This window comes from Acidobacteriota bacterium (assembly GCA_040752675.1).
Lineage (GTDB): Bacteria > Acidobacteriota > Polarisedimenticolia > JBFMGF01 > JBFMGF01 > JBFMGF01.
Genome location: JBFMGF010000061.1, coordinates 1 through 57,671, shown reverse-complemented (window position 1 = coordinate 57,671; position 57,671 = coordinate 1). Strand labels below are relative to the sequence as shown.

The following is a 57,671-nucleotide window of genomic DNA, read 5'->3' as shown; positions in this document are numbered from 1 at the left end:
GAGCCCGGCATGACCTGTGGTGAGAGAGGTACCAAGCGAGGCGACGCAATTCTTTATCCCTGCTTCAAAGAGCGCGGCAAAATCCATGTATCCTTCCACGAGGATGGCGTATCCATGTGCTTTGATCTCACCGGCGGCGAAGTTCAATCCGTAAAGGTTGTAGCTTTTGTTAAAGATGGGAGAATCGGGAGAATTGATGTATTTAGCCTCTTCGGATTCTCCCAGAATCCTTCCACCAAAACCGATGGTCTTGCCGGAAAGGCTCCTGATCGGGAAGATCAGCCTGTTTCTGAACCTGTCGTAGGCGCTCCGATCGCTTCTCTGGATGGAAAGTCCGGCTGCCACGATATGTTCAAGCGACAGCCCCTTTGATCTGGTGAGATAGTTTGTGAGAGCCTCCCACTCATCTGGGGCATAGCCGATTTTCAGCGCCTCGACCGTTTCCGGTCTTATTCCTCGCGTCTTTAAATATTCCTGGGCTCGCTTCCCCTTCTGAGGTGACTTCAGGCAATTGACAAAAAAGCGCTCCGCTTCGGCAACGACCTGAAAGATATTCTCTTTGTTGCCCCCCTTCTCTAACGGAGTATATTCAGGCTCTTCGATCCCCCACCTTGACGCGAGGACTCTCGCCGCTTCCATGAATTCCACCTTCTCGTGGAGCATCACGAATTTGAAGACGTCCCCGCCTTCTCCGCATCCGAAGCAATGAAAGAGCTGTTTTTCTGGATCGACCATGAAAGAGGGGGTTTTCTCGGAATGAAAGGGGCACAGGGCTTTGTACCTTCTTCCACTTTTCTTGAGAGGGACATAGTCCGAGATGGTGGAAACGATATCGGCAGAGGCTCTGATCCTTTCTATAAAATCTTTCCTCTGGTAGCCGCCCAATTTCAAACCCCGGTAAATTGTATGATTTTTAACCTGCTGAGTACTTCGTAATACAAGAATAAGATGATTCTCGGATGAGCTTATTCTATTTGTCTGCGCTCCTGAGCCATTCTCTTGAGAATCTTCTTGCGAGCTGCCAGAGCTTTTCTCTTCCTGCGCGCGCTGGGCTTCTCATAATGCTGCCTCTTCTTCAGTTCAGACAAGATGCCGGATTTCTCGCATTTTCTTTTGAACCTTCTGAGTGCGCTTTCCAGGCTCTCGTCTTCTCTGACTCTGACCAGTGGCATTCAGATCTCCCTCCTCTCTTTCTAGAAATCTATCTCTTTCCAACCATCATGTAAATTTCTGCTATATCTCCCTCCACTCGCTTGCCGATGGCTAAAAAGAACTATAACTCATACTGCATTCAAACAGTTAGGGCATGAACATCTTTGTAGAATATATTCTCCAATATGAGTTTTGTCAAGGAATAGTCAGCAAAAATTTAAGGGGAGGATTAATTCGCTTCCTTGGAAATATCTGCTTAATTTTCAATAGATAAGCTGGTTTACGAAATTGTAATGCCGGCGATTAACTTGTCAGCCTGTTGATCAGCGAGGCTGCGCATCCAGCGCCAAAACCGTTGTCGATATTTACGACGACCAGGCCGGAAGCGCAGCTGTTTAACATACCCAGCAAGGCTCCTACGCCACTAAAACTAGTTCCATACCCTGTACTTGTTGGGACTCCAATGACAGGTTTGTCCACCAGTCCAGCTATGACGCTCGGCAATGCTCCTTCCATACCGGCAACAACTATGATGACATTCGCTTCAAGAATGTTATCCTTTACGCTGATCAACCTGTGCAGCCCCGCCACTCCTACATCGTAGATCCTCTCAACTTTTTCTCCAAGGACCTCTGCTGTGAGAGCAGCCTCTTCGGCTACCGGGACATCGGATGTCCCGGCCGTCACGACAAGGATGCCGCTGCGTTCAGGTTTGATCCCCTCCGGAATGATTGTGATGGCACGGGCCAATTCGTTGAAACAAGCGTTCTTATAGAGTTTCTTTACCTTCCTGAAGAGATCGCGTGACGCCCTCGTCACAAAGACAGATTGCTTTCTGGCTCTCATCCTCTTGATGATCTCGATGATCTGATCATCTTTTTTCCCCTGCCCGAAGATGACTTCCGGGAATCCTCGTCTCAAATGGCGATGATGATCTATCCTTGCAAATCCGATGTCTTCAAACGCAAAGTTCTTTAATTTTTCCAATGCCGCAGAAATGGAGAGGCTCCCCCCGCGCACTTTCCTTAGCATCTTTTCAATCTCTTTCCTTTCCATTCACTCCCCTTGATAACTTATAATACAATTTATTCTTGTATTGTATCAATCCATCAGTGTATTTCGACAGAGTAGAACATCATTCCAGAGACGGATTTAATTGCCAATCAAAGCGTAAGAAAGAATTTCGTTGACTATCGGAGTAAATCAAAATATGATGATAATTGATTTTCAGAAAATTTGTTCATGAGTCCAGAAAGCAAAGACAGAAGGAAACACAACCGGGTCGCCAAGAGCTTGAGATTGAAGCCTGCGGAAGGGAGAAACGGCTTCATGGAGCTGCAGTGCACGAACATCAGTCTGGGAGGGGCGTGCTGTATCTCTAAGGTGAACTTTCCCGTCATGACGAAGCTCCTGATGCATCTCTACCTCCACGAAACGGACGGCCATAAACTATCTGCGGACGTGCCTCTTTCAATCCATGCTTATGTCGTGAGAAGCGAGAAGATCAAGAAAGGCAAGAACAAAAACAGATATCTGCTTGCCCTCTTTTTCAAAGAAATGGAGAACGCGCAGGCTCATCTCCTTCGCGAGTTCATAGAAAAAGCGGCACAGCGGGGAGCAGCGAAAGGAAAGAAAGTCGTTCTCTGCTGAGTCAAGTCAATCGACAACGAGGAGCTCGGCATCAGCCTCCACCGTCCATCCTTCCCTGACTTTTATTTCGGTAACCCTGCCTGATTTGGGCGATGCTATCTCGTTTTCCATCTTCATGGCTTCAATGATCAGAAGCCCCTGCCCCTCATCCACCGAATCCCCTTCCGATACGAGGAGCTTGATCACTTTTCCCGGCATGACCGATTTGATGACCTGCCGTCCCTTGATCTCTTCCGCGCCCGCGCCTGTGGCAGCATAGAGAGGATTGACGAGCTCAATATGGAAGGTCTCCCCGTTCAGAGTCACCTGGACATGTTTCCCGCTGTCTTCAACCGAGAGATCATACGTTCTGTTATCATGCAAGATTGAATAGAAAGATTTTTCCACCTTCTTGACGTTGACGTTGAACTCCTTCTCGCCGAGGAAGATCCTGTAAGAGTCTCCCAGCTTTTCAACTCTGACGAGAACGGCTCCCTTCTCTGTTCTTGCTTCCAGTAACATGCACCACCGGCTTAAAGCCTGTTCTTGAGAGCTTTGCTCCTCCCGTCGATCTTCCAACGGCTGGCCGCTGCCTCTCTTTGAATGCTGACTGGCCTCCTCCTCTCGAGGGCCGCGATAGCAGCGCCTATTATCGCAATTTCATGGATCCCTTCTGCAGGCAACATGAAGCTGTTTAGTTTTTCTACAAAGGATGTATCGAATTCCCCGGCGATGAAATCCTTATGCTTCAAAACCTTCCTGTGGAACGGTATGGTCGTTTTGATCCCTTGGATGGAGTACTCATCGAGAGCTCTTCTCATCCTCTGGAGCGCCTCGTTTCTGTCTTTCCCCCAGACCACGAGTTTCGCGATGAGGGGATCATAATATACGGGTACCGTGTAACCGGGATATATGCCGCTGTCATCTCTCACACCTGGGCCTCCTGGAGCGCGGATGAACTCTACCTTCCCCGGAGAAGGCATAAAGGCGTGCTCCGAATCTTCCGCATAGATCCTGCATTCGATGGCGGACCCACGCATCTTCAGATCTTCCTGTTTGAAGGAAAGTCTCTCCCCCGCCGCTATCTTTATCATCTCCTTGACGAGGTCGATCCCGGCGACAAGCTCCGTGACGGGATGCTCCACCTGGAGCCTCGTGTTCATCTCCATGAAATAGAACTCACCACGCTCGTCTCTGAGGAATTCGATTGTCCCGGCTGCGACATACTGGACGGCTTCAGCTGCCTTCACCGCCAGATCGCCGAGCTTTTCCCGTGTTGCCGCATCCACTACGACCGATGGCGATTCCTCGATCAGCTTCTGATGCCTCCGCTGGATGGAACACTCCCTCTCAAAGAGATGGACGACATTTCCATACTGATCTCCGAGGATCTGGACTTCAATGTGCCGCGGTGCTGGAAAATATCTCTCCAGATAAACCGATGGGTCTCCAAAAGCTGATCCAGCTTCCGATCTGGCTCCCCTGACACAGCTTTCGATCTCTCCCTCATCCCGAACGATCCTCATCCCCTTCCCGCCACCTCCTGCTGATGCCTTTACCATGACGGGGTATCCAAGCTCTGATGCAATCTTCTTGATGCTGGCCATGTCATCTGGGAGATTGCCAGTCCCGGGGATTACCGGCACACCCGTTCTCTTCATCAGCTCTCTCGCATAGACCTTATTTCCCATTGCCTTCATCGATTCGTGGGAGGGACCGATGAAGATGATCCCCTCTTTCCTGCATGCCTCGGCAAAAAGCGGATTTTCGGAGAGGAAGCCATAACCCGGATGGACCGCTTCCGCGCCGCTTTCGTGAGCTACCTGGATGATCTTATCAATCCTGAGATAGCTCTCCATGGATGGCGCGGGGCCGATCGGATAAGCTTCATCGGCGAACCGGATGTGAAGGGATTCCCTGTCCACCTCCGAAAAAACTGCGACGGTCCTGATCCCCATCTCCCGGCAGGCTCTCATGACTCTGACGGCGATCTCACCTCTATTCGCAATCAGTATCTTCTTAAACATTTCTCGTCACAGCGGAATATTCCCGTGCTTCTTGGCGGGATTGTAATCGACCTTATTTTCCAAGAGAGAGAGGGCTCTAATAAGCTTCTTCCTCGTCTCCGCTGGCCGGATGACCTCATCGATGTATCCCCTCTCGGCCGCTACATACGGGTTGGCAAACTTCTTCCTGAACTCCTCCACCTTTTTTTTCAGGAATTCATCTTTGTTTGCGGCCTTCGGCACTTCTTTTTTGTAAATGATATTGACCGCTCCTTCCGGTCCCATCACTGCTATCTCCGCCGTAGGATAGGCTAAATTTAAGTCGGTCCTGATCTGCTTGCTCGCCATGACACAGTAAGCACCCCCGTATGACTTTCGGGTTATGATGGTGATCTTGGGAACGGTGGCCTCGGCATAAGCAAACAGCAGCTTGGCCCCATGCTTGATGATCCCGCCAAACTCCTGCGCCGTTCCGGGCAGGAATCCTGGAACATCCTCGAACGTTATGAGAGGGATATTGAAGGCATCGCAGAATCTCACGAAACGCGCTCCCTTGACGGAGGCATCTATGTCAAGCGTTCCGGCAAGAACGGATGGTTGATTGGCGATTATCCCTACAGGGCGGCCGTTCAACCTTCCAAAACCTATGATGATATTCTTTGCAAAATGCTTGTGGATCTCGAAAAAGTGATTATTGTCCACGACGGTTGTTATGATCTTCTTCATATCATAGGGTTGGTTCGGGTTATCCGGGACGATTGAATCGAGCGACTCGTCTTCCCGATCTGGTGGATCGTCCGTTTCACGAACCGGGGGGTCCTCCCTGTTGTTGGATGGAATATAGCTCAGGAGCTCTCTGATTATCATAAGGGCATCCCGGTCGTCCTCTGCGGCAAAGTGCGCAACGCCGCTAATGGTGTTATGCGTCATGGCGCCACCCAGCTTTTCTTTGGTGACCTCTTCGTGTGTTACTGTCTTGATGACATCCGGCCCCGTGATGAACATGTAGCTGGAGCCCTTCACCATGATGTTGAAATCGGTGATGGCGGGTGAATAGACGGCACCACCCGCGCATGGCCCCATTATGGCGGATATCTGGGGGACGACACCTGAGATGAGGGTATTTCGCAAAAATATATCGGCATAGCCGGCGAGAGAAACTACTCCTTCCTGGATCCTTGCTCCTCCCGAGTCGTTGAGCCCGATTATGGGGACTCCTATCTTCATCGCCAGATCCATTATCTTGCAGATCTTGGCGGCATAAGTCTCACTGAGCGAACCGCCGAAGATCGTAAAATCCTGGGCGAAGAGGAAGATATCCCTTCCATCGATCTTTCCGTGACCCGTTACTACTCCATCTCCGGGTATCCGCATTTTATCCATCCCGAAATCAATGCAGCGGTGCTTGACGAAGGGGTCTATCTCCTGAAAGGTTCCAGCATCGAGAAGAAGGTCGACCCTTTCCCGCGCGGTTAGCTTCCCTGCCTGATGCTGCTTGCTGATTTTCTCTTCTCCCCCGCCAGCAAGAACCTCTTCCCTCCTCTTCCTGAGTTCTTCGATCTTATCGTAACCCATGCCACCCCCCTTATCGATACTGTCACATTTCTTATCGAGACGATTCTCTCGCCGGGAAAACCTCCTCATCCTTTTCTGCAGCTTGCATTGCTGTACCGATCAGCATCGCTTGTTACCGGGAGAAATTTTCAACAGACCGAGCAGTTTTTGCTCTTGCAAGAACCACATGCCTTTTCCTGCCCTTTGGGCCTCCCCACCGTTGCAAACGAGGAGAAGAGTTTCTCAACATCAGATCGACCGCACCTTGGACAAGAGACTTCGGAGCTCACCTTCAGAACGAGCTTTTCAAACTTTTCCTCGCACCGGGGGCATATATATTCGTATATAGGCATCGTACAGACTGTACCCAAATAGTGGCAAAGGTTGCGCCGCTTTAGCTTGTAGCGGCTTACTCATCTGGGAACCTTTTCCCAGTCCTGCAGGAATCTTTTGATCCCTACATCTGTCAGCGGATGTTTCACCAGGCTTTTGATGACGGAAAAAGGAATGGTGGCTATGTCCGCTCCTGCCAGCGCTGCTTCTACCACGTGACGGGGATGCCTGATGCTGGCAACGATGATCTGCGTCTTGAAACCATAATTAGCGTAGATTTTTTTGACATCTCTGACGATATCCATTCCGTCGTGACTTGCATCATCGAGTCTTCCCACAAACGGGCTGACGTAGGCCGCACCCACCTTGGCGGCCAGGAGAGCCTGGGATGGAGAAAAGATCAACGTGATGTTGGTTTTAATCCCATCCGCAGCCAGTATTTTTACCGTCCTTAGGCCATCTTCCGTGATAGGGATTTTCACGATGATGTTCTTATGGATCCGGGATAACTTCCTGGCTTCGGCGACCATCCCGTCCACATCGAGGCTCAGGACTTCCGCGCTGATCGGGCCATCGACGATGGAGCAGATATCCCTGATGATATCTTCGAATTTGCAACCCGTTTTTGCGACCAGCGTCGGATTTGTCGTGACTCCGTCAAGGATACCAAGCTTCTCTGCCTCCCTGATTTCCTTCAGATCTGCCGTATCGATGAAGAATTTCATTCTTCCTCCTCCTTTTCTACTACTTTGACGACCGAAACGACTTCATCTCCCTCATCCAGTTCAATTAGCCTCACGCCTTGCGTGCTCCTACGGAAGATGCTGATCCCATTGATCCTCATCCTGATGATCTTCCCCTGAAGTGTGATCATCATGACCTGGTCTTCATCCTCCACCGCCATGACGCCCACTACCTTGCCATTCCTCTGGGTGGTCTTGATATTGATGATACCGCTCCCTCCTCTTCCCTGAACCCTGTACTCCTTGATGTCCGTCCTCTTGCCAAACCCCTTCTCGGTCACGGTCAGGATCTGGCGTTGGCCGGAAAGTGCCTCCATCTCGACTAGGTAATCATCCTTTCGCAATCGTATGCCACGCACACCACGCGCAGCACGCCCCATGGGTCTGATCTCTTTCTCATTGAACCGTATCGATTTTCCGCCATGCGTTGCGATAAAGACCTCCCCCTGGTTGTCCGTCAATTTTACGGAAAAGAGGTCATCCTCTTCATCGATGGTCAGAGCTCTGATGCCGCCTGCTCTCGGATTGGAAAAGGCGGTGAGATCCGTTTTCTTCACGAACCCTTTCTTTGTGGCCATCAGGATGAATTTCCCCTCTTCGAATGATTTCACGGAGAGGAGAGCTGCCACCCTTTCTCCCGACGATATGTTGATAAGATTGACAATGGCCTTTCCCTTCCCCGCGGACCCGACCTCCGGGATCTCATGCACCTTCAGCCAGTGCACCTTGCCCGAATCCGTGAAAACCAGGATGTATGAATGTGTCGAGGCGATGAAGAGATGTTCGACGAAGTCCTCTTCCTTGGTTGTCATCCCGATCTTGCCCTTGCCGCCCCTCCTCTGGCTCCTGTAACTGGAGAGGGGACTCCTCTTGATGTATCCGGAATGGCTACAGGTAATGACCATTTCTTCTTCAGCGATCATGTCTTCAAGGGTGATCTCTTTCGTCTCCGCAACGATATGAGTTCTTCTCTGGTCGGCGTATTCCTTCTTAATCCTCTCGATGTCTTCCAAGATGATCTGAAGCACGAGGCGCTCGCTGGCGAGGATCTGCTTCATCTTTTCGATTAGCATCAGAGTCTGCTGATAATCATCGGCAATCTTTTCCCTCTCCAGCCCGGTGAGTCTCTGCAGTTTCATGTCGAGGATGGACTGGGCCTGGATGTCGCTGAAGTTGAACCTTCTGATCAAGGCCTCTTTCGCCTCAGGAGGGGTCTTGGACTTCTTGATGAGATTTATGACTTCATCCAGATGGTCGATGGCGATCTTCAGCCCTTCCAGGATGTGGGCCTTCTCTTCCGCCTTCCTTAGCCCAAAGGTTGTCTTTCTAATGACTACTTCTTTCCTGAAATCGATGAAATGCTTGATCAGCTCCTTGAGCGAGAGAATCTTGGGCTGGTTGTTTACTATTGCAAGGAAGATGGCGCCGAAGGTAATCTGAAGATTCGTTCGTTTGTACAGATTGTTCAGGATGACGGCTGATTGTTCTCCTCTCTTGACCTCCATGACGATTCGGATTCCCTCGCGGTCAGATTCATCCCTGATATCGGAGATTCCTTCAATTCTCTTGTCCTTAATCAGGAGAGCGATCTCCTCAATGAGCTGAGCCTTGTTAACCTGATATGGAATTTCCGTAATGATTATGCTTTCCTTATCCCTTTTTGGATCGACCTCCACCTCGGCCTTAGCCCGTACAACGATCTTGCCCCTACCCGTTTCGTACGCTTCCCGGATGCCATTGATCCCATAGATGTAGGCCCCCGTCGGAAAGTCCGGACCCGGAAGTACTTTCATGAGCTCTTCTGTTGTGACTTCTGGATCGTTGATTACCATCTTTACGGCGTCTATGACTTCACTTAGGTTGTGAGGCGGGATATTCGTCGCCATGCCGACAGCAATTCCCGATGAGCCATTGATGATCAGGTTCGGAAAGGAGGCAGGAAGAACAAGGGGTTCCTGCTCGGAAGCATCGTAGTTAGGCCCGAAATCCACGGTCTCTTTATCGATATCGCTCAGGAGCTCATGGGTGATCTTCTCCATCCGTATCTCGGTATACCGCATTGCCGCAGGCGGGTCTCCATCAACCGAGCCGAAATTCCCCTGCCCGTCTATCAGGCAGTAGCGCAGGGAGAAGTCCTGCGCCATCCTCACGATTGTGTCGTAAACCGCGGCATCGCCATGCGGGTGGTATTTCCCGATGACCTCGCCGACCGTTTTGGCAGATTTCCTGTACGGTTTTTCGTGGTGATTCCCGGCATCGTGCATTGCATAGAGGATCCTTCTATGGACCGGCTTCAACCCGTCCCTGATGTCGGGAAGGGCACGGCCAATGATGACGCTCATCGCATAGTCCATGTAGGACTTCTTCATCTCGTCTTCGATGTTGACCGGGATTCTAGACTCAGTATGATCCATACGTCACAAGCGAAACGATCTCGCCCTCTTTAACAAATTAGCAAACATTAGATGTCGAGGTTCTGAACATCCAGGGAGTTTTCTTCAATAAACTTCCTCCTCGGTTCCACCTGATCTCCCATGAGAACGTTGAAGATCCCGTCGGCTTCGTAGAAATCGTCAATCTTTACTTGCAGAAGCTTTCTCCTGGCAGGATCCATTGTCGTCTCCCAGAGTTGCTCTGGGTTCATCTCACCGAGACCCTTGTACCTCTGGATGACGAGCCCCTTCTTGACCGATTCCATCATGTACTCCAGGAGCTTCTCCCTGTTGTCCAGCTTTGCCTCTCTTCCGTTCTCGCGGACGATGAACGCGCTGTCGTGGACTTCCGAAAGGAGCGTATAAAGCGATTTAATCTTCTTGAACTCGACGGTCGATATGAACTCCAGGTCGATGATCATCTCTCTCTGTCCCTTCGATGCTGATTTCAGGGCGAGTTCGAGAAGATCATGCTCTTCATCCCTGTCGATGCCGAAGATGGTGTGTCCGAGACCTTCGAGGCGCCCTGCAAGCTCTTCCATCTTTTCCTTGCTGCCCAGGTCTTCCTTTTCCCTGATGCCGGACATGAGCGTGGCCTCGACGATATCCTTCCCCGCTCCCCTTCTCTCCATAAGCTCCATCAGACGGTTGTATTCCATCAACCTGAGCAAGAGTTTGTTAAGTGCTTCCCCTTCCACTTTCAGATCTCTTCCGGGAAGAATAACGGCTTTTTCTTCGGTTGCTTTCTGAACCAGTAATTGGCCAAGTTCCCTTTCATCCTGGAGATAGGCTTCTGTTTTCCCCTTCTTAACTTTATAAAGCGGTGGTTGGGCAATGTAGAGATGCCCCCTTTCGATGAGCTCACGCATCTGCCTGAAGAAAAAGGTCAGAAGGAGGGTCCGGATATGAGACCCATCCACATCTGCATCAGTCATGATTATGACGTTGTGGTATCTCAACTTTGAGATATCGTAATCCTCTTTCCCTATCCCTGTCCCAAGCGCTGTGATGATCGTCTTGATTTCATCGCTGGTAAGCATCTTATCGAACCGCGCCTTCTCGACGTTGAGGATCTTTCCTTTGATCGGGAGGATTGCCTGAAATCTTCTATCTCGCCCCTGCTTGGCAGAACCGCCCGCGGAATCTCCCTCCACGATGAAGAGCTCGGACAGCTGCGGGTCCTTTTCCTGACAATCCGCCAGCTTCCCTGGAAGAGAGGCTGAATCGAGAGCTCCTTTCCTCCGGGTCAGTTCCTTGGCCTTTCTTGCCGCCTCTCTGGCCCGCAGCGCCTCCATCGATTTGGAGAGGATATTTCGCGCAACGTCGGGATGCTCCTCGAGATACTCGGCAAGCTTCTCGTTCATCAGCGTTTCCAAAACACCTTTGACCTCGCTGTTTCCGAGCTTTGTCTTCGTCTGCCCTTCGAACTGAGGTTCGGGCACCTTGATGCTGATGACGGCCGTAAGGCCTTCTCTTACATCTTCTCCCTGAAGGGTTATCCCCTTTGCATCCCTGTCATAGCTATCTGCAGAGGATAGATAATTGTTTATAGTCCGGGTCAGGGCCGATTTGAAGCCCGCCAGGTGGCTTCCCCCTTCCATCGTGTTTATGCTGTTGGCGAAGCTGAAGATGTTCTCGCTGTAAGAGTCGTTGTACTGCATTGCGATCTCGACTGCGATTCCGTCCCTCTCCCCGGTGAAGTAGATAGGAGGGTGATGCAGCACTGCGCGATTTTTGTTCAGATGGGATACGAACTCGACAATCCCACCTCTATACTGGAAGATACTCTCTTTATCCCTTCTCTCGTCCTTGACCGTGATTGTGACGCCTCTGTTCAGGAAGGCAAGCTCCCTCATCCGCTGAGTGATTGCGTCGTGACTGATCTCTGTCTCCTCGAAGATGTCCGGATCCGGCTTGAAGCGAATCTTCGTCCCCCGCTTCTTCGTCGTCCCTATCTGCTTGAATTCCGTTACGGGGTTTCCCCGGCCGTAGCTCTGCTGATATACTTTGCCCTCTCGCCAGATTTCCAGATCCAGGGATTCCGAGAGGGCGTTGACAACGGAAAGCCCTACACCATGCAATCCTCCAGAAACCTTGTAGCTCTCCTTATCAAATTTTCCACCTGCATGGAGCTTGGTGAGAACTACTTCCGCCGCAGGCTTATTCTCTTCTTTGTGGGTATCCACCGGTATGCCGCGCCCATTGTCCACTACGGTGATACTGTTGTCGATATGGATAGTTACTTCGATCCTGTCGCAAAAGTTTCCCAGGGCTTCATCGATGCTGTTGTCCACAACTTCATAGACGAGATGATGCAGACCTGCGGTGCCGGTCGTTCCTATATACATCGCCGGTCTCTTCCGGACCGCTTCCAGCCCTTCCAGCACCTTAATCTTCGTCGCATCGTATTCCGAGGAAGGGTCCAGATTCTGTTCTCTTTCTTTCTTTTCCATAACTTGGTTCTCTTACTCTCCCGGCATATCTTTACGTGCTCATCGGCATGACGACGTACTTGTATTGAAATTCTTCTCCATTCTCAGGCTTGAACATCCCATGGCTGCTCTCGTCTTTCAGATTCATGACGATCTGCTCAGAGCCGACGGCTGTCAAGAACTCTGCCAGATATCTAGCGTTGAAATTTATCTTCATCTGTTTCCCGCTGTACTCAGCCTGAATTGTCTCTTCTGCCTCCCCCTGGTCTGCACTGGAGGCTAAGATCTCCATCTTCCCCTCCTCCATGCTGAGGGTAACCCCCTTCATTTTTTCGCTTGAGAATGGGGATACCCTCTTCAGGGCATCCATGAATTCCTGTGTCACAATTCTTATCTTCCTGTCTTCTCGATCTGCCAGGATTTTCATATAATCGGGGAACTCTCCCTCGACGGCATTGGCTATGATCTCTCTGTTCCCAACCTTAAAGAAAAGATGGTTCTCGCTTTCTGAATAGAAGAGAATCTGATTCTCATCGTCAACTTTTAGAAGCTCATGCAGAGCTTTTCTGGGAATAATGGATCGATATATCTTTCCTGATTTTAAGCCTGTTTTTTCATTCTTATGGATGTACGCCAGCCTGTGACCATCCGTTGCAACAAACGTTATTCCGTTTTCGTCAAGTTCCATCAGGGCTCCTCTAAGGGCATATCTTGTATCTTCTGCGGTAATAGCGAATATGACTTTATTAATCATGTGTTTTACGGGAGCCCACTGGAGAGTCACGGCTTGTGAGTAGTCACATTCCTGTATTATAGGAAATTCATCGCTTGCTATTCCGGCTATTCTGTATTTGGTTCGCTCACAATGTATTATCATCCAGTTGTTCTCTTTGAGCTTCATGTTGATCTCTGCATCCGGGGGCAAAAATCTTATGCTCTCGTAAATCTTCTGTCCCAATAATGTAACGGCTCCTTCCGAAGAAACCGTTGCCGGGCAGGAGCTTTTAATCGTTACTTCTATATCCGTCGCGGTGAGCTGGATCTCTCCCTTTATTGCCTTCAATAGGATGTTTGAGAGAATGGGAATGGTTGCCTTTCTTTCTATGACGCCATATACAAGCTGTACCTCTCTTTGAAGATCTGAGGCCTTTACTGTGAGTTCCATATTAGCTCCATATAGTTTATTGTTTAATGAAATTTTGATTGCAGCGATTTATTCATTTTTTCTTTAATCACAACTTAAATAATATTTCTTTTAAGTCATCATAGTAGTCGCAAAAAAGATGTTGAAAAGAGAACAATGCTTTTACTTACATGCCGATTGACTCTGGAAAAATTTTTAAATTTCCTGAAGAAGATTGAAATATTTTACTGCAAAGCGAACAACATCTTTTTTCCACATTAAGAAAAACTTTAATATTTCTTAAAAACATCTTTATCCCTATTTCAAAGAAGAGGTAAAACTGTTAATAAGCTTATTGAAATCTTTATCAGACTCCAGCTTTTCCTCTATCTTCTTGATGGAATGAATTACTGTCGAGTGATGCTTGCCGCCAAACTTTTTTCCTATTTCTGGAAGAGATAGATCAGTAAGTGTCTTGCAGAGATACATGGCGATCTGGCGCGGATAAACGATCTGCTTGGAATTATTCTTAGATTTCAGCTCCGATACCTTTATGTTGAAATAGTTGGCAATGTACTTCTGGATTGATTCGGCTGTAACGAGAGGGGTTTCGTCCTGGAACAAACTCTCAAGAACCTCCTTAGCCAAATCGATGGTAACATCCCTTCCGGAGAAAGAGGTAAAAGCCAATAGCTTTACCAGTGCCCCTTCAAGCTGTCTGATGTTCGATTTGACCCGGCTGGCTATATACATGGAAACATCCTTCGGTATATCGAACTTTTCAGCTTCAGCTTTCTTTTCCAAGATGGCTACTTTGGTTTCGAGGTCAGGGGCCTGGATATCGGCGATGAGGCCCCATTCGAACCGGGACTTGAGCCTTTCTTCGAGGGTGGGGATCTCCTTGGGGGCGCAGTCGCTGGTGATCACGATCTGTTTCTTAGCGTCATAGAGGGCGTTGAATGTATGGAAGAACTCCTCCTGCGTCCTCTCCTTCCCTGCCAGAAACTGAATGTCATCGATCAGAAGGAGCGAAACATTCCGGTATTTATCCCTGAAGGCCTGAGTCCTCTCGAAGCGGATGGCATTGATAAGTTCATTCGTGAAATTCTCCGTGGAGATGTAGATCAACTTGGTGTTTGGGTTTCCACGGTGCACTTCATGGCCGATTGCCTGCATGAGATGAGTCTTTCCGAGACCGACGCCACCGTAAATATAGAGAGGATTGTACTGGGTGGGGACCCTCTTGGCGACAGCCTCGACGACCGCCTTAGCGGCAGCATTTGCAAACTGGTTGCATTTGCTCACCACGAAATTTGAAAATGTGTACTTGGGATTGAGCATCGGCTGAAGCGCTGATTGCGATGGAGGCGTAAGAGAGAAAGCCTTTCTGGAGGGTTCTCTTTCCTTCTGGGCAGCCGCGTTGCTGATGGTGCTCACGAAATCAATCTTCCTCGGCGACTCTTCCATTTCCTGGAGTATTTCTTCGATGGTTGTGCTGTAATTTGTCTTCAGCCACTGTGCAAAAAGCTCATTCGGAACGCTGATCTTCAGCATGCTGTCTTTGTCGGAAATGAATCGAGTGGGACTGAACCAGGTTTCGAACCTGTGGAGGCCGATCTTGTCGCGCAATTTCGTCAAGATTTTGTCCCAGATATTCATTATTAACAGCTTTTCAACATCTGTGGAAAACAAGATTCATAAATCTCTTTTATTTTTAATGACTTACAAACAAAGAGTCTCAGAATGCTCAACAATTTGCTCCGCTCTGTTGCTTCGAGTAATGTTTCATGAATCCTTTCGCATAGCATACATATTGTTCTGTCCTAATCTCAAAATATAAAGAAAAAGCATCCTTATCGGACACTTATTGACATAAAATTTTCATTTTAATATTATAGTTTAATCAATTATTAACATGCAAGCGGAGAATCACTAATGAAGCGGACATTTCAGCCGAATCTAAGGAAAAGAAAGAAGAAACATGGCTTCCGGAAAAGGATGAAATCAAAAGGAGGAATACTTGTCCTCAAGCGGAGACGAAGAAAAGGTAGAAAGAAACTGTCAGCCTGATAGAAGGCCTGATGAAAGATTTCCGCCATCTTTGCGGATAAGGAAAAAAGACGATTTTCGCTTAATCTATTCTAAGGGACAGAAGATCACGTCAGAATCTTTTACGCTATTCATCCTTGGGCAGGGCATCGGAAAAGGAAGGCTAGGAATCACGGTCAGCAAACAACTGGGAAAGGCGCATGCGCGAAACAGGGTCAAGAGGATTCTGCGGGAGATTTTCAGGAAGAATAAGGGGCGGATCGGTAACAAGATAGACATCATTATCAATGCCAGGCCAGGGATAAGAGAAAAGAAATATAGCGAGTTGAGCAATGAGCTCCTGCTGAAACTTGCGCCATACTCGGGTAAAGATGAATCCAGCTAAAATCATCAGAGATGCGATTGTTTTGTTAATCGAAGGGTACCGGAGATTAATATCTCCCGCTCTTCTACCGGCATGCAGATTCTACCCTTCCTGTTCAGAATATGGTATCCAGGCCTTTAAAAAATATGGTGTCATCCAGGGAGGATATTTGACACTGCTCAGAATCATGCGATGCAACCCATTTTCAAAGGGAGGGTTTGATCCTCTCGAGTGAAGAATAGGAATCCGCATTACGGTGAATCTTTCATATAATATGGATTAGATATAGACGGACTAATAAGTATCAAAAGAACTCTTAGAAAATTTGTCATTACTAAAGCCTTATGGAAAAAAGAGCGCTCATTGCCATAGGCATATCATTCGCCATACTTGTCCTATGGCAGTTTGTATTTCCTCCTCCCAAAGATCTTCCTCCCGCCGATAAGATAGAAAAACCAGCGGAAGCAATGGATATGAAAGAGAGTGAGAAGCCGAAGGAGGATACTGCGCAGAGAATCGAGACGGTGCAAGATGCTCCAGCGTCTTTTCAGCCGATAGTCGATAGCGAAGCAAGAGAGATCACCGTAGAGAGCTCACTCTACACCATCAAATTCAGCAATAGAAGAGGCGTGGTCCTGAGCTGGAAACTCAAGGGGTACCGCGACGATACCGGGGAACCTCTTGAACTCGTCTCTCCCGAATCAAAGGTATTCGACATCTATCCGCTGGAGATCAAAACGGGAAGCGAAGAGTTGAACGAAAAGATCCGCGACGCTCTGCTGCGTGTGAAGGTCGAGAAAGGAAAGGTTAATGGAAGGAACCAGCAAAAAGTTGACGGGCAGATAGTCTCCTTCGAATTTGCGGATGAAGAAGGGCTAAGCATAGTCAAGAAGCTTGGAATACCGGACAATGAGTATTTCCCCAGTTTTGAATTTGCAATCTCGGAGCGGGGGGAGAGAATCCCTGCTTCTATCCTCTGGGGCAGTAGCTTTGGAAGCGTGCTGGGAAAGCCGACAAACTATTCCTACGCAGGCCAGTGCATCGCAAGGGTCTCTGGAAAATTATCCAGGGTGGCAAAGAAGAATGTCGAAAATATTAAGACCATCGTCGGCAATGTCACCTGGGCTGGAATGGAGAACCAGTACTTCTGCTCCATTTTCATCCCTCTTTCCTCAGCGGAGAAGGTCGATATACTTGCTGAGAGGAGGAATGTCGGCGAGGGGAAGGAAGAAAAATATCTGGCCATAGCCATGCCCTCACCTGAAAAAGAATATATGCTGTACGTTGGACCAAAAGATTACAGGTTGCTATCGGCAGCGGGGAGCGGGCTCCAGCAGATCGTCAATTTTGGATCGATCTCCTTCATTGCCTGGGTTGCCAAGGGACTCTATTTTTCTCTGGTCTGGCTGTATAACCACACAGTTGCAAACTATGGGATAGGGATCATCCTGATCACCATAGCCATCAGGATCGCCTTTTTCCCGTTGACCCAGAAGTCCTTCGTCTCTATGAAGAAGATGCAGACGCAGATGAAGAAGGTCCAGCCAAAAATCAAATCGATCAAAGAAAGATACCAGAAGAAAAAGAAGATGGATTTTCAATCGCGCCAGAAGATGAACCAGGAGATCATGGACCTGTACAAAAAGGAGGGGATCAATCCCATGGGAGGAATGTCAGGGTGTCTCCCTCTTCTCCTGCAGCTTCCCTTTCTCTGGGCATTTTACAACGTGCTGACGGCTGCCATAGAGCTGCGACATGCCTCCTTCATCCTGTGGATCACAGACCTTTCCGTTGCGGATCCATGGCTGATAACACCGATCCTGATGGGAGGGACCATGCTGATCCAGCAGAAGATGGCAGGAGTGACAACAAGCGACCCGCTCCAGCAAAAGATGATGACCTACTTCATGCCGATCTTTTTTACAATATTCTTCTTGAAAGTCCCGAGCGGGCTCGTCTTGTACTGGCTCGTCAACAATGTCCTTGGCATCGGGCAGCAGTATCTCATCAACAAACAGGCGGCGAGGCTTCTGGCTGAGGGAAAACAGTAAACGTTAAGGGAAAGCATATCTATGGGAGAAGGCAAAGAATTCATCGGGAAGTCGATTCGCGAAGCGCTCAGGGAGGGAGCCAGATGTTACGGTGTCTCCGAGGAGAAATTGAAGTTTTCCATTCTGGAAGAAAGGAAAGATCCTGAAACGGGAGAATTGCTTGAGATGAGGCTTTGGATCGACAGGCCGGAGCCAGATTCCATCCTGTTGACCTCCAGCATGGCTGGAGGTCATTGTGGAATCATAAAATCGGCTGTCGTGGATCTACTCAAGGCCGCCAGGTTGAATCTCGATGCGAATATCTATGAGCATGAAAGCCATTTTGAGATAGATCTTTCCGGAAAGGATCGAGAATTCATCATGGATCGGCACGGTGATTTTCTGGATGCTCTCCAGTACGTCATCACCAAGATGGTATCAAAGAATACCCGAGTCAATAAGAAGATAATCGTCGACAGCGAACGCTTCAGGCAGAAGAGAAGCGAAGAGCTTGTAGAGATAGCGCTGCACGCGGCGGAGAAGGTCAAGAAAATGGGGGAAGATTACCATCTCGGACCACTCAACCCGTACGAGAGACGAGTTATCCATGTTGCACTCTCGCAGATTCCCGGAGTGAAGACGTTCAGCACTGGTGATGGATTCCTGAAGAAGATCACGATCTCGCTCTGCAACGACAAGTGAGTAGTTTTAGTTTCTATTCGCTGCTTTCCATAGTCAGATAAATCAAATAAAATAAAGAATATGATCAGCAATGAGGATACTATCGTTGCCATATCAACACCGCCCGGGAAAGGGGGCATCGGCATAATCCGGATCAGCGGGCATGATGCGCTGAAGATCGCATCCAGAGTTTTCGTCTCGAAGTGGCCTGAAAAAGGGGTTGAACCAAGAAAATTCTATTTTGGGAAAGCAATCGACAGAGATGGAAGATTTCTGGACCATGGTTATTTCGTCTACTTCAAATATCCTGCATCGTTCACTGGCGAGGATACAGTCGAGATCTCCTGCCATGGAAGCCCGTTCATCATGAGGTCCATCCTTGAAGAGATTGCACATGGCGGAGCAAGGATCGCGGAGCCAGGGGAATTTACTATGCGTGCCTTTCTGAACGGAAGAATCGACCTGGTTCAAGCGGAGGCTATCAGAGATCTGGTCGAAGCGAGAACTTCTTTCCAGGCGAGGATAGCTTACGAGCAGATAGAAGGAGAACTTTCAAAAAGGTTGGCGCCATTAAAAGAAAAGCTATTGCATCTGATCGCAGACGCTGAAGCCTCCCTCGATTTTCCGGATGCGGACGGGAATTTCATGTCTCGGGCCGAAATGATGGACGGTTTGAATTTTATTTCTTTGGAAATAAAGAAGTTAGTGGATAGTTACAGGGATGGAAGGGTCATCAGAGAAGGGGCGATCGTCGCCATAGTTGGCTCTCCCAATGTCGGTAAATCCAGCATTTTCAATCAGTTACTTAAATATGACCGGGCGATCGTTACTGATGTTCCAGGCACAACGAGAGATACAGTCGAAGAAATGCTGGATATCGGGGGCATTCCAGTGCGGTTGATCGATACCGCCGGTCTGCGAGAGGGAAAAGATTTCATTGAAAGAGAAGGGGTTCGAAGAAGCAAGGATGCAATCAAGAAATCCGATTTTATCCTGTATGTGATCGATTGCTCCCGGCAGATGACGAAGAAAGAGGCTCACTTCTTCGATGAACTCATCCCGTCAAGAACTCTAATTGTTGAAAGTAAAACGGATTTACCGCATCTTCTAAAAAAGAATGTTATTCCCGGGCGATTCAAATACTCTGTGAGGATATCGGCCAGGACTGGCGAAGGCGTGGCGGAACTGAATAAAATGATAAGAAAAATAATCTCTTCTACCAATGAGGAAGCAACAGGAGAGGCAATTGTCACCAATGTCAGGCAGGGGGAACTGTTAAGGAAAACCCTATCCGCTCTCGAAGAAGCAAACGCTTCCATGAAGAAAAAGGTTTCAGAAGAGTTCATCCTTACCGATCTGAGAAAAGCCCTGGATTTTTTCGGGGAGATTACGGGAAAAGTGTTTTCTGAAGAGATATACGACCGGATCTTTTCAAAGTTCTGTCTGGGTAAGTGATGATAGAAGGAATTTTCAGAGTCATTGTCGTTGGAGGAGGTCATGCCGGGTGTGAGGCTGCGCTTGCAACTGCAAGGATGGGGATTGAAACGGCGCTTGTAACGATGGATCTAGATTCCATCGCCCGAATGTCCTGCAATCCGGCCGTGGGCGGGCTGGCTAAAGGGCATATTGTAAGGGAGATCGATGCTCTCGGGGGGGAAATAGGAAAAATTGCCGACAGGACCGGAATTCAATTCAGGCTTTTGAACAGGAGCAAAGGCCCGGCAGTCAGAGCTCCGCGAGCGCAGGAGGATAAAGAGAAGTATCAGGAAGAGATTAAAAAGATTCTTGTCGGGCAAAAGAATCTCTGTCTGATTGAAGGCGTCGTAGCTGAAATACTGGTGTCGAGTAGCAAGGTTAAGGGTATATTGCTTGAGGACGGACGGATGTTTGCCTCGGAGGCGGTGATCCTTGCAACCGGCACATTCCTTAACGGATTGATCCATATCGGGCTCGATCATTTTCCAGGCGGACGTTACGGAGAAAGGGAATCGGCCCAGCTATCTGGATCATTGAAGATGCTTGGCTTCAGAGTCCAGCGATTGAAAACAGGTACCTCACCCAGATTGAAGAAGGGTTCGATAGATTTCTCCAGATTTGAAGCTCAGGAGGGGGATGAAGAACCAGTATTTTTCTCATATAACACCGATTCTTTTGCGTTACGGCAGGTACCATGTTACATCGCATTTACCAACCCTTCCCTGCATTCTCTTATTCGGGAATCCCTGGATAAATCCCCCTTATATACTGGTATCATCAAATCGAGAGGGCCTAGGTACTGTCCATCAATCGAGGATAAAGTCGTCCGTTTCTCTGATAGAGAAAGGCACCAGATCTTTCTTGAGCCTGAAGGGCTCGCATCTGAAGAGATATATTTAAACGGATTTTCGACCAGTCTTCCCGCTGAAATCCAGATCGAGATGGTTCATGGTATCAAGGGGCTCGAAAGCGCCGAGATCTCGAAATTCGGTTACGCGATCGAGTATGATTTTGTTGATCCGATGGAGCTCCGTCAGACTCTTGAAACTAAAAGGATAGAAAATCTTTATCTGGCCGGGCAGATCAACGGGACCACGGGTTACGAGGAGGCAGCGGCCCTAGGCTTGTTGGCAGGAATCAATGCAGCTCTTAAGTTGAAGAAAGCCGAACCCTTTATCCTTTCACGTTCGGATGCTTATATAGGAGTCTTGATCGATGATCTGGTTACGAAGGGGACGTTGGAACCTTACCGTATGTTCACATCTCGCGCGGAATTCAGGCTACTGCTCGGGATCGATACTGCAGATAAGAGATTAACCTCCAAGGGTAAGTTTCTGGGGTTAGTATGCGATGATAGATACTATAGGTTCGTGAAGAAATGGGAGAGGATTGAGAAACTCAAGAAGGGTATGGTCCAGGTGATGATATCCAGCCGCGATTTCAAACCGTTGCCATCGGAAAATAAGGAGAAGCCTGATCTCTCAGAGAAAAGAGCTTCAGATATTATCAAGAGACCTGAAGTAAAGTTTGCCCATATTGCTTCTGCATTGCAAGAGATCATTCCGGCAGGAATGAAAGATGAAGAGATAAAGATCGTCGAAGAGGAACTTAAATATAGAGGGTACATAGAGCGGCAGGAAAAGGAAGCGTTGCGGATTGCCAGAGAGGAAAAAAAGAAGATACCTCAGGATTTCGTCTTCAGGGGCATTCCGGGCCTTTCTTCCGAGGTGATTGAAAAGCTTGAGAAGGTCAGGCCTGAAAGCCTCGGTCAGGCATCCAGAATATCAGGAGTCACTCCTGCTGCAATATTCATTCTATCAGTCTATCTGAGGAAAAGAGAGATTGAGAGAAAGCGAGAACTTGAGCAGCAGAAATAAAGGCTTTGAAGAGATTTTGGAGAAGACTCTGGAGATGAGGGGCATCTCTGCTAAATGGATTCCGTTTGATCAACTTCATCGTTTTTATACTCTTTTAATCAAATGGCAGAAGACGATTAATCTCACCGCTATAAAAGATCCAGATGAGATAGCAGACAGACACTTTGCAGAATCACTCTTTATTCTGCCACGGATAAGCCGCAGGGGACAGCTGCTCGATATAGGTAGCGGCAACGGCTTTCCCGCACTGCCAATCAAGATTGCATTCCCTGAACTGAAACTTGTTATGGTTGAAGGCAGGAAACGAAAGTGCCATTTCTTGAATGCTGCTGTAAGAGAACTGGGATTGAAAGATGTAGAAATCATCAACTGCAGACTGAACAGGCTTTCAGACATTGCATGGGGGGAGAGATTTGATTATTTGACCATGAGGGGAGTGAGGGTCTCGGCGGACATGCTCATCGACTTTCCATCTATTCTAAAGAAGAATGGAAGAGCATTCATTTATGCAGGCAGAAGCGATCTTTCAGTGCTTGACCAGCCTGAACTCACAGTGAAGCTAAGACATGAAGAGTTTTTACTCCCGGGAAGGCGTTCTTCGTTCGTTTCAGTGATTGAAATTGCCTAATTGTTCCACGTGGAACATCTTTAAAAGCTGGCTGGTTATAGCCTCAAACTTTATCCTTCAGGCCACGGATTAGGTTACTTAACCCGTTGAAATTAAAAGGAAAAATTTTCTTTTAAAATTCTTATCTCTGTGTTAAATTATTAAGAAATTTTGGAAGGCCATGAGGAAGATCATAGCTATTGCAAATCAAAAAGGAGGCGTGGGAAAGACAACGACTGCCATCAATCTCTCATCAGCACTTGCAATAGCTGAAAAAAATGTTCTCCTCATAGATGCAGATCCTCAGTCAAACTCGACAAGAGGTCTGGGAATATATCAGGATGGCTTAACTTCACTGTATAACATTCTGCTTGATGAAGCTTCTTTTCCAGATGCGATCTTAAAGACCGATTTACCATATCTATCAATTGTCACATCGGATATCGACCTGATCGGAGCCGAAGTAGAACTCGTTGATTTTGCGGAAAGGGAATACCTATTAAAAAGAAAAATTGAAGCTGCCCCATCAAATTACGATTTTGTTATTATTGATTGCCCGCCTTCACTCGGGTTGTTGACAGTAAACTCTTTAGTTGCAGCAAATAGCGTAATTATACCGGTCCAGTGTGAGTACCTGGCTCTTGAGGGGATCAAGTTGCTTCTCGAAACTCTTGAAAGGGTAAAATCTTATTTAAATTCAATGCTTTACATCGAGGGAATACTCTTGACGATGTATGATGATAGGACGAATCTCTCAAGACAGGTTGCCGAAGAGATCAGATCCCACTTTGGCGATAGAGTTTTTCGTACGGTCATCCCGAGAAACGTGCGACTGGGCGAAGCCCCTAGTTTTGGTAAGTCCATATTTTTCTATGATATACGCTCCAAGGGAGCAGAGGCTTATTTGAATTTAGCGGAGGAAATATTGAAAAATGAAGAGAAAGGCATTAGGTAGAGGTCTGGATTCCTTGATCCCCGTCCATAAAGAAGGAGTGCCAACAGAGGACAATCTGAGAATGATCGATGTGGACCTGATCAAGCCCGGAAAGCATCAGCCTCGGGAAGAGTTCAACGGGGACGAACTGCAAGAACTTGCCGGTTCTATCAAAGAGCATGGAATCATTCAGCCGGTCATTCTCAAGAAATATGGTGAAAAATTTCAGCTCATCGCAGGTGAGAGGCGATGGAGGGCGGCTCAACTATCCGGTCTCCTGAAAGTCCCGTCCATAGTCATGGATGTGGCTGATGACCATCTCCTGGAAATTTCCCTAGTAGAGAACATTCAGCGAAAGGAACTGAACCCCATCGAGGAAGCGAATGCTTACCGGACCATGCTGGAAAGGCTCGAACTCACGCAGGATGAAATTGCAAAGAGGGTTGGGAAGAAGAGAAGCTCTGTGGCAAACTATCTCCGCCTTCTGAAGCTCCCCGAAAAAGTCCAGAACTTACTGAAGAGGGGAATACTGACAATGGGCCATGTCAAGGCTCTTTCAACCATTGAGAGGGAAGAGGATCAGATAAAACTGGCCCAAAGGATTGCAACCGAAACGCTATCCGTGCGCCAGGTGGAGAGCCTGGCTTTGCGCTGGAAGTCCAAGAAGCCGAAAATGCCTCAGAACATCGACCCTAACATCATGGCTGCCGAAAAGGAGCTGCAAAAGGTCCTTGGAACAAAAGTCCGGATCATCAAGAGAAGAAGAGGCGGCAGGATAGAGATAAGATTCTATTCCGATGAAGAACTGGATAGACTTTATAACTTTTTCATTCAGGGTTGAAATATGATAAGAAGATTAAAAAAGAACAGCATCGATACAAACTCCGAGATAAGCGGTTTCCTTGGCGAAGGAACAACGCTGAATGGTGAGATCCGTTTCAAGAATGCCTTCAGGATCGATGGGAAAGTCATTGGGAAAATCATTTCGGAAGACATGCTCATAGTTGGAAGCCGGGGAGAAGTGGAAGCCGAAGTAGATGTCGGCGTGCTCTCCGTGAGCGGGCTGATACGAGGCGATGTAAGGGCCAGGGAGAAACTTGAGATCCACAATGGTGGGAAAATCTGTGGAACCATTACCCTTGATAAACCAAATTTCATCGTCGAAGAGGGAGGCATCTTCGAAGGAAAAGTTGACATGAGATCATCCAACGAAGGAGCAGCAAAGGATCCTGTCGCTTAGCCAAATTGACAATGCTTTATCCATATGTTAGATTTTCTCGTCTTTTTTAACGCATGCTGCTCGCATGGGTCACATGAATGGGAGCGATTCTCCTGGCAGGGAAATCGTCCCTTGCTTCTCGCCCGCCTCGCAGGCTCGACAGATCGCACAAACGTGCGCTCTTTTCGCGGCGCGCGTGAGACACTTTTCCGAGCTAATGCTCGAAAACTATGCCCGCTTGCCCTTGCGACGCTTTTTATCGTTGCCCATGCAACTGCTACAGACCTGAAACAAAGAGATGGAAAACAGGAGTACTGCAAGAAAGTACGCCAGAGTTTTAATCAAGATGGCTGCCAGCAATGCGGAGCTTGACAGGCTGGAATCAGAGCTTCAGTCTGCCCGTATGGTCATGGAAAGCTCCGCGAAGACAAGGAAGTTCTTTCTGACGCCAATGGGTGGGAAGAAGAGGAAAATAGCTGCCATAGGAGAGATCTGCAGGCTTGCAAAACTGTCGGTTCCGGTGGAAAGATTCCTATACATTTTGGTAGAAAACGATCGACTTAGCCTGCTTGGCGACATCGTCCGGGCTCTGAGAGAGCTCAGGGATGAAAGGAATAATCTGGCGACCGTGGAGGTCACAAGCGCCCAGGAGTTGAATGCCGATTTCAGAGAGAGTATAGAGAAGATCTTTTCTTCCATTACAGGGAAGAATGCCAGACTCGACGCTAAAGTGGATACTTCCCTGATAGGCGGCATAGTAGCCAGAGTGGGTTCGACCGTTTACGATGGAGCGATCAAAGGGCAGCTCATGAGGATGAAACGAAAACTACTGGGGGAATAACGGATGGATATCAAAATTGATGAGATAAGCAAGATCATTCAACAGCATATCGAGGGATACGAGAAGGAAATAGATTACAGCGAAGTTGGGACCATCATCACAGCAGGTGACGGGATTGCGAGAGTGTACGGGCTCGAGAACGTCATGTACGGTGAGATCCTCGAGTTTCCGAACGGCGTCTTCGGCTTGGCTCTGAACCTTGAAGAGGATAGTGTCGGCGCCATCCTGATGGGAGAATCGACACTCGTTAAGGAGGGAGACATCGTCAGGCGAACGAAGCGGATCATGGAAGTCCCGGTCGGTGAAGTTATGATCGGCAGGGTTGTGGACCCTCTCGGGCAGGAGCTTGACGGGAAAGGGCCGATTAAGACGGAACACTATGGCCCGATCGAAAGGTTGGCACCCGGCGTAGTCGACAGGATCCCCGTTAAGGAACCGGTCCAGACTGGGATTAAGGCAATCGATTCCATGATCCCCATCGGTAGAGGGCAGAGGGAGCTCATCATCGGTGACCGTCAGACCGGAAAGACAGCCCTCGCAATCGACACCATCATTAATCAGAAGGACAAGGACATGATCTGCGTCTATGTCGCCATAGGGCAGAAGCAATCCACCATCGCGCAGGTTGTAAAGATGTTGCACAATTATGGGGCAATGAAGCATACGATTGTCGTCTCGGCTTCGGCCAGCGAGCCGTCCTCCCTTCAGTATCTCGGTCCTTATGCCGGTTGCGCCATGGGAGAGTACTTTAGAGATAGGGGGAAACACGCGCTCTGTATATACGACGACCTCTCCAAGCATGCAGCCGCCTATCGCGAGATGTCACTCCTCCTCCGCAGACCTCCGGGCAGAGAGGCCTATCCCGGTGATGTCTTCTATCTCCACTCAAGGTTGCTGGAAAGAGCGGCCAAGCTGAATAAAGAGTTAGGCGAAGGGTCGCTGACGGCTCTTCCCATCATCGAAACGCAGGCGGGAGACATCTCAACCTATATCCCCACCAACGTCATCTCCATCACCGATGGGCAGATCTACCTCGAATCCGACCTCTTTTACTCCGGGGTCAGGCCGGCCGTCAATGTTGGTCTCTCTGTCTCAAGGGTAGGAGGGAATGCTCAGATCAAAGCGATGAAACAGGTGGCAGGAAAGCTGAGGCTCGAACTGGCCCAGTACAGGGAGATGGCGGCCTTTGCCCAATTTGGAAGCGATCTCGATAAGGCAACGCAGGCTCAGCTTCACAGAGGAGAAAGGCTCGTCGAGATTTTGAAGCAAGAACAATATCAGCCACTCTCGGTCGAGAAACAGATCCTGATCATCTACGCGGCGACCACCGGGTATCTCGACAGCATCTCCGTTTCCAAATCCCGGCTCTTTGAGAAGGAGCTTTACCGTTACCTTGATCAGCACCAGGCAGTACTGCAGGAGAAACTCCGCGAGAAAAAAGAGATCGACGATTCTCTCAGATCAGAGATCAAGAAAGCGCTTGATGCCTTCAAGGAGACCTTCGTTAAACTGCATGGCGAGGATTGATTGTTAAAAGCAAGGGATATCAAGAGAAGGATCAGAAGCATCCAGAACATGATGCAGATTACCAGGGCCATGAAGATGGTCTCAGCCGCAAAACTGCGAAGGGCCCAGGAGAAGATGTTCGCCGCAAGGCCCTATGCCAACATGATGCTTGAGGTGCTGAACTCTCTGGCCGCAAGAGCGCATCCCGGGAGCCACCCTCTGCTCGCCCAGCGGGGTGAGAAGAAGATTGAGGTCGTGATCATAACGGCTGATAAAGGTCTCTGTGGCAGCTTCAACTCCAACATACAGAGAGCGGCCATCTCCTTTCTTGGCAAGAAGAGGGAATGCGGAACTTCTCTCTATCTGGTTGGTAAGAAGGGGAGGGACTTTTTCAGGAAGAGAGACCACACCGTCAGGAGGGAGGTCATCGATCTCTCCAGAGAGGTCAAATACGAGCATGCCTCCAGGATTGCGAACGATCTTATGGAGCTGTTCATTTCGGGTGAGACAGATGCCATCTACCTCATATACAATGAATTCAAGTCGACGGCCCGACAGCAGATCGTTGAGGAGCTGCTCCTTCCGATCAAGCGGATGGAAGCGGAACCTGGAACTGTGCTTGAAGATTATATCTATGAACCATCGGCAGCCGAGCTCTTTGCAGACCTGTTGCCAAGACATGTGGTGACACAAGTTTACAGAGCGCTTCTGGAATCGGTTGCCGCGGAACATACAGCGAGGATGATGGCCATGGATGCCGCCACGAGCAACGCTCAGGAAATGATAGACGCTCTCACGCTTCAGATGAACAGAGTCAGACAGAGCTCCATAACGACCGAATTGATCGAGATTGTCTATGGGGCAGAAGCCTTAAGAAGGGGAGGTTCGAGGTAATGGGCAAGATAGGGAAAGTGATCCAGATCATAGGACCCGTCGTGGACGTGGAGTTCGATGAAGACCATCTTCCTGCCATCCTGAATGCTGTAAGGATCACGGACGATGGATCGAAGACGGGGTTCCCGATTGATGTGACGGCCGAAGTCCAGCAGCATCTCGGGGAAAACAGGGCGAGGTGCGTTGCGCTTGAACCGACGGAGGGGATGGTCCGTGGAACAAAGGCAGAGGATCTAGGACAGCCGATCACCATTCCCGTCGGGAAGGGAAACCTGGGCAGGATCATCAACGTCATCGGGAAGCCCGCCGACAAGCTGGGTCCCATCGAAAGCAAGGAGAAATGGCCCATCCACAGAGAATCCCCGGCCTTCGAAGAGCAAAACACCAAGATCGAAATGTTCGAAACAGGGATCAAGGTCATCGATCTGCTTGAGCCTTACACGAAAGGGGGTAAAGTCGGTCTCTTCGGTGGTGCAGGAGTGGGAAAGACAGTTCTCATCATGGAACTGATCCACAATGTCGCCAAGAAACATGGAGGATATTCCGTATTCGCTGGAGTTGGAGAAAGAACTAGGGAAGGAAACGACCTCTGGCTAGAAATGAAACAATCCGGTGTCCTCGGTAAGACGGCCCTGATCTATGGTCAGATGACGGAACCGCCGGGAGCTAGGTTGAGAGTGGGCTTGACAGGGTTGACAGTTGCCGAATATTTCAGGGATGTTGAAGGACAGGATGTCCTTCTCTTCATCGACAATATTTTCCGTTTCGTTCAGGCAGGCAGCGAAGTATCGGCGCTTCTTGGAAGGATGCCCTCGGCCGTAGGTTATCAACCGACCCTGGCGACAGAGATGGGAGAACTCCAGGAGAGGATTACCTCCACTCTGAAAGGGTCGATCACGTCGGTCCAGGCAATCTACGTTCCAGCAGATGACTACACCGACCCGGCGCCAGCAACGACGTTTGCCCACCTCGACGCTTCCACGAATCTCTCCAGGCAGATCGTAGAGCTGGGGATCTATCCGGCTGTGGATCCGCTGGCGTCGACGTCCAGGATCATGGACCCACGCATCCTGGGCGAGGAACATTATAGAACGGCCAGAGCCGTCCAGGGAGTTCTCCAGAGGTACAAGGAGCTTCAGGACATCATCGCCATACTCGGGATTGACGAATTGTCCGAAGAGGATAAGATAATAGTATCGAGGGCAAGAAAGATTCAAAGATTTCTCTCGCAGCCTTTCTTTGTAGCGGAAGAGTTCACAGGAATGCCCGGAAAATACGTTGAATTGAAGGATACGATCAGGGGCTTCAAGGAACTCGTCGATGGGAAGCATGACGAGATCCCGGAGCAGGCCTTCTACATGGTTGGCTCTATCGAGGAGGTCCTTGAGAAAGCGGATCGTATCAGGGCTGCCTCAATAGATTGAACGTGTCTCGTCAACTTTAATTTATGCGCTTCATCATCTCGGCGACGCTTTTTCTTGTGAACGGTGCTGGGATCATAGAGAATTAACAGGATGCTGCCGGATAAGATGACATTCGAAGTGGTGATGCCGGAGAGGAGAGTTCTCTCAGCAACGGTGGACGAGGTTGTGCTTCCCGGAAAGATGGGATATTTTGGCGTGCTGCCCGGCCACGCCCCATTTCTGACCTCTCTCTCCATTGGACTCATCACTTACAGGATCGGGGAGAGGAGCCATTACATCGCCGTAAGCTGGGGTTTCTGTGAGGTCTTGTACGACAAAGTGATCGTCCTTGCCGAGACGGCAGAGAAGGCAGAGGAGATCGATCTCCAGAGAGCGCTCGATAAGAAACAGCAGGCGGAAGAGATCCTCAGGTTGAAGAAAGGGGATCTGGAGTTCAAAACTGCTGAGATCAGGTTGAGAAAAGCTCTCGCGAGGATAGAAGCCCATGGGAAATTATAGCGATCTTAATAATCCCGCAAAAGGACAAAGAGGTGGTCTTATGAGCCACATAAGATTCCGTTCATGCTTTTCCTCGTTGTTCTTTATCGTCGCGCTGGTGTCAATCCTGTTGCTCGCTGGAGGATGCGGTTCCAGAGAATTCAGGATGGGAGGCCTTATCTCGCTTAGCGGGGCCGCTGAGCCATATGGCGTCATGGTGACGATGGGGATGGACCTTGCCGTTGAAGAGGTGAACGGAGCGGGGGGAGTTGAAGGGAGAAAGATCGTCATACTGTATAAAGATGATTCAACCAATATTGGAGTGGGTGTCACGGCTGCGAAGGAGCTTATCATCAAAGAGCGTGTCCCCGTCATCATCGGTCCCATAGCCAGTTCCGTCAGCCTTGCCGTGGCTCCGATCTGCGAGTCCTACCGCAAGGTCATGTTGAGCCCGGCCAGCTCCACTCCCAAGCTGACGGGCGCCGGGATGTTCATCTTCAGGAATTATCCATCGGATGTCGTCGAGGGGACTTTCACGGCCGATTTTGCTAGAGAACAGGGGATCGAAAAAGTGGTCGTCATCGCCATAAACAACGAGTTCGGAAACGGCATCAAGGATGTCTTCATCAAACAGTTCCGAAGCAAATTCCGGGAGATCCTGAAGGTCTTCAGTTACCAGGAAGAAACTTTTGACAGATTTCCGGCCATTATCGCAGAAACCAAAGAGCTGAAACCGGAAGCAATCTATCTGTGCGGTTATGCCAGAGATATGGCCATGCTCCTGAAGGAGATCCGAAACCAAAAGATCGAATCGCTCATCTTCTGTGTCTCTGCGGTCAACAGGAAGATGGTTGATATAGCTGCTGGTGCCGCCGAAGGAGTCATGTTCCCGCAGCCCGCTTTCGACCTGGGAAGCTCCGAGCCCGCTATGGCCTCCTTCGTCCAGAGGTTCAGGAAAAAGTATTCGAAAGATCCCGACAATTTTGCGGCTCACGGCTATGATGCTGTTAAGCTGATCGCGGAAGCGGTCAAGAAGGTGAAGAGCACGCATCCGGAGGATATCCGCACCGGGCTAATGGCCATCAATAATTACGAGGGAGCAGCGGGACGGACAACTTTCGACAATAACGGTGATGTCGTTCAGCATCCGAGGATATTTGTCATTCATAACGGAAGATTCGTTCAGTTCGACAAGTATATCCAGGAAGTTGGAAGCATCAAGATCCCAGAACGCTAATCCCGCGCCTGGCATTTCGGTATTCCCGGCAAGTGTCGCTCATTGGCAACAAATTCCAATCCATGGCCTGATAACAAAACTTTCAAGTGCTGCAACGCGTTATGGCATCGAACCCTTTTCTGTCCATCGTCATTCCGGCGTTCAATGAGGAGAAGAGACTCCGGGATACCCTCGACCGGGTCTGGACATACACCCGCCAGAACAGCCTTGATGCAGAGATCATCGTGGTTAATGACGGCAGCGTGGATGCTACCCCGGAGATAGCGAAGAAGTTCACTCATCTTCACGACCACTGCTTTCTCGTCAACAATGTCGAGAATAGAGGAAAGGGATTCTCCTTCCGGCGAGGCTTCCTGGCAAGCAAGGGGAATCTGATCCTCCTCACGGATGCCGACCTCTCGGCCCCCATTGAGGAGTTCGGCGTCCTGATGAAAGTGATGAGAGAAGGGAATTACGACATTGCCATAGGTTCCAGGGGAATTGATCCATCGAAGGTTGAGATCAAGCAGAACTGGGTCCGGCGGACAATGGGTAAGTCCTTTAACAGCCTGGTCCGAATGATTACGAAACTTCCCTTCAAGGACACCCAGTGCGGCTTCAAGCTGATGGCAAGAGAAAGGGTCCTGCCTGTGATCAACATGATGAAAGTGGACAGGTTCAGCTACGATGTGGAGCTTCTCTTCCTGGCATCCCGATCCGGCTTGAGGATCATCGAGGTTCCTGTGGTCTGGAGAAATTCGACAGAGACAAAGGTCAGAATGGTCATCGACTCTCTCAGCATGATCGGCGACATTCTGAAGATTAAAAGGAATTACAGCAGGGGATTGTACGGGAAGAAAAACGAGTAGGAATTATTCATGGTATCGAAAGAAACCAGAAGCGGTACTAAAAAATTCTTGAGCCTCCACCGCCTCCTGCCGATCGTTCGCAGGCTGCGCTGTAAGAAGAAGAAGATCGTTTTTACAAATGGATGTTTCGATCTGATCCATGCTGGCCACATCCATCTCCTGCGAAAAGGATCAAAGATGGGAGACGTCATGATCGTGGGCATCAACACCGATTCTTCCGTAAGAAGGTTGAAGGGACCCGGCAGACCGATAATCCCTCTGCGCGAGAGGGTAGCAGTGCTTGCCGCGCTGGAATGCGTGGATTATGTGGTCTCGTTCCGCGAGGATACTCCAGCCGTTCTCATCCAGAAGATCCTCCCCGACGTCCTCATCAAAGGGGGAGACTGGAAGATATCGAAGATCGTCGGCAGGGATGTCGTCGAGGGGAGAGGGGGCCGGGTTATCTCCATCCCGTTGAAGAATGGGCAATCAACCTCCGTTCTCATAGAAAGGATCATCCATAGATTTGCCAATGAGGGTTGACCTTCCGGAAATCGCCTATCACATCCTGGAAGATGCATCGTTCGCGAGGATACTTCGCGCAGTTTCAGAACGGGAAGAGAGAATCGCTCTTTCAGGGCTCATCGAACCAGCTCGATCTTTCTTCATCTCTCTGATACAGATACTGACAGGCAGAAAGATGGCCTATATCGTGTCGGGAGAAGCCGAGCTCGAATTCCATTCAAGGAACATATCCTCCTTCATAGCCTTTCTGGGAGCTGACCCGAAAGGGATTGCCACCTTCCCCTCGCTCGATGCAGATCCATACAATCAGATCCCGCCTCACCTTCAGGCCGCATGCGAGAGGGTTGCGGCGCTGCACAGGATCCTGAACGGCGAAGCCTCCATCATCGTCCTCACGCTCCGTTCCCTCGTCTCGCTCCTTCATCCTCCCGAAGTTTTCGAGAACTTCTTCTTCTCCTTGCAGAAGGATCAGACTCTTTCTATGGAGGAGTTCATTGCAAGACTGCTTGAGGGAGGCTTTCGTCCTTCGGACTACGTTTCCTCCGCAGGCGAGTTTGCCAGGAGAGGAGGGATCATCGACCTATTTCAGCCGGGTGACGACGTGCCGCTCAGGGTTGAGTTCTCAGGGAACGAGATCGAATCGATCCGCACATTTGACGTTAACAGTCAGCTCTCCATCGAGAAAATGAAAAAGATATCAATCAGACCTGCCGCAGAAGTTCCTCTGAATTCAGAATCTATCTCCAGAGTTCTGAACTACCTTAAAGAGAAGAAAGGAAAGGACAAAGCAAAAGCGGAAGAGATAGCGGAAAAAGTAAGAACGCAGAGATACTATCCGGGCATTGAAGGACTGGGGAAGATCATGACGGATCAGGGAAAGAGCATCTTCGACCACCTGAATGATTTCTACATCATCGTCGACGATCCATTCCGGGTGGAAGAGGAGCTCCTTAACATCCATGCAGAGCTCGATGATAACTACCGCGAATCGGAGGTTCCGATATTCCCAGCGCCGACAGAACTCTTTATCGATCCACGGGAGCTTGCTTCGCGGGTTGCCGATCACGATATGGGGATCTCCGATCTTTCCCCGCTCGACAAGAGGAAGGGCCACTATTCCATAAGCTCAAGGCCGGTTCGAAATTTCACCGGGAACATCACGCAATTCCTTTCGGAGCTCAAAAATGAACTGCAGCGAGGAATGAGAGTGGCCATCATGATGAACTCCGAGGGGAAGCGGGACCGGCTCATGGAGATCCTGAGAGAACATGCCTCTTCGCTCTCCGGAGATTCGGGAGAGGAAGCACGCGATCTGTCCTCTCTTATATCGGTATGCAGGATAAGGTCCGGATTCGAGCTCCCGGAGTTGAACGTCATCGTCCACGCGGAAGGGGAGATCTTCGGGCGCGAGAGGGTGAGGATCGAAAAAATCAGCACTCATAAGACATTCGCATCCGACTTTCGCGACCTGAAGATTGGAGATCACGTTGTCCATTACGACCACGGGATAGGGAAGTATGCCGGCCTCGTAAAGCCGGGAGGAACTGCTGGTGACAGGGACTTCATGCTCATCCTCTATGCGGGAGGAGACCGCTTGTACCTTCCGGTCGACAGGCTGGACCTTGTTCAGCGATACAGCGGCGTCGAGGGGAAGAAAGTTGTTCTCGATAAACTCGGAGGAGTAAGCTGGGGTCGTGCAAAAAAGAAAGCGAAGAAGGCGATTGACAATCTGGCAAGAGAGCTCCTGCAGCTTTATGCGGAGAGACAGGTTCTCAAGGGGTATCGATTTTCGGCCGATATGGAGTGGCTGAAAGAGTTCGAAGCAGGTTTCGCCTATGAAGAAACGCCTGACCAGTTAAGCGCCATAGAAGAGATCAAAAGGGATATGGAAAGTGAACGGTCGATGGACCGGCTCCTATGTGGTGATGTGGGGTTCGGGAAAACGGAGGTGGCAATGCGCGCCGCCTTCAAAGCCGTGATGGATGGAAGGCAGGTCGCTCTTCTCGCTCCCACGACAGTCCTCGCCTTCCAGCATTACAACAATTTTCAAACACGGTTCTCCCCCTTTCCCGTCACCATCGAGATGCTGAGCCGGTTCAGGAAGGCTTCCGAACAGAAGGAGATCGTCAGAAGAATTAAGGAAGGGAGCATTGACATCGTCATCGGAACGCATCGCCTCCTCTCAAGGGATGTCTCCTTTAAGAGGCTGGGGCTTCTCATCGTTGACGAGGAGCAGCGGTTCGGCGTTGCGCACAAGGAGAAGTTGAAGATGATGGCGCGATCTGTGGACGTTCTTTCCATGACGGCTACCCCGATTCCGAGAACCCTCCAGATGTCGCTGGCAGGCGTGCGGGATCTGTCGATTATCGAGACGCCACCCGCCAACAGGATGTCCATTCAGACGAATCTCATTCCCTTCCGGAGGAACATCATAAGATCTGCCATAAGGAAAGAGTTGAGGCGAAACGGGCAGGTTTACTTCGTACACAACAGCGTCGCATCGCTTCCCGCCATGGCGCAACGGATCAAGGGGATCTGCCCGGAGGCAAAAGTCATCATGGCCCACGGGAAGATGCGGGAGAGAGATCTCGAGAAGGCCATGCTCAGGTTCATCTCGGGAGATTACAACGTTCTGCTCTCCACGACAATCATCGAGAACGGACTAGATATTCCAAGGGTCAACACCATAGTCATCAACAGGGCCGACCAGTTTGGGTTATCGCAGCTCTACCAATTAAGGGGAAGGGTCGGGCGCTCTGACATCAAGGCGTATGCCTATCTGTTGATCCCACCGCTGCGCGCGATCTCGCCCATAGCCCGGAGGCGGCTGAGATCCCTCCAGGACTTCAGCGACCTGGGGTCGGGATTCAGGCTGGCGGCCCTCGACCTCGAGATCAGGGGAGCCGGGGAGTTCCTTGGAACCAAGCAGCATGGACACATTGCGGCTCTCGGATTCGAGCTCTACATCAAGATGCTGGAGAGAGCGGTCCAGGAGCTGAGGGGCGAACCTGTCAGAGAGCTCGTGCCCGTGAAGATCAATCTTGGCATAGATGCAAGGATACCGGAGTATTTCATCCCGGCGCAGAATCTACGCCTTGCCTTTTACAAGAGGATAACATCGGCGGAGACTCGCGAGGAGCTCGAGGAGATCAGAAAAGAGATGACGGACCAGTATGGGACATTCCCTGTCCCTGTGAAGAATTTCTTTGCCCTGGCCGATCTCAAGCTGGCCGCGACCGAGATCGATCTGAGAGAGATCGATCATTCCGACGGGAAGGTAATCCTGACCTTTGGCACGGAGTCACCCGTCTCTGCCGAGAAGATCGTGGATTTCCTCTGCGAGCATAAAGGAGCCTCAATGACTCCTGCGGGACAGGTCACCACTATCCAACCGGAAGGGATCGATCGCGTGGAATGGGTGAAAATGGTCATCAAAAAGCTTGTGTGATATATTGGCCGCTGGGCATATGATCATGCTTAGATTCGATGAATTCAGGAACGAAGCCATGTTTCAAGTGATGTACAGGCTTTTTGCTATCGTCATGGTACTGGTATGGAATGAGGGGTGCGGGTTTTACGGGGAGAAAGAGGAGGAGAAGAACGTTATTGCCATCATCGGTGGGAGAGAAATCACGGTCGAGATGCTGGAAAAATATTTCTATGATAATCTCAATGGCATCCTCAGCGTCGCTAGCATCAAAGATTTCGAGCAGGATGAGACTGATGTTGATAAGGTAAAGAGCAGGCTCTTCGAGGATTTCATCGATACCCAGCTCCTGCTGGGAGAGGCGATCAAGGCCGGGGTCACGGTCGGTGGCGAAGAGGTGAATGAGTTCCTGAAAGGGTTCGGGGGGGAAGAGGAAAAGGCTGGGAAGCTCCGGAAAGGAGAGATGGAAAGACTGACAGAATTTTTGATGATACAGAAGTTCAAGAGTGAAAAACTCTTCCCGGGGGTGACGGTGAGCGATACCGAATTGAAGCAGTACGTCCAGGAGAAGATGGAAGAGTTGAAGAAGACCCATACGGTCACGCTAAGCATCATCATAGTGGAGACGGAGAATGAGGCCAGGGAGCTTTTCAAAAAGATCCGCGGAAATCAGGAAAACTTTAACTCCCTGGCGGAGAAATATGCTGTTCCTGCCGGCCAGAGCGGACCCCAGGTTTACAATATCGACGAACTGCCGGAAAACATCCGGGATGAAGTCAAACGGTTGAAAGTCGGGCAGATCAGTAAGCCAATGTCCCTACTTGGAAGGTCATGCATCTTTCGCCTGGAGAGCGTCGAGGCAGAAGGGATGAAATCGTTCGAAGAGATCGCTCAGAGCATGAAAGAACGGCTGCTGCGGGAGAAATGCCATGCCATGCTGGAAGACCATCTCAAAAAGCTGAAGACCGGTGGGGAGATCAAGATCTTTTATGAGCGACTCCCCTTTCATTTCATCAGAGAAAATTCTTGAGGAGGACCCATGTCTAGGATATCACCATATGTCATGGCTCTCTTCATTCTTCTGTTCTTCTCCGGTTGTCTCATAGCCGGAAAAGTGATCGAGGAGATTGTGTCCAAGGTCAATGACGACATAATCACAAAAACGGAGTTCGAGAATTACGAACGATCCCTCACAAGAGAGATATACTCAACCTACACAGGTGAGGAGTTGGACCAGAAGCTGAAAGATGCGAAGGAGTATCTTCTCTACAACCTCATCAACGAGAAGCTTCTATTTCAGAAGGCGGAGCAGCAGTACGACATGAAGAAGTTAGGGGAGTCCATCATGAAGGAGTTCCGGGAACAGAAGAACCTGAAATCGGACAAGGATTTCCAGAATTTCCTGAAGGATGTCAGGATGACGGAGGACGAGCTCAGGGAAGAGATTCTGAGATTCCAGGCGCCGCAGATGATCCTGAACTCTCTGATACGCGACGAGATCACGGTCAGCGACAAAGAGATTGACAATTACTATGAGAAAAATATCGAGGATTTTACAGATCCCGAAAGGGTCACTGTCCGGGAGATCATCCTTCTGGCCACTCCCGAGAACAGGGAGGCCGTGCGAGAGAAGGGGAGAGAAATCCTCAGACAGGTGAAAGAGGGAGCGGACTTCGCCAAACTCGCGGAACAACTTTCCGATGGAGCCACCAGAGAAAAGGGGGGTCTCCTTGGAACTTTTGTGAAAGGCGAGCTGGCGGCGGATCTCGATACCAGGATCTTCCAGATGAAAAGTGGGGATGTAAGCGATCTCATCGAAGCCTCTTACGGATTTCACATCGTGAAACTTGAAGAGAAAACTGAAAAGAAGGTTAAGCCCCTCCCCGACGTCCGCTTCGAGATCTATGACACAATCTCGGGTGAGAAATACAGCGAGGCGGTGAACAAGCTTCTCACGAAGATGTGGGAGGACAGCTCCATCGAGGTCAATGAAAGGTATCAACACCGGCTCTCCGTAAAGCACAAAGCGCCCACCAGATGATTCTGAAGCACGTCATAATCGAGCCAGGACTTGCTCTCGCCCCCATCGCGGGCTTCACGGATACCTATTTTCGGAGGGAGATCAAGAAACTGGGTGGTTGCGGCCTGATCTTCTCCGAGATGGTAAGCTCGGAAGCCCTTACCAGGGATTCGAAGAGAAGCCATAAGATCATGGAGTTCTCTCACGCCGAGAGGCCGATTGCTATACAGATCTCAGGTGCCAACCGCGAGAGAATGGCGCTAGCGGCAAAGATTGTCGAGGATTCAGGCGCAGACATCCTGGATATCAACATGGGATGTCCGGTTAGCAGAATCGTCAAAACGGGTGCAGGTGCAGCGCTGATCAACGATCCAGCACTTGTGGCCCGGGTCCTTCGGGCGGTGACGGGGAGCGTCACCATCCCGGTGACGGTGAAGATACGATCCGGATGGCAGAAATGGGACAGGAAGGGGATCGAGCTGTCGCGGATCGCCGAAGAAAACGGCGCCGCCGCTATCACTGTTCACGCGCGTTCCCGTTCGGACTCTTTCAAGGAAAAGGCGGAGTGGCCTCTCATCGGAGAAGTGAAATATCAAGTGAAGATTCCCGTGATCGGAAATGGGGACGTGAAAGAGGCGGAAGATGCCATCCGAATGAAACGGGAGACAGGGTGCGATGCAGTGATGATAGGGCGGGCGGCAATGTCCAATCCCTGGATCTTCAGGCAGATCATGCAGATCGAGAGAGGAGAGGTTCCGGAAGTCATAAGCGCGGCCGAACGCAATAGATTCGCCCTAGAGCATTTTCGGATACTGCTTGAAAACGAAGAGGACAGGATCGCACTGCATCGGATGCGGAGCTTCGCCGGATGGTACTTCAGGAGAGTGCCCGGAGCCCTCCAATACCGGAGGCTGCTGAACTCCATAAAGACAGCCAGAGAATTTCTCGAAACTTCACTTGATTATCTTTCCTGAATTCGCTATGTTTAATGACGGAGCCAGATACTGAATAAACCCAGATAATTTTTTTGCTTGAATTCATCGAATTGTGATGTAAATTATTATCACCGCTTGATAATATTCCGGGATACCCAAGACTAACCGAAGCATTTGGAGATTTTTCCATGAGCAACCGCAAACTGATCAGGCCCAGTCTTTCCGAAATCAAAGTCAAAATGTCTGAGAAGGCCATCGATAAGAGGAGGATGATGGGCCCGCCGGACCAGACCAATGCAGAGAGCTTCTACTACCTTAAGCAGATGAATGCTAAGACGCCTATGGTGATCGTTCTGCGCGATGGCGAGATCATCAGAGGGGTCATCGAGTGGTATGACAAGCACTGCATCAAGATCAACAGAGAAGGTGCTCCCAATCTTCTCATCCTGAAAAATAACATCAAGTACATGTACAAGGCTGAAGACAAAGGCGACGAACAGTAGCCCAAGACAGAGGTCCATTAGCCTGATCTTTCCATTTCCTGACTGAATCTTTTAACTCGCAACGATGGCGCCTCGTATCGAATCAGAGGAGGCATCCATGAAAATCAAGATAGGGATAACCACGGGCGACCCTGCCGGCATCGGACCGGAAGTTTCGCTGAAGGCAGCCTATGATCTGGAAGTGCAGAGCCTCTGCACACCCATCCTCATCGGAGACGGGGACTTCCTCCGGAAGACGGCACGGGAGATCGGGCATCCGGAAACTTACAGCGTGGAAGGAACTTCAGAGAAGAATGTGGAGAAGGTAAACGGATTTTTGATATATAACGTCGCAGGATCGGCTCGAGGCGTTCCGACGGGCAAGGCATCCGCAGAAGGGGGCAAGGCTGCAAGTGAATACATAAGGATCGGAGCGCAGCTTGCCCTCGAGAGGAAGATCGGCGCGCTCGTCACCGCTCCCATCTGCAAAGAATCTTTGCAACTTGCAGGGGTAAGACATTCAGGCCACACGGAATTTCTGGCCTCTCTCTCCGGCGTGAAAGAGGTTGGCATGCTCTTTTACAGCCATCCTCTGAAGATTTTCCTCTTAACGACGCATCTATCTCTGAAGGATGCCATCGGTCATGTCAGAAAAGAAGAGATAGTCAAGAAAGCAAAGCTGCTCACCGAAGAGTACTTGAGGCTCTTCAATGAAAAACCCAAGATCGGGATCTGCTCCCTGAACCCTCATGCCGGAGAGGGAGGATTGTTCGGAGAGGAAGAAAACAAAGAGATCATCCCGGCCATAGAAGAGCTGAGACTCCTGAACATCGATGTTTCTGGACCATATGCATCGGATAGTATCTATGCAAGAGCGATGAAAGGAGAATTCGACCTCGTCTTCGCGCTGTATCATGACCAGGGTCTCATCCCGATCAAGTCTCTCAAACTCAGAGCGGTGAACGTCACTCTAGGGTTACCATTCGTGAGGACATCTCCCGATCACGGGACCGCATTCGACATTGTGGGGAAAGATGTAGCCGACCCCTGCAGCATGATCGAAGCCATCAAACTGGCCGCCATGCTTTTGCATTCAAGATCAATCTGAGTCGGGATAGGCTTCCCGGATGACTTTCATAAGCTCGGCGTGGATAAAGGGGGAAGCGGCGACAACATCGCCGGTTTCGAGAAATCTGTTTCCCTCATGAAAATCCGTGACGATGCCGCCCGCCTCTCTGACCAGGAGGGCGCCGGCAGCAATGTCCCAGGATGATAAGCCCATTTCCCAGAACCCATCGAAAATCCCCGCCGCGGTGTAGCAGAGATCGATGGCGGCAGAACCAGCACGTCTGATCCCGGAAGTCGTTCGAACAAAATGCTCAAAGGTTTTCAGGTAGTTTTCCAGGCGGTGCTGCTCACGGAAGGGAAATCCGGTCGCAAGGACGGCTCTTCCAAACGACCCGGGATGCGAAACTGTAAGCTTCTTCTGATTGAGGTGAGCTCCCTTGTCTTTCACTGCCTGGAAAATGTCGTTTCTGATAGGATCGAAGACGGCGGCGACCGAGATCTCACCATCGATCAGCAGAGAGACCGACACGCAGAAGACCGGGAACCTGTGGATGTAATTGGTCGTTCCATCGAGAGGATCGATGAGCCAGACGTAACGCGAACCGCTCTTCTTTCTCGAGAACTCCTCTGCTACCACGTCATGGTCAGGAACGCTCGAATGAATGAATGAGACAATCTCTTTCTCGGCCTCCCTATCCACCTGGGTCACGTAATCGTTCTTCCCCTTCTCATCGACGTCGAGACGCTCTCCGTTCTCCCAGTATTTCATCAGAACATCACCGCCCCTCTTTGCCGCTTCGATGGCGATTCTGAGAAGCCTGTCTTTTGTATTGTCCATCTCAACTGACTTCATCGTCGTCCAGCAGAAGGTCCCACTATGATATCTAATCGGCAGGATTAAATCAAAAGAGACGGGCACCTTCATCGTTCAGAAGAAGGGATGCGAGCCCTCGGGTGGGACTTATCGTAGATCTCCATTAGCTTCGTTGCGTCCATGTGCGTGTACTTCTGCGTCGTGGACAGGGAAGCGTGACCGAGCATCTCCTGAATGGCGCGCAAGTCTGCTCCGGCGTTCAGAAGATGCGTGGCGAAGGAATGCCTTATGGAATGCGGAGAAATCTTCGTTGCAATGGAAGCCCTGGAAATATGAATGTTGATGATCCTCCTGATGCTCCGGGCCGTTAGCCTTCCTCCCCGCATGCTGAGAAAGAGGGCATCGGCAGACTTTGCCCAATCCCGAACGGGGCTCATCAGCCGGAGGTAATTTTGCAGGGTGTCTCTTGCCTTGCTCCCGAAAGGAAGGAGCCTTTCCTTCTTCCCCTTTCCCATGACGCGCACAGTCATCTCTGTGATGTCAACGTCGTTGAGGCTCAGCTCGACGAGCTCGCTGACTCGCATCCCGGTTGCATATAGGAGCTCGAGTATCGCCGAATCTCTTGCTCCTTGCGGTGATGCCTTATCAGGCGTGTCGAGAAGATGGAAGACCTCATCGACGGAGAGATGCTTCGGAAGTCGCCTCTCCTTTTTCGGAAGAGTAACCGATGCGGCCGGATTGGCGTTCAGAACTCCTTCCCGACAGAGGAATTTGAAGAACGACCTGAGCGAGACGATCTTCCTTTCGATAGATGACTTCTTCTTTCCCGTCCGATGGAGGAATCCAACGAAACCTCGCACAGCCAGAACGTCAACATCCTCAGCTTTGTGCTTCTTTCCTGGATCGAACTCGCTGTCCAGGAACCGGGCGAACTGTGCGAGGTCCGAGAGGTAACTCCGGCAGGTCTCTTCCGAGAAGTGCCTCTCGAACCTCAAATACTCGATGAACTTATGAACACTCTCTCTCATATTTATATATTAGCGCAAATTTGGCAATTAAAAGCCAAAAATTTCTTGATCTTGGCGAGTGCTTCATAGCAATTTTTCGCCTATTTATTGGAATAAACGGTTCCGTTCACTATATGTTGAACTAAGCCGCTTTGCGGCAGTTTCAGTTCAAAGATAAACTTCCTTCCAAATAAAAAGTCTTCTCTGCTGTTCCATCCTATTTCCATGCTGTCTTATCCTCCATCTCCAGCCTGGAGTATGCTCCCAGTCTGCTCACGGTGCACAAGGAACCTCCCTCATGTCAGAATCAAAGGGTAATTCTCTTTCAAAATCCAGATCCTATCGCTTCTTTTCTAAGAAATCATCACATCATACTTTTTCGTGCCTTGTTTCAACTGAATTTCTTATTCTCTTCCTCCACAAGCAATCCCCATAGTAATTGCCGCAAAGCGGCTTCGTCCAACGAGATCATATCCTGAGTGCTCCTGCTTTGTGCTTGCCTAAAAAATTTGCTTACTTTATAAAGCACTCTGGATATAATCTATTACGTTAGAAGGACAATCTGAGCTGTTGATGCTTTTCCTTGATGCCATTAGTAATTTGGTATATGCTCATGATTAATGATATTTACAAAGCACTTCAAGAAGATGATGAAAGAACGATCAATTCGACAAGAATGGATTGATAGAACATTGAAAGAACCACAAAAGATTGAACGCCACGAAGACGGCACACAACATTTTCTTTGTCAGATACAAGAACATGGGAATAGATGGCTGCGCATTATTGTTGATGCGCAGAAGCAGCCGCATAGGGCAGTAACAGTTTTTTTTGACTGAAGCTTGAGGGGAAAATAATGAGACTGATTGTTGATAAAAAAGAAGATGCTCTTTACTTCCGTTTGGATGAAAATGCAATAATAGAATCTGAAGAAGTTCGTCCTGGTGTAATTCTTGATTTTGATAAAGATGGCCGAGTTGTAGGCGTTGAATTTCTCGGTATTAAAGCTCGGATGTCTGAGGAAGAACTTTCTTCATTCCATTATCAAGCGGGTTAAATTAAAAGCCTTCTAACTACCCGCTCAAGCTGCCACCTTCGGCGTCACGCTGTTTGCGGTGGCAAACATCGTGCCGTCTCGGCTGCAGCTTAGCGGTGTGTTCGGTAAACCGATAAACATGATCAGCGTAATCATACCTGCTATCAACGAGGAGATGACCATCGGGTCGGTCGTCAAGATCGCTAAGTTCAACCCCAACGTGAGGGAGGTGATTGTTGTTGATGACAAGTCATTCGACAATACGGTGCGCGAGGCCAAGAAGGCTGGTGCGAGCGTCATCACTAGCACAAGGATCGGCAAAGGCGCCTCCATGCGTGACGGCCTTCTTCTCTCCTCGCAGGATGTCATTGTCTATCTCGACGCAGATCTGGACAAACTGAATCCCGACGTAGTTAGTATCCTTGTAGAGCCGCTCCTCAGCAATGAGGCCGATTTTGTGAAAGCGAAGTTCTCCCGTGAGGCTGGAAGGGTAACCGAACTCGTCGCAAAGCCATTGCTGAGCCTCCTGTTTCCCGCCGTAGCTCACTTTGCGCAACCGCTGGGCGGTCTCGTCGCTGCGCGCCGCGAATTCCTTCAGAGAGTCACTTTTGAGGATGACTATGGTGTGGACATCGCCCTTCTCATAGACATGCACCTTTTGGGCGCAAGGATAGTCGAGGTCGATATTGGTCAGATTGAACACAAGATGAAACCGTGGCACCAATTGACGCGAATGTCGAAGGAGGTGTCCCGGGCCATACTCGCCAGAGCTACGAAGCTGGAGCGCACGAGTCTTGACGATCTGGAAACCATATCAATCATTCGTGACTACATGGATGATGCAATCCGCAACAGCGCTAGATATCTTCGCAAGATGGTTGTCTTTGATATGGACAATACGCTTCTTCGAGGCCGTTTTATCGAATTCGCCGCGCAGCTCTTCGGATTCCGTCAGGACCTCATCAACATTATTGCCAAGAACCAGGATTCCTTTCTGGTAACCAAACACATCGCCAAATTGCTTCAGGGCAAGAATATTGCGGAACTGCTCTCTGCTGCAGACCGCATTCCCCTTGTCGAGGACGTGCTGCAAGTGACTGACGTTCTGAAACAAAGAGGCTATGTTATCGGCATTATTACCGACAGCTACGATTGTATTGCGAGCCACATCAAGACCAAGATCAACGCTGACTTCGTAATGTCAAACGAGCTTGAGTTCTCGCAAAGCGTCGCAACCGGGGAAGTCAAAGTCCCCTCCTATTTCTGTCGGTCCAACGCCAGCCTCTGTAATCACAACTTTTGCAAGAGCAACGCCCTCCTTCACGCGACGGCCACACACGCCATTGACCTCCGAAGTGTCGTTGCCGTCGGAGATAGCGAGACCGACATCTGCATGGTGCGGATCGCGGGAATTGGGGTATCCATGTGCACCACCAATGAAACACTAAGAGCCATTTCCGATTACCGAATTGAAGAACCGCGGCTAACACAGCTTCTGGACTTTGCAGAATGACAATCATCGAACAGGGATCATATGCCACCGCATTTTCACGCTATATACGGTGATTATGAAATCACTTATGAAATTGAAACCGGAATTGTAACTGGCAAATTTCCAAAACGGGCACTCTCTCATGTGGAGTAGAGAAAATATTCTATTGTGTAAAGGAAGCAAGACATATCTCTGACTATACCATTTGGATCAAGTTCTCGGATGGGACGGAAGGTGAAATCAATCTAAAAGATGAATTAAAAGGTCCTATCTTCGAGCCTTTGAAAGATTTGGAAATGTTCAGAAGCTTTAGAGTTGATCCCGAATTGCATACTCTGGTTTGGCAAAATGGGGCTGATTTTGCTCCAGAATTTCTTTATGAACAAATTAGAGTAAGAGCATAACTACAGGATTCAAAAGAGGAGTAGCCATGTATCAAGATTTTGTATTTAATGCGCCATGGGGCATATCCTTGAAATTGATGACTGGACTTTCAGTTTTAATTCTTATTGGCGTACCGATGTTTTGCTTATTCACAATCGCTAGAAGCAATATCATTTACATTCTAAGCATGATTGTCATACCAATCCTTATACTATTTTTTGCCTCGCTTTTCGTCATCCGGGGCGAAGTATTCGTTTCAAAGATAAAAGAATTACGCAATCTCAAGATGCTTAACTACTCGCTTAAGCTGACAGCTTCGGCGTCACGGCTCTTGCAAAGCAACAGCCGCGCCGGCCGCTGAGTGCCAGTGTTAGACGCTTAGAAAGCATTGAAGTAAGGCCTGGAAAGGAAAGAGCCGTTCAATTGATACAATTTAAATTCGACTGCATCTTTTACTATGTCAGCGACATCGAGAAATCAATCTCTTTTTATAAAAATGTTCTTGGCTTTCGACTGATCTCTAGAGATATCATTGCACGCTTTGATGCAGATGGTGTCTTATTTGAACTTGTTCCGTGCAGCGACAAATCAAAAATAGGAGGGTATGGCAACGCAAGATTATGCCTCAAGGTAGACGATATTCAAGATGCAATTGACCATCTAAAAATAAAAGGAGTTCACACTGCTGATTTGCATGAAGTAGCAAATGGTTTTCTTGTGCCTTGCTATGATCCAGATGAGAATGAAATTATCTTATGGCAATATAAAAAGCTTTAGATTTGCTAAGCACAAGCAATTTGCACGGCCTAACAGGCGCGTGCACTCGCATATGAAAAATCTCAGGACGGAAGGGGCGTCTTAAAGGAGCATCCATCGGTGAGGCACTGGAGGGAGCGGCCGCTCTTCTTTGAGACTTTTTCGACGAGGAACTCGGCGCCGCATTCCGGGCACTTCTCCTTGATCGGCTTCTGCCAGATGACGAATTTGCATTTCGGGTAGTGGCCGCAGCCGTAAAAGATCCTTCCCCTGCGGCTCTTCTTCTCGACGATCATCCCGCCGCACCCCTTTTCGGGGCATTTGACCCCTGTCTCTTTATGTTTGATGTATTTGCATTTAGGGTAGTTGCTGCAGGTGGTGAATTCTCCGAAACGGCCATGCTTGACGATGAGATTCTTGCCGCATTTCGGGCACTTCTCATCCAAGGTCTTTTCTTCCTTCGTCTCAACCTTCCCTTCATGGTTGACGATGATCTTTTTCGTATTTTTGCAGGCAGGATAGGCGGAGCAGGCTAAAAATCTGCCGAATCGCCCCTTCTTGACAACCATCCTGTTTCCACACTTTTCACAGGTCTCTTCGGTCTCATCGGCGAACTCGTGTGCCTCTTCGCCATTCTCGGCAAGCTCCTGGGTATGCTTGCAGTCGGGATATCCCGAGCAGGCAAGAAAATAACCGTAGCGGCCCCACTTCTTGACCATCGGCTTTCCGCATTCCGGGCAGTTGAGCTCGGTCGGAATTTCCTCCCGTTTCACATCCTTCATCTCCGCTTCAGCTCTCTTCAGGTCATCGTTGAACTTATCGTTGAACTCTTTAAGGGCATCGATCCAGTTGAGCTTCCCTTCCTCTATCTCGTCGAGCTCTTCCTCGAGTCGCGCGGTGTATCCAATGTCAACAATGTCACCGAAATGCTCCACCATGAGGTCTGCGATTAAGAAGCCTAGTTCCGTTGGCACAAACTTGCCCTTGTCCTTGTTCACATAGTCCCTGTTCTGCAGAGTGGCGATGATGGTGGCGTATGTGCTCGGCCTTCCGATCCCATTTTCCTCGAGCTCTTTAACGAGCGTTCCTTCCGAGAACCTCGGGGGAGGTTGCGTGAAGTCCTGCTGGGATTCGACTCTCTCAAGTTTTAAAGGTTTTCCCTCTTCAAGGGGCGGGATCTGCAATGCCTCTTTTTCTTCGCTCCCTTCCCTGGATTCATCGGCTTCTTTTTCCTCGAAATCCCGGTAGACGGCGAGCCAACCAGGGAATTTCATCACGGAACCAGAGGTTCTCAACAGAAAGTCACCTGCTCTGACGTCGACTGTCGTCGTATCGAATGCGGCCGATTCCATCTGAGAGGCGATGAATCGGTTCCAGATCTGTGTGTAGAGCTTCAATTCATCGCTGGTGAGATATTTCCTGACCTTCTCGGGAGGCAGGTCGCAGCTCGTCGGTCTGATCGCCTCATGGGCTTCCTGAGCCCCCTTCCTTGATTTGTAGATCCTGGGCTTTTCGGGAAGATAATCGTTTCCAAAATTCTTGACGATGCATCGTCTTGCCCAGTGGATGGCATCCATCGAGACCCTCGTTGAGTCTGTCCTCATGTACGTGATGAGACCCACGGTGCCGAGGTCTCCCAAGTCTTTTCCTTCATAAAGGTCCTGCGCGATCCTCATCGTCTTCTTGACGGGGAAACCGAACTTCCGGTAGGCATCCTGCTGTAGTTTACTTGTCAGGAAGGGTGGAGGAGGGCTCTTCTTCTTTTCCTTCGCATCGATCTTTTCTACGATGAAGTCGGCTTTTTCGAGAGCGGCCACGACCCTCTTAGCCTCTGATTCGTTCGGGATCTTTATCTTCTCCCCTTTTTCTTCGATGAGCCTCGCTTTGAAAACAGGAGGTTTATCGGAAGCCAGATGCGCGATTATCGTCCAATACTCTTCCGGAACAAAGGCTTTGATCTCCCTCTCGCGGTCGCAGATGATTCTCAGGGCAACGGATTGGACCCTTCCAGCGCTCAGGCCGCGCCTCACCTTTTCCCAGAGGAGAGGCGAGATCTTGTATCCAACGAGCCGGTCCACGATCCTGCGCGCCTGCTGTGCATCCACCTTGTTCGTGTCAATGTCGGAGGGATTCTGGAATGCCTCGAGCACGGCTCTCTTCGTGATCTCGTTGAAGAGGACCCTGTGGAACTTCGCCTTCGTCCTTTTAAGCTCTTCCTTCAGGTGCCAGCATATAGCCTCCCCTTCCCGGTCAGGGTCGGGAGCAAGGAAGATTTCTTTCGCCTTCATCGAAGCTTTCTTCAATTCTGCAACGACCTTTACCTTGTCAGGGAGGACTTTATAAGTCGGCTCGAAGGAGTTTTCCTCGTTGACTCCAAGCTTGCTCTTTGGAAGGTCGCGGATGTGCCCCATCGATGCTTTGACAGTGTAATCCTTTCCCAGGAACTTATTTATTGTTTTTGCCTTCGCCGGCGATTCCACGATGACAAGTAACTTACTCAATTTTACGGTACCCTCATTTTATTAAGTAAATTTTCGCAATCCAGCATGAAACTGCTTTCTCATGAGCGTATCAATTTCTTAATGTAATGATTTCCTGGCAATTGGTCAACCAAGCCCCTCATCTCGAGCGCGAGTATAGCACCGAGGAGCCGATTGATCCTGATCCTGCTCAGATCTGCAATCCTGTCGATGTGCATGGGCTCGTCGACTGAGAGAAGAGAGAGGATCTTACTTTCATCCTCATCCAGCGCCAGTTCTTTTATTGACTTTTTATCCCTGTCTTCCTTTTGTCCACTCTCTTGAAGCCCCTTCTTTTTGGAATCTTCTGGCTCCTGCATTTTGCTCTTTTCTTCTCCGGCGAAACGATGAGCCGGGAGTTCATTAAATATGTCATCGAAATCGATGAGAGGTGTGGCTCCATCCTTTATGAGCCTGTTCGGCCCGAGGCTCTTCCTTGAGGTGATGTTTCCAGGAACTGCAAAGACCTCCCTTCCCTGTTCGAGAGCAAGGTTGGCAGTGATCAGGGCACCGCTCCTCTCTTCTGCCTCAACGATCACGGTGGCTACGGAGAGGCCGCTGATGATCCTGTTCCTCCTTGGAAAGTTTTCGGGGACCGGCTGGATTTCCATGGGGAACTCAGTGATAACGGCACCGTTTTCGGAGATACTATCGGCGAGCTTCCTGTTTTCCTTTGGGTAGATGTGATGGAACCCGCATCCGAGAACGGCGATCGTCCTTCCGCCGGCATTAAGTGCCCCTCTGTGAGCTTCGGTATCGACTCCTCTGGCAAGGCCGCTGACCACGGTGATTCCATGGGATGCCAGCTCGAACCCAAGATTTTCGGCGACGATCTTCCCGTATGGAGTGGCCCTCCTCGTCCCGACGACGGCAATCTTCAGATCATTGTCGATCCGTCCCTTGCAGTAGAGGACGGGTGGGGGATCGTGAATCTCCTTGAGCAGGACGGGATATTGATCGCTAAAAATGGTCAAAACAAAAGCACCAGCTTTTCTGACTTCTTTCAAGATCCTTTCTGCTTCTCTTTCAGGATTCATCCGGACGATCTCGTCGGCGGCTATCTCTGAAAGGCCGTTGACCTGAAGCAGCATCTCCCGGTTTACACTGAAGGGGAGCTTCGTATCTCCGAAGAAGCTGATGATCTTGTCAATCGTTACTGGCCCCACCTTCTTGACTACCGTGAGCGCAAGAAGATAAAGCTCTTTCTCCTCCACATATACTCTCCCCGGGAGGCGAGTGCACATTATACTTTCTAAGTCCACCTTGTCAAGAAACGCGCAAGTTGAGATGACAATTCTGTGGCGGGAATATATATTGTCATTTGATGATTGAAAAGAATGATACTTTATCAGACATTTTCAACTATGCCAAGGAACTTTTCCTGTTCACTTACTCTTCACTCATGCAAACGGACATTTCCTGAATGACATCTCATAGTATCGAAAAATGGGTCGTTCTGACGGTTTCCCTCGTTCTTGCGCTCATTCTTTCCTTCATCAGCGGCATGTTGCTCATAGGGGCGGTGTTTCATGACAGCACCGGCGAAAGCAGGGAAATGGAGGAGAAATATGAAGGAGCGAATAAACTCTTCCAGAATGGAAGGTTCGATGAGGCTATGGTCTTGCTGAAGGAGCTCCTCGCCGTCGATGATGATCATCATGATGCGATGGTTCTGCTTGGGTGGTCTCATTACCGAAAGGGGGATTTCAAGTCATCGGAGCAACTTTTTACTCGCGCCTATAAAAAATTTCCAAAATCGACCGACGTTTTGAGCGGGCTTGCCTACTCAAAATTGCAAACAGGCAAACTGCCTGAAAGCGAACAGCTTTTTCAGAAAATTCTCGAGAGTCAACCGGAGAGCTCCGATGCCATGAAGGGACTGGGAATCGTCAAAAAGTTTTCCGGGAATTTCAGGGAAGCCAAGACCCTTTTTGATAGAGCCCTTATTCTGAACCCTGAAGATTGTGAACTGCGTAGCCTCCGTGAACAGATAGCTTTCCTCATGGGTTCTGGAGAAGACGTCATAAAAAGAGGGCCGCTCTCTAAAGAAATTCCGATCAAGGTGAACTTCAAGGCAGGAAAAGAATATTTTGCCGCAAACGTCGATGGCGGATGGAAAGATATCTTCATCAAGGGTGTCAACATTGGCGTAGCCCTTCCAGGAAAATTTCCGGCTGAGTTCCCTATGGATAAGGAGCTATACCTGGACTGGCTCCACAAGATCTCCGAAATGAACGCCAACGCGGTAAGAGTCTACACGCTGCTTCCTCCCGTCTTCTACAGGGCCCTGAAAGAACACAACGAGAAGGCAGGAGTGAACAGGCTATGGCTGATCCAGGGAGTCTGGGTCGAGCTTCCGCCGGAGAACGATTTCTATGACCAGCAGTTCATAAACGAGTTTAAGGCGGACATCGCGAGGGTCATAGACGCAGTTCACGGGAACATCGAGATCGCCCTCAGGCCGGGGCATGCGCACGGGGAATACGATGCCGATGTCTCGGAGTATCTCCTTGCCATGATCCTGGGAAGGGAATGGGAACCTTTCTCGGTGATCAAGTTCAACGACAGGTATCCAGACAGGATCTGGTACAATGGTGAGTATTTCCGTGTGGAGAAAGGCAACCCACTGGAATGCTGGATGGCGGAGATATGCAACTTCACCGCCGCATACGAGAGTGAGATATACCGCATGCAGCACCCGCTTGCTTACTCCAGCTGGCCCACTCTCGATCCGATCCATCATCCTACGGAGACCTCGAAGATAGAGGAGAACGAAATCAAAAGGAGACTTGGCCTGAAGGTTGACCCTGTCAAGGGGGAGCAGTACGACGACGATGCCGTGAGCGTCGATGCGACACACATCATTCCGACTGAGCAGATGATAGCCGGCTTCTTCGCCTCATACCATATCTATCCCTATCACCCTGATTTCCTCAACAATGACCCCGGGTATTCGAAAGCTGAAGACTCAGAGGGGCGGAACAACTACCTCGGCTATCTGAAAGACCTGAAGAACTATCATAAGAACCAGCCTCTTCTGGTGGCAGAATTTGGAGTTCCGACGAGCAGGGGAATCTCCCATTTTCAGTCGCAGCGGTTCAACCATGGCGGGCATACCGAGATCGAGCAGGGGAGGATCTGCCGAAGGCTCATGAAGAACATCGTTGATACGAAATGTGCCGGCGGGATCGTCTTTTCCTGGATCGACGAGTGGTTCAAGAAAAACTGGCTGACTGTCGATTTCGAGAATCCTCTCGAGAGGAATCCTCTCTGGTACAACGCCATTGATCCGGAGCAGAACTACGGCCTTCTCGCCATGAAACCCGGACGTGATGGCTGGAAGGTCAGCATAGATGGAAAGCCAGATGACTGGAAGACATCTACTCCCCTCTACGTTGATGACAGGGAGAGTAAATTCTCGGGCGAGAAGGCCGAATCGTCAGGTGATGAAGGAGAAAAGGTTAAGCTGTCAGTCAGGAAGAGGTTCGGGGATGGGTTCGATGCGGCTCGGGACCTCAAACAGTTTTACGTGACATGCGATGAGGGATATCTTTATCTCAGGATCGACCTGGGCTCCCTCGACTGCAACATGGATGGAAAAGCCGATTGGGAAAAGGCGAGCTATTTCATCGGAATCGACAGCTATCGAAGCGACCTGGGTGATTTCCGGTTTCCTCCCCCTGCAGATGTCTTCACTCCAAGCGGGATGGAGTTCATGATCGAATTGAAAGGGGAAAAAGAATCGAGAATCCACGTCGATGAGCCTTACAGCACATTCATCCACACGGCGGAAGGGTGGGGTCCATACCGGTCGCTTCCGAACAGGGATGGCAAATTCATAGAGATAAAGTCGGAGACGAACAGGGAGAGATACGGAAGGGACGGGACCGTCTATCATGCCATAAGTTATAGCAAGAGCCCTCTGCGATTTGGAAGCATGGAGAGGGGTTCGAAGGACTACGACTCCCTTGCTGACTGGTATCTGAACCTGGAACAAGCCTTCATAGAGGTAAGAATTCCATGGGGACTGCTAAACGTGACGGATCCGAGCTCGAAGCGAGTCCTGCACCAGGAGGGAAGCCATCTGGCTCCTCTGGATACCGTCAGGACCGAAGGGTTCCACTTCTACGTCACTTCGATCAATCCATCAGAAGAAAGAGATGCGGTGGCTGATACATTTCCCCCCGTCTATGAAATGGGGAGAAAAGGTCTGAGATCGGCTCCGCTTTACGATTGGAAAGAATGGGAAATCCCTCATTACCATTCATATTTAAAGGATAGCTATTTTATTCTAAAAGATGATTTTTCAAAAATTAAAACCTATATTATGGAGTGAACATTTCCAAGGGCTTTTTCAGCCCGAGGAATTTTGAACCCAGAGTTGGCTCGAGGCAGCGCGAGATGAAAAATTTCAATTGGAGGATGACGACGGTGAAGAGATATCTCTTTGCATCATTCCTGATCCTTGTTGTTTCCTTGGCTCTTTCTGGTGAAGTGGAAGAAAAGATGAAAAGGGCTGAAGCCGCCCTTAACGGTGGAGAAGTAGGGAAGGCTCTGGAGATATACAGGGAAATCCTGAGATCTTTGCCGGACAACCTTGAAGCCTTGAAAAAAGCGGCTCTACTTTCGAGCTGGCAGAAGGAATACGCATCTTCCATCAGTTATTATGAAAAGGTTCTTTCAATCGATCCAGGAGATAGGCAATCTAAGATCAACCTTGCGGACGTTTACTCTTGGAATAGTGATTATGAACACTCGATCGATATCTACCGGGATATCCTCTTGAAGGATCCGGATAACAGGGATGTCCGCCTGAAGCTGGCAAGAGTTCTAAGCTGGGGAAAGAGATACCCTGAATCGATCACAGAGTATGAAGCGATCCTTAAGAAGAATCCCGATGATAAAGAGGCAAGGCTGGGGCTTGCAAGAGTCCTCTCGTGGAAGGGGGATATGAAGGATTCGGAGGCAGAGTTCAGGAAATTGAAGAGCGCTGACCCTGATGATGTCGAGGTCCTGGTCGGACTTGCCAACGTCCTATCCTGGCAGGGGAAATACCCGGAAGCGGAGGCAGAGTACAGGAAGGCACTAGAGGCAGATTCTAAAAACGTCGATGCAAACACAGGGTTGGCAAGAGTCCTCCTGTGGCAGGGGGAGAAGAGGGAAGCCAGGAGAATCGCCAGAAAACTTGTAGAAGAAGTTCCCCAGAATGAAAAAGCCCAATCCCTTCTTGGCGATGTACGGACTTCTCTCAGGCCACACATCACTACTGCTTATGACTGGATCGACGATTCAGAAGATAACACGATCAGCATCTACAGAGCGGACTTTGTTTTCCATCCAGAGCCCCAGACCGACATGGGCGTCAACCTTGCCCGGTACGATCTGGAACTCCACGAAGCATCAGCCTCCGTGAATTCTTATGGGGTGACATTGGCCAGCCGGCTGAGCAGAAGAAACTTCTTCTACGCACGACTGGGAGGAGAGCGGCTGGAAGACATGCTGGGGGAGAGCAAAACATACCTGGTAGGGGCTCTTGCATACAGGTATTCCCATGGAGAGAAGCTCCACTGGGGAATCGGCGTCAGCAGGGATACCTTCAAGGTGACCGTTGAGACTATCAACAACGACCTCGTCGTCGATTCCTCCCATACCGATTTTTCTTACACGATCGCGAAGCCACTCAGGCTCTATCTGAGGTATGAACGGAGCGATTTTTCGGATGGCAATGACGAGGATGTCGATTACGATGACCCGATGGACAAAAACACGAGAGACGACGCCACCTTCTCGGTAAGATACACGGTTCCCCTTATGAAGCCGTCGCTAACCGTCTCTTACAGATTCCGGTATCTCTCTTTCGATGAGAATCGGGACAGTGGTTACTTCGATCCGCAACGTTACGTATCGAACGCCTTGAACATCGAGCTTTCTGGAAGGACACCAAACGCTCTCTTCTACTATGCGCTATCGATGGATGGGGGCCTTCAGAGCTTTCGTTTTAAAAATCCCGACGGAACGGAAACGAGAAGCGGTGATGACTCCTTCTTTGGAGGAGGCGCCTTGTTTGGTATCAACATCGCGAAGAGAGTGGCTCTGGAGTTTTACGGCAGTAAGACCGATTACGCCCTCCAGGTCGGTACTGGATACAGCAGCACGACGGCAGGAGCAAGGCTGAGATTCCAATTTTAGCCTTCTGTGGGTGTCATATATAATGTTCTGGAATCTGATGAAAAGAGATTATGGCAGGAGAGAGAATACTCATAGCGGATGATGACCCGATCATACTCAGCTTTTTAAGCGCTCTTTTAAAAGATAAGGGATACCAGGTTATAACGGCGGAGGACGGGGAAAGGACGCTCCAGGCCGCTCTGATATACCATCCCGAGGTCATCGTGACCGATCTTGTCATGCCCTACATGGATGGCTTCGAGATCATCAGGACGATCAGGAGAGAGAATAAGTTGAAGGATACTCCGATAATTATCCTGTCGATGAAGGATAAGGAGGATGACATCGTGAAGGGGCTTGAGGAAGGGGCTGATGATTACATTGTGAAACCCTTCAATGCCCTAGAACTCGTGACAAGAATAAAGAAACTTTTGGAAAGATCTAAGAGGAAAAAATGATAGCCTTTCAAGCCCTTCTTATTACCGTAATGATTGTTGGGGCCATATTCATTTTCCTGACCCTGCTGATCATGGGGAACAAGGCGACAAGGGACCTCTGGGCTTTTTACTGCAGGAGGAGGCGGCGAACACTTGAGCCGGCCATCCTGAAATACGTCAACTCGGAGAGTGGCGACGTCGGGAAGTATCTTTCCGGTCTGTTGCGCCCGTTCGATTCGACTATCGTGGAAAAGATCCTTGTCGATAACGCCCATGTCGTCAAGGGTACGGCCAAGGAGAGAATTACAAAAGCCTTCGAGGATCTTGGCTACGTGGATAGCTACCTCAAGGGATTGAAATCGGTAAGGTGGTGGAAACGGGCGCAGTCGGCGGAAAATCTTGGAGTGGCGGAAAGCAGAAGAGCGATCGATCCGCTTGCGAAGCTGATAGCGGATCCGGTTCCGGAGGTCAGAGTCAGATCGGCCAAGGCGCTCGGAAACATGAAGGGAATAGCCGCAGCGAAGCCTCTCGTTCAGGCGCTGGCTGAGCCGAACCGATGGTCAACAATCCGGATCGCGGATATCCTGAGCAGCATGGGGAAAGAGGTCGTCGATGAACTTATGCAGTGCTTCAGGGAATGTCCGATCCACGCCAAGATAGCAGCCATTGACATTCTTGGCAGGATCAAGAGCCTTCACACGGTTTCCTTCCTCGTTGAGAGACTCTCCGATCAAAACTCTGATATCAGGGCCAGAGCCGCTCATGCCTTGGGCGCAATCGGAGACCCCTCCTGCTACAAGGAGCTTATCGTCGCTCTCGAAGATAAGGAATGGCCGGTAAGGGCCATGGCGGCTAAGGCTCTGGGTAAGATAAAGGTCCCGGAAGCGATCCAACCGCTCTGTAAAATCCTTGGCGATTCGCAATGGTGGGTCAGGGCCAATACGGCGGAAGCGCTCAAGAGCATGGGCGACAGAGGAGTCGAAGCCCTCTTCGAGATGATCGATTCCAGAGATAACTACGCAAGCCATCAGGCAGTCCTGATGCTGCAGGAATCGGGCATCATGGATGAATATCTCGATAAGCTATCCTCGAAAGATGACGCTGTGAAAAAAGTGGCGCTCGAGCTTTTTGCAAAGCTCGTCCGCATGAAGAGAACGGACCTCCTAGAAGAGGCCGCCCACAAGCATTCCAACCCAGCGGTCCGACAGATCCTGTCCGATCTTCTCGTTTCAAACTTACAGAAAGCATAGGAGTCAACAATGGGCTGGCAAGCAATCGTCATAAAAGCGATCATCGGGTTCAATTATTTCGTCCTCTTCTACTTTCTGATCCTAAACTCCATATATCTCCTCCTTTTCATAATTTCGCTCTTTGCAGTCCTGAAATTCGTCAAGAGAACATTCTTCAGCGATTACCGGGAAATCATGCAGTCGGAGATGACGTGGCCCATCTCCGTTCTTGTTCCGGCTCATAATGAAGAGAAGACGATCGTCGGGACGGTCCAGTCCCTGATGATGCTCAACTACAGCGAGTATGAAATCATCGTCATAAACGATGGTTCGACGGACAACACCCTCCAGAACTTGATCAACGCCTTCGAGCTCAGGAAGCTCGATAAGGTGTACCGGCGCTCCATCCCGACGGAGCATGTGAGGGGAGTCTATGCTTCTCTTGCCAACTCCAATCTCCTCGTTATAGACAAGGAGAAGGGCGGGAAGGCGGATGCCCTGAACGCTGGCATCAACCTCTCGAAATACCCGCTCTTCTGCAGCGTTGATGCCGATTCAATAATCGAAGACAATGCGCTTCTCCGCGTCGTGAAGCCATTCATGGAGCATCCCAACGAGACGGTCGCCTCTGGCGGCATCGTGAGGATAGTAAACGGTTGCGAGGTCAAAGAGGGAAGAGTCGTCGGCATCTCCCTCCCGGACAAGATGCTTCCCATCTTCCAGGTCGTGGAGTATCTCCGCGCCTTCCTCACGGGAAGGATTGGATGGTCCGCGCTGAGGTCGCTTATCATCATATCCGGGGCTTTCGGTCTGTATAAGAAATCCGAGGTCATCGAGATCGGCGGGTACGACCACTACACAGATACGGAAGACCTTGAACTCGTCGTCAGGCTCCACGAGCACATGCACCAGAAAAAGAAGAAGTACAGAATCGTCTTCGTCCCCGATCCCGTCTGCTGGACTGAAGTGCCATCGAAGTTTAAGATACTTTTCAGGCAGAGGAACAGATGGCACCGCGGGCTTCTGCAGACCCTTTTCCGGCATATCCACATGCTGTTCAACCCCCGGTACAGGGTCATCGGCCTCTTTGCCACTCCCTATTTCTTCTTCTTCGAGATGCTTGGCCCCTTCGTGGAGGTCCTCGGTTACATTGCCGTCATACTATCGTTTATATTCGGGATCCTGAACGTAGAATTCTTCCTCCTCTTTCTGGCCGTAGCCATCCTCTACGGTATATTTCTCTCCATCGCCGCTATTCTTCTAGAAGAGTTTTCCTTCCGGAGATATCCAGGCTGGCAGGATCTCTCAAAGCTCATCGTCTTCGGGATTCTAGAGAACTTCGGATACAGGCAGCTCCTGGCGGTCTTCAAGATCAAGTCGTTCTGGGAGTACATCCGGAGAAGAAGGAAATGGGGGAAGATGGAGAGAATCGGCTTCAAGGAACCGGTAACAGTCAAGGCCACCACGCCAACCCATCACCACAGCCGCTGATCCTCATAAATGCGGTGTTTCTGAAGCAGCTTGT

General features: G+C 49.7%; 52 protein-coding genes and 1 pseudogene (1 of these 53 running past the window's edge). 37 read left to right on the top strand and 16 right to left on the bottom strand.

Annotation, left to right across the window (positions count from 1 at the left end):
- The 3 genes from dnaG to larB form a co-directional block, all read right to left on the bottom strand.
- A protein-coding gene (dnaG, locus tag AB1756_06295; protein ID MEW5806936.1) for a DNA primase crosses the window boundary here: on the bottom strand, positions 1–885 show its 5' portion. Its footprint begins 867 nt before the window's first position; 885 of the gene's 1,752 nt are visible here — the first part of the coding sequence; it begins with the start codon at positions 883–885; the stop codon falls past the left edge of the window.
- A gap of 80 nt (positions 886–965) precedes the next feature.
- Positions 966–1,172: a 30S ribosomal protein S21 gene (rpsU, locus tag AB1756_06290; GenBank protein ID MEW5806935.1), complete on the bottom strand. Its 207-nt coding sequence runs from the start codon at positions 1,170–1,172 to the stop codon at positions 966–968.
- A gap of 283 nt (positions 1,173–1,455) precedes the next feature.
- Positions 1,456–2,208: a nickel pincer cofactor biosynthesis protein LarB gene (gene larB / locus AB1756_06285; GenBank protein ID MEW5806934.1), complete on the bottom strand. Its 753-nt coding sequence runs from the start codon at positions 2,206–2,208 to the stop codon at positions 1,456–1,458.
- Between the two features lie 186 nt (positions 2,209–2,394).
- Between larB and AB1756_06280 the strand changes: the two genes are divergently transcribed.
- Positions 2,395–2,802, top strand: a complete 408-nt coding sequence (locus tag AB1756_06280) for a PilZ domain-containing protein (GenBank protein MEW5806933.1) — start codon at positions 2,395–2,397, stop codon at positions 2,800–2,802.
- A 6-nt stretch (positions 2,803–2,808) separates the two neighbouring features.
- Here the strand turns inward: AB1756_06280 and AB1756_06275 are convergent, their stop codons facing one another.
- The 9 genes from AB1756_06275 to dnaA all read right to left on the bottom strand — a co-directional run bounded on the left by AB1756_06275 (position 2,809) and on the right by dnaA (position 15,063).
- The gene (locus tag AB1756_06275; protein ID MEW5806932.1) at positions 2,809–3,303 is read right to left on the bottom strand and encodes a biotin/lipoyl-containing protein; all 495 of its coding nucleotides are present in this window, start codon (positions 3,301–3,303) and stop codon (positions 2,809–2,811) included.
- An 11-nt stretch (positions 3,304–3,314) separates the two neighbouring features.
- Positions 3,315–4,808, bottom strand: coding sequence for an acetyl-CoA carboxylase biotin carboxylase subunit (accC, locus tag AB1756_06270; protein ID MEW5806931.1), 1,494 nt, complete (start codon positions 4,806–4,808; stop codon positions 3,315–3,317).
- A gap of 6 nt (positions 4,809–4,814) precedes the next feature.
- A complete protein-coding gene (locus tag AB1756_06265; GenBank protein ID MEW5806930.1) occupies positions 4,815–6,362 on the bottom strand; it encodes an acyl-CoA carboxylase subunit beta in 1,548 nt (515 codons plus the stop codon).
- 128 nt (positions 6,363–6,490) lie between these two features.
- Positions 6,491–6,694: a zinc ribbon domain-containing protein gene (locus tag AB1756_06260; protein MEW5806929.1), complete on the bottom strand. Its 204-nt coding sequence runs from the start codon at positions 6,692–6,694 to the stop codon at positions 6,491–6,493.
- A 60-nt stretch (positions 6,695–6,754) separates the two neighbouring features.
- The gene (gene fsa, locus AB1756_06255) at positions 6,755–7,399 is read right to left on the bottom strand and encodes a fructose-6-phosphate aldolase (GenBank protein ID MEW5806928.1); all 645 of its coding nucleotides are present in this window, start codon (positions 7,397–7,399) and stop codon (positions 6,755–6,757) included.
- Positions 7,396–9,831 (bottom strand): DNA gyrase subunit A, encoded by a 2,436-nt coding sequence (gene gyrA / locus AB1756_06250; GenBank protein MEW5806927.1) that lies wholly within the window; start codon positions 9,829–9,831, stop codon positions 7,396–7,398. The genes fsa and gyrA overlap by 4 nt, the downstream gene beginning before the upstream one ends.
- Before the next feature lie 47 nt (positions 9,832–9,878).
- Complete coding sequence (gene gyrB, locus AB1756_06245) at positions 9,879–12,302, bottom strand: DNA topoisomerase (ATP-hydrolyzing) subunit B (protein MEW5806926.1); 2,424 nt, start codon at positions 12,300–12,302, stop codon at positions 9,879–9,881.
- Positions 12,303–12,333: 31 nt separating this feature from the next.
- Positions 12,334–13,446, bottom strand: coding sequence for a DNA polymerase III subunit beta (gene dnaN, locus AB1756_06240; protein MEW5806925.1), 1,113 nt, complete (start codon positions 13,444–13,446; stop codon positions 12,334–12,336).
- Positions 13,447–13,722: 276 nt separating this feature from the next.
- A complete protein-coding gene (gene dnaA / locus AB1756_06235) occupies positions 13,723–15,063 on the bottom strand; it encodes a chromosomal replication initiator protein DnaA (GenBank protein ID MEW5806924.1) in 1,341 nt (446 codons plus the stop codon).
- A 276-nt stretch (positions 15,064–15,339) separates the two neighbouring features.
- Here dnaA and rpmH point away from each other — a divergent pair, with 276 nt between their 5' ends.
- From rpmH to pdxA, 25 genes are all read left to right on the top strand, one after another.
- Positions 15,340–15,474, top strand: coding sequence for a 50S ribosomal protein L34 (gene rpmH / locus AB1756_06230; protein ID MEW5806923.1), 135 nt, complete (start codon positions 15,340–15,342; stop codon positions 15,472–15,474).
- Complete coding sequence (rnpA, locus tag AB1756_06225; protein MEW5806922.1) at positions 15,425–15,838, top strand: ribonuclease P protein component; 414 nt, start codon at positions 15,425–15,427, stop codon at positions 15,836–15,838. The genes rpmH and rnpA overlap by 50 nt, the downstream gene beginning before the upstream one ends.
- Positions 15,825–16,052: a membrane protein insertion efficiency factor YidD gene (yidD, locus tag AB1756_06220; protein ID MEW5806921.1), complete on the top strand. Its 228-nt coding sequence runs from the start codon at positions 15,825–15,827 to the stop codon at positions 16,050–16,052. The genes rnpA and yidD overlap by 14 nt, the downstream gene beginning before the upstream one ends.
- Before the next feature lie 109 nt (positions 16,053–16,161).
- The gene (yidC, locus tag AB1756_06215) at positions 16,162–17,868 is read left to right on the top strand and encodes a membrane protein insertase YidC (GenBank protein MEW5806920.1); all 1,707 of its coding nucleotides are present in this window, start codon (positions 16,162–16,164) and stop codon (positions 17,866–17,868) included.
- Between the two features lie 21 nt (positions 17,869–17,889).
- Complete coding sequence (locus AB1756_06210; protein MEW5806919.1) at positions 17,890–18,549, top strand: R3H domain-containing nucleic acid-binding protein; 660 nt, start codon at positions 17,890–17,892, stop codon at positions 18,547–18,549.
- Positions 18,550–18,609: 60 nt separating this feature from the next.
- Complete coding sequence (gene mnmE, locus AB1756_06205) at positions 18,610–19,983, top strand: tRNA uridine-5-carboxymethylaminomethyl(34) synthesis GTPase MnmE (GenBank protein MEW5806918.1); 1,374 nt, start codon at positions 18,610–18,612, stop codon at positions 19,981–19,983.
- The gene (gene mnmG / locus AB1756_06200; GenBank protein ID MEW5806917.1) at positions 19,983–21,881 is read left to right on the top strand and encodes a tRNA uridine-5-carboxymethylaminomethyl(34) synthesis enzyme MnmG; all 1,899 of its coding nucleotides are present in this window, start codon (positions 19,983–19,985) and stop codon (positions 21,879–21,881) included. The genes mnmE and mnmG overlap by 1 nt, the downstream gene beginning before the upstream one ends.
- Positions 21,847–22,509 carry a 16S rRNA (guanine(527)-N(7))-methyltransferase RsmG gene (gene rsmG / locus AB1756_06195; GenBank protein ID MEW5806916.1) on the top strand — a complete coding sequence of 221 codons (663 nt, stop codon included), beginning with the start codon at positions 21,847–21,849 and terminating at the stop codon, positions 22,507–22,509. Before mnmG ends, rsmG begins: the two co-directional genes overlap by 35 nt.
- 160 nt (positions 22,510–22,669) lie before the next feature.
- Entirely contained in the window at positions 22,670–23,443 is a 774-nt protein-coding gene (locus tag AB1756_06190; protein MEW5806915.1) for a ParA family protein, read from the top strand.
- Positions 23,421–24,263 (top strand): ParB/RepB/Spo0J family partition protein, encoded by an 843-nt coding sequence (locus AB1756_06185; protein MEW5806914.1) that lies wholly within the window; start codon positions 23,421–23,423, stop codon positions 24,261–24,263. The genes AB1756_06190 and AB1756_06185 overlap by 23 nt, the downstream gene beginning before the upstream one ends.
- A gap of 3 nt (positions 24,264–24,266) precedes the next feature.
- On the top strand, positions 24,267–24,662 hold the full coding sequence (locus tag AB1756_06180) for a polymer-forming cytoskeletal protein (protein MEW5806913.1): 396 nt from the start codon (positions 24,267–24,269) through the stop codon (positions 24,660–24,662).
- A 277-nt stretch (positions 24,663–24,939) separates the two neighbouring features.
- A complete protein-coding gene (gene atpH, locus AB1756_06175; protein ID MEW5806912.1) occupies positions 24,940–25,482 on the top strand; it encodes an ATP synthase F1 subunit delta in 543 nt (180 codons plus the stop codon).
- Positions 25,483–25,485: 3 nt separating this feature from the next.
- Complete coding sequence (gene atpA, locus AB1756_06170) at positions 25,486–27,009, top strand: F0F1 ATP synthase subunit alpha (protein MEW5806911.1); 1,524 nt, start codon at positions 25,486–25,488, stop codon at positions 27,007–27,009.
- On the top strand, positions 27,010–27,882 hold the full coding sequence (gene atpG, locus AB1756_06165; protein MEW5806910.1) for an ATP synthase F1 subunit gamma: 873 nt from the start codon (positions 27,010–27,012) through the stop codon (positions 27,880–27,882).
- The gene (atpD, locus tag AB1756_06160; protein MEW5806909.1) at positions 27,882–29,306 is read left to right on the top strand and encodes a F0F1 ATP synthase subunit beta; all 1,425 of its coding nucleotides are present in this window, start codon (positions 27,882–27,884) and stop codon (positions 29,304–29,306) included. Before atpG ends, atpD begins: the two co-directional genes overlap by 1 nt.
- Positions 29,307–29,411: 105 nt before the next feature.
- Positions 29,412–29,804 (top strand): F0F1 ATP synthase subunit epsilon, encoded by a 393-nt coding sequence (locus AB1756_06155; GenBank protein ID MEW5806908.1) that lies wholly within the window; start codon positions 29,412–29,414, stop codon positions 29,802–29,804.
- Between the two features lie 40 nt (positions 29,805–29,844).
- Positions 29,845–31,020 (top strand): ABC transporter substrate-binding protein, encoded by a 1,176-nt coding sequence (locus tag AB1756_06150; GenBank protein MEW5806907.1) that lies wholly within the window; start codon positions 29,845–29,847, stop codon positions 31,018–31,020.
- A gap of 101 nt (positions 31,021–31,121) precedes the next feature.
- On the top strand, positions 31,122–31,868 hold the full coding sequence (locus AB1756_06145; GenBank protein ID MEW5806906.1) for a dolichyl-phosphate beta-glucosyltransferase: 747 nt from the start codon (positions 31,122–31,124) through the stop codon (positions 31,866–31,868).
- A gap of 9 nt (positions 31,869–31,877) precedes the next feature.
- Positions 31,878–32,390 carry a D-glycero-beta-D-manno-heptose 1-phosphate adenylyltransferase gene (gene rfaE2, locus AB1756_06140; protein ID MEW5806905.1) on the top strand — a complete coding sequence of 171 codons (513 nt, stop codon included), beginning with the start codon at positions 31,878–31,880 and terminating at the stop codon, positions 32,388–32,390.
- Positions 32,380–35,820, top strand: coding sequence for a transcription-repair coupling factor (gene mfd, locus AB1756_06135; GenBank protein ID MEW5806904.1), 3,441 nt, complete (start codon positions 32,380–32,382; stop codon positions 35,818–35,820). The genes rfaE2 and mfd overlap by 11 nt, the downstream gene beginning before the upstream one ends.
- 25 nt (positions 35,821–35,845) lie before the next feature.
- Complete coding sequence (locus AB1756_06130) at positions 35,846–36,829, top strand: peptidyl-prolyl cis-trans isomerase (GenBank protein ID MEW5806903.1); 984 nt, start codon at positions 35,846–35,848, stop codon at positions 36,827–36,829.
- Positions 36,830–36,838: 9 nt separating this feature from the next.
- Positions 36,839–37,840 (top strand): peptidylprolyl isomerase, encoded by a 1,002-nt coding sequence (locus AB1756_06125; protein ID MEW5806902.1) that lies wholly within the window; start codon positions 36,839–36,841, stop codon positions 37,838–37,840.
- A complete protein-coding gene (gene dusB, locus AB1756_06120; protein MEW5806901.1) occupies positions 37,837–38,793 on the top strand; it encodes a tRNA dihydrouridine synthase DusB in 957 nt (318 codons plus the stop codon). The genes AB1756_06125 and dusB overlap by 4 nt, the downstream gene beginning before the upstream one ends.
- Before the next feature lie 149 nt (positions 38,794–38,942).
- Entirely contained in the window at positions 38,943–39,257 is a 315-nt protein-coding gene (locus AB1756_06115) for a hypothetical protein (protein ID MEW5806900.1), read from the top strand.
- 97 nt (positions 39,258–39,354) lie between these two features.
- Entirely contained in the window at positions 39,355–40,344 is a 990-nt protein-coding gene (pdxA, locus tag AB1756_06110; protein MEW5806899.1) for a 4-hydroxythreonine-4-phosphate dehydrogenase PdxA, read from the top strand.
- On the opposite strand, the gene AB1756_06105 is transcribed toward pdxA, so the two are convergent.
- Together AB1756_06105 and xerC are read right to left on the bottom strand one after the other, a co-directional pair.
- On the bottom strand, positions 40,336–41,142 hold the full coding sequence (locus AB1756_06105) for an inositol monophosphatase family protein (GenBank protein MEW5806898.1): 807 nt from the start codon (positions 41,140–41,142) through the stop codon (positions 40,336–40,338). The two genes, pdxA and AB1756_06105, sit on opposite strands and share 9 nt — an antisense overlap.
- An 83-nt stretch (positions 41,143–41,225) precedes the next feature.
- A complete protein-coding gene (gene xerC / locus AB1756_06100) occupies positions 41,226–42,146 on the bottom strand; it encodes a tyrosine recombinase XerC (protein ID MEW5806897.1) in 921 nt (306 codons plus the stop codon).
- A gap of 599 nt (positions 42,147–42,745) precedes the next feature.
- Here xerC and AB1756_06095 point away from each other — a divergent pair.
- From AB1756_06095 to AB1756_06070, 6 genes and pseudogenes are all read left to right on the top strand, one after another.
- Positions 42,746–42,964: a DUF4258 domain-containing protein gene (locus tag AB1756_06095; protein ID MEW5806896.1), complete on the top strand. Its 219-nt coding sequence runs from the start codon at positions 42,746–42,748 to the stop codon at positions 42,962–42,964.
- A gap of 17 nt (positions 42,965–42,981) precedes the next feature.
- The gene (locus AB1756_06090; GenBank protein MEW5806895.1) at positions 42,982–43,182 is read left to right on the top strand and encodes a DUF2283 domain-containing protein; all 201 of its coding nucleotides are present in this window, start codon (positions 42,982–42,984) and stop codon (positions 43,180–43,182) included.
- 97 nt (positions 43,183–43,279) lie between these two features.
- Positions 43,280–44,674, top strand: a complete 1,395-nt coding sequence (locus AB1756_06085; protein MEW5806894.1) for an HAD-IB family phosphatase — start codon at positions 43,280–43,282, stop codon at positions 44,672–44,674.
- 9 nt (positions 44,675–44,683) lie between these two features.
- Positions 44,684–44,794, top strand: a pseudogene (locus AB1756_06080) (DUF4160 domain-containing protein).
- Entirely contained in the window at positions 44,773–45,057 is a 285-nt protein-coding gene (locus AB1756_06075) for a DUF2442 domain-containing protein (protein ID MEW5806893.1), read from the top strand. Before AB1756_06080 ends, AB1756_06075 begins: the two are co-directional and overlap by 22 nt.
- A gap of 403 nt (positions 45,058–45,460) precedes the next feature.
- Entirely contained in the window at positions 45,461–45,814 is a 354-nt protein-coding gene (locus tag AB1756_06070) for a VOC family protein (protein MEW5806892.1), read from the top strand.
- A gap of 62 nt (positions 45,815–45,876) precedes the next feature.
- Here the strand turns inward: AB1756_06070 and topA are convergent, their stop codons facing one another.
- Together topA and dprA are read right to left on the bottom strand one after the other, a co-directional pair.
- Positions 45,877–48,294: a type I DNA topoisomerase gene (gene topA, locus AB1756_06065; protein ID MEW5806891.1), complete on the bottom strand. Its 2,418-nt coding sequence runs from the start codon at positions 48,292–48,294 to the stop codon at positions 45,877–45,879.
- 59 nt (positions 48,295–48,353) lie between these two features.
- Positions 48,354–49,526 (bottom strand): DNA-processing protein DprA, encoded by a 1,173-nt coding sequence (gene dprA, locus AB1756_06060; GenBank protein ID MEW5806890.1) that lies wholly within the window; start codon positions 49,524–49,526, stop codon positions 48,354–48,356.
- 209 nt (positions 49,527–49,735) lie between these two features.
- Between dprA and AB1756_06055 the strand changes: the two genes are divergently transcribed.
- From AB1756_06055 to AB1756_06035, 5 genes are all read left to right on the top strand, one after another.
- Entirely contained in the window at positions 49,736–52,648 is a 2,913-nt protein-coding gene (locus AB1756_06055) for a tetratricopeptide repeat protein (protein ID MEW5806889.1), read from the top strand.
- Positions 52,649–52,713: 65 nt separating this feature from the next.
- Entirely contained in the window at positions 52,714–54,501 is a 1,788-nt protein-coding gene (locus tag AB1756_06050) for a tetratricopeptide repeat protein (protein ID MEW5806888.1), read from the top strand.
- Positions 54,502–54,551: 50 nt separating this feature from the next.
- Entirely contained in the window at positions 54,552–54,938 is a 387-nt protein-coding gene (locus AB1756_06045) for a response regulator (GenBank protein ID MEW5806887.1), read from the top strand.
- Positions 54,935–56,167 (top strand): HEAT repeat domain-containing protein, encoded by a 1,233-nt coding sequence (locus AB1756_06040; protein MEW5806886.1) that lies wholly within the window; start codon positions 54,935–54,937, stop codon positions 56,165–56,167. Before AB1756_06045 ends, AB1756_06040 begins: the two co-directional genes overlap by 4 nt.
- A gap of 9 nt (positions 56,168–56,176) precedes the next feature.
- The gene (locus tag AB1756_06035; protein MEW5806885.1) at positions 56,177–57,637 is read left to right on the top strand and encodes a glycosyltransferase family 2 protein; all 1,461 of its coding nucleotides are present in this window, start codon (positions 56,177–56,179) and stop codon (positions 57,635–57,637) included.
- Positions 57,638–57,671 lie beyond the last annotated feature (34 nt).

Bases quoted from the DNA above. Each gene is read 5' to 3' on its own strand.
- AB1756_06115 (MEW5806900.1), top strand. From the start codon at position 38,943: ATGAGCAACCGCAAACTGATCAGGCCCAGTCTTTCCGAAATCAAAGTC.
- xerC (MEW5806897.1), bottom strand. From the start codon at position 42,146: ATGAGAGAGAGTGTTCATAAGTTCATCGAGTATTTGAGGTTCGAGAGG.
- yidC (MEW5806920.1), top strand. From the start codon at position 16,162: ATGGAAAAAAGAGCGCTCATTGCCATAGGCATATCATTCGCCATACTT.
- yidD (MEW5806921.1), top strand. From the start codon at position 15,825: ATGAATCCAGCTAAAATCATCAGAGATGCGATTGTTTTGTTAATCGAA.
- AB1756_06045 (MEW5806887.1), top strand. From the start codon at position 54,552: ATGGCAGGAGAGAGAATACTCATAGCGGATGATGACCCGATCATACTC.
- AB1756_06105 (MEW5806898.1), bottom strand. From the start codon at position 41,142: ATGGACAATACAAAAGACAGGCTTCTCAGAATCGCCATCGAAGCGGCA.
- mnmG (MEW5806917.1), top strand. From the start codon at position 19,983: ATGATAGAAGGAATTTTCAGAGTCATTGTCGTTGGAGGAGGTCATGCC.
- rfaE2 (MEW5806905.1), top strand. From the start codon at position 31,878: ATGGTATCGAAAGAAACCAGAAGCGGTACTAAAAAATTCTTGAGCCTC.
- dnaA (MEW5806924.1), bottom strand. From the start codon at position 15,063: ATGAATATCTGGGACAAAATCTTGACGAAATTGCGCGACAAGATCGGC.
- AB1756_06145 (MEW5806906.1), top strand. From the start codon at position 31,122: ATGGCATCGAACCCTTTTCTGTCCATCGTCATTCCGGCGTTCAATGAG.
- AB1756_06185 (MEW5806914.1), top strand. From the start codon at position 23,421: ATGAAGAGAAAGGCATTAGGTAGAGGTCTGGATTCCTTGATCCCCGTC.
- AB1756_06210 (MEW5806919.1), top strand. From the start codon at position 17,890: ATGGGAGAAGGCAAAGAATTCATCGGGAAGTCGATTCGCGAAGCGCTC.
- mnmE (MEW5806918.1), top strand. From the start codon at position 18,610: ATGATCAGCAATGAGGATACTATCGTTGCCATATCAACACCGCCCGGG.
- AB1756_06040 (MEW5806886.1), top strand. From the start codon at position 54,935: ATGATAGCCTTTCAAGCCCTTCTTATTACCGTAATGATTGTTGGGGCC.
- mfd (MEW5806904.1), top strand. From the start codon at position 32,380: ATGAGGGTTGACCTTCCGGAAATCGCCTATCACATCCTGGAAGATGCA.
- AB1756_06280 (MEW5806933.1), top strand. From the start codon at position 2,395: ATGAGTCCAGAAAGCAAAGACAGAAGGAAACACAACCGGGTCGCCAAG.
- atpD (MEW5806909.1), top strand. From the start codon at position 27,882: ATGGGCAAGATAGGGAAAGTGATCCAGATCATAGGACCCGTCGTGGAC.
- rpsU (MEW5806935.1), bottom strand. From the start codon at position 1,172: ATGCCACTGGTCAGAGTCAGAGAAGACGAGAGCCTGGAAAGCGCACTC.
- AB1756_06090 (MEW5806895.1), top strand. From the start codon at position 42,982: ATGAGACTGATTGTTGATAAAAAAGAAGATGCTCTTTACTTCCGTTTG.
- dusB (MEW5806901.1), top strand. From the start codon at position 37,837: ATGATTCTGAAGCACGTCATAATCGAGCCAGGACTTGCTCTCGCCCCC.
- atpA (MEW5806911.1), top strand. From the start codon at position 25,486: ATGGATATCAAAATTGATGAGATAAGCAAGATCATTCAACAGCATATC.
- AB1756_06155 (MEW5806908.1), top strand. From the start codon at position 29,412: ATGACATTCGAAGTGGTGATGCCGGAGAGGAGAGTTCTCTCAGCAACG.
- rpmH (MEW5806923.1), top strand. From the start codon at position 15,340: ATGAAGCGGACATTTCAGCCGAATCTAAGGAAAAGAAAGAAGAAACAT.
- AB1756_06035 (MEW5806885.1), top strand. From the start codon at position 56,177: ATGGGCTGGCAAGCAATCGTCATAAAAGCGATCATCGGGTTCAATTAT.
- AB1756_06265 (MEW5806930.1), bottom strand. From the start codon at position 6,362: ATGGGTTACGATAAGATCGAAGAACTCAGGAAGAGGAGGGAAGAGGTT.
- AB1756_06150 (MEW5806907.1), top strand. From the start codon at position 29,845: ATGAGCCACATAAGATTCCGTTCATGCTTTTCCTCGTTGTTCTTTATC.
- larB (MEW5806934.1), bottom strand. From the start codon at position 2,208: ATGGAAAGGAAAGAGATTGAAAAGATGCTAAGGAAAGTGCGCGGGGGG.
- AB1756_06260 (MEW5806929.1), bottom strand. From the start codon at position 6,694: ATGCCTATATACGAATATATATGCCCCCGGTGCGAGGAAAAGTTTGAA.
- AB1756_06275 (MEW5806932.1), bottom strand. From the start codon at position 3,303: ATGTTACTGGAAGCAAGAACAGAGAAGGGAGCCGTTCTCGTCAGAGTT.
- gyrA (MEW5806927.1), bottom strand. From the start codon at position 9,831: ATGGATCATACTGAGTCTAGAATCCCGGTCAACATCGAAGACGAGATG.
- AB1756_06190 (MEW5806915.1), top strand. From the start codon at position 22,670: ATGAGGAAGATCATAGCTATTGCAAATCAAAAAGGAGGCGTGGGAAAG.
- AB1756_06130 (MEW5806903.1), top strand. From the start codon at position 35,846: ATGCTTAGATTCGATGAATTCAGGAACGAAGCCATGTTTCAAGTGATG.
- accC (MEW5806931.1), bottom strand. From the start codon at position 4,808: ATGTTTAAGAAGATACTGATTGCGAATAGAGGTGAGATCGCCGTCAGA.
- AB1756_06180 (MEW5806913.1), top strand. From the start codon at position 24,267: ATGATAAGAAGATTAAAAAAGAACAGCATCGATACAAACTCCGAGATA.
- gyrB (MEW5806926.1), bottom strand. From the start codon at position 12,302: ATGGAAAAGAAAGAAAGAGAACAGAATCTGGACCCTTCCTCGGAATAC.
- AB1756_06095 (MEW5806896.1), top strand. From the start codon at position 42,746: ATGATATTTACAAAGCACTTCAAGAAGATGATGAAAGAACGATCAATT.
- pdxA (MEW5806899.1), top strand. From the start codon at position 39,355: ATGAAAATCAAGATAGGGATAACCACGGGCGACCCTGCCGGCATCGGA.
- fsa (MEW5806928.1), bottom strand. From the start codon at position 7,399: ATGAAATTCTTCATCGATACGGCAGATCTGAAGGAAATCAGGGAGGCA.
- atpH (MEW5806912.1), top strand. From the start codon at position 24,940: ATGGAAAACAGGAGTACTGCAAGAAAGTACGCCAGAGTTTTAATCAAG.
- dnaN (MEW5806925.1), bottom strand. From the start codon at position 13,446: ATGGAACTCACAGTAAAGGCCTCAGATCTTCAAAGAGAGGTACAGCTT.
- AB1756_06055 (MEW5806889.1), top strand. From the start codon at position 49,736: ATGACATCTCATAGTATCGAAAAATGGGTCGTTCTGACGGTTTCCCTC.
- AB1756_06125 (MEW5806902.1), top strand. From the start codon at position 36,839: ATGTCTAGGATATCACCATATGTCATGGCTCTCTTCATTCTTCTGTTC.
- AB1756_06050 (MEW5806888.1), top strand. From the start codon at position 52,714: ATGAAAAATTTCAATTGGAGGATGACGACGGTGAAGAGATATCTCTTT.